Below are 56,727 nucleotides of genomic sequence, written 5' to 3'. Positions count from 1 at the left end.
TGCTGCACAGCGCGCCGATGTACCGCGCCTTCCGGCCCGATCTGAAGGAACCGACCCGCGCGGACGCCGAACCGGTCTTCCCGGTGGTGCAGGCGATGCCGATCCCCTACGTGGAACCCGAGGACATCAGCGAGGCCGTGCTGTTTTTGGCGTCCGACGCGGCGCGCTACATCACCGGCCAGCAGCTGCGCGTCGACGGTGGCGGCTTCCTCAAGATCAAGCCGTGGTCGGGGGCGTGAGGGCGTGAGCGAGCCGACGCCCGACGTCCAGCGTCGCCTCTACGAGTTGATGGTGCTGATGAAGGCGGCCGACGACCGGCTTTCCAAGGGCATAAGCACCGGCGAATTCATGTGCGTGTACTGGCCGTCGCGCGGCCAGGAGGCCATCGCCGCCGCGATGGGTGTGGCGCTGCGTCCTGACGATCAGTTGGTCACGACCTACCGCGGGCTGCACGACCTCATCGGCAAGGGGGTGCCGCTCGAGGAGATCTACGGCGAGATGATGGGCCGCACCGTCGGCGCCGGCCGCGGCAAGGGCGGCACCATGCACATCGCCAACCCCGACAAGGGCGTCATGCTGTCCACCGGGATCGTGGGGGCCGGGCCGCCCGTCGCGGTGGGGCTGGCGCTCGCGGGCAAGCGCCGGGGCCTGGACCGCGTCACCGTCGTCAGCTTCGGCGACGGGGCGACCAACACCGGGTCGTTCCACGAGGCCGCCAACATGGCCGCCCTGTGGGACCTGCCGCTCGTGTTCGTCTGCCAGAACAACCTTTTCGCCGAGATGACGCCCACGTCGGCGACGATGAAGCTCGAGCGGGTGGCGCAGCGGGCGGCCGGCTACGGCATGCCGGGCGTCCGCGTCGACGGCAACGACCCGCTGGCGGTGAAAGCGGCGCTCGACGAGGCGCTGGCGCGCGCCCGCGGCGGCGCCGGACCCACCCTCGTCGAATGCGTGACCTTCCGGTTCCGCGGCCACTACTTCGGCGACCGGATGCCCTACATCCCCGAGGACCAACTCGCCGAGGCGATGGCCGCCGACCCGGTGCCGCGGTTCCGCGACCACCTCGCCGCGGCCGGCGTCTGCGGCGCCGACGAGCTCGACCGCATCGACACCCAGGCGCTGGCCACGGTGGAGGACGCCCTCGCGGCGGTCACGGGCGCGGGGTCGCCGTCCATCGACGAGCTCGACCGCGACGTGTACGCAACCCCGATCAGGTACCCGGTCTAGGGCGCGGCCGATGGAAGAACGGGAGATGACGATGCGCGAGGCGCTCAACCTCGCGCTCGACGAGGCGCTCGGCGCCGACGACCGAGTCTTCTTGCTGGGCGAGGACATTGCCGATCCCGGCGCGTCCGGGCCGACGGCGGGGCTGTCGACGAAGCACGGCCACGACCGCGTGCTGGACACGCCGATCTCGGAGGCCGCCATCCTGGGGGCGGCGATCGGCGCCGCGATCGACGGGATGCTGCCGGTGGCCGAGATCATGATCATGGACTTCATCGGCATCGCCGCCGACCAGTTGATCAACAACGCCGCCAAGCTGCGGTTCATGACCGCCGGGCGGACCTCGGCGCCGATCACCGTGCGCACCCAGGTCTACGGCGGGCTGGCCACCGGCGCCACGCACTCCCAGAGCCTGGAAGCCTGGTTCATGCACATCCCGGGCATGAAGGTGATCGTGCCGTCCACCCCGCGCGACGGCAAAGGGCTGCTGACGGCGGCGATCTTCGACGAGGACCCCTGCCTGTTCGTCGAAACGATCCGGCTGCAGGGCAAGAAGGGTCCCGTCCCGGTCGCACCCGGGTTTTCAATCCCGTTGGGACAGGCCGACATCAAGCGCCCGGGCACCGACGTGACAATCATCGGCTATGGCCGCAGTGTCCACGACGCGCTGGCGGCGGCGGCGACGCTCGCCGAGGGCGGCGTCAGCGCCGAGGTCGTCGACCTGCGCACCCTGGTGCCGCTCGACGTCGAGACCGTCGTCGAATCAGCCCGGCGCACCAGGCGCGTCGTGATCGTGCACGACGCCGTCCAGTTCGCCGGGCCCGGGGCCGAGGTCGCGGCCATCCTGCAGTCCGAGCTGTTCGGCGAGCTGGCCGCCCCCGTCGAACGGGTCGGCGCCCGGTTCGTCCCCAACCCGGCCGCCGCCGCACTCGAGGCGCGGGTCTACCCGTCCCCGGAACGCATCGTCGACGCGGCCCGGCGCACCTTGGAGAGGGCCAAAGTGCATGGGTGACTTCATCATCCGCATCCCGCGGGTGTCGGTGGCCGTCTCCGAGGCCGAACTCACCGACATCCTCGTCGACGCCGGCGAGCACGTCGAGGCCGGCACGCCGATCTACGTGATCGCCACCGAGAAGGCGGAACAGGAAATCGAAGCGGGGGCGTCGGGCACCGTGCACTGGACCGGTCAGGTCGGGACCACCTACGACATCGGCGCCCAAATCGGCGTAATCACTTCATAAACCAGAAAGGCATGCCACATGGACCTCAACGAGACCCGCGAGAGGATCATCTACGAAAAGGAGGGCCCGATCGCGCGCGTCACGCTCAACTGGCCCGAGAAGGCCAACGCCCAGGACCAGAAGCTGGCCGAAGAGGTCGACGCCGCGCTGGCCGACGCCGACCGCGACTACGACATCAAGGTGCTGATCCTCAAGGCCAACGGCAAGGGCTTCTGCTCCGGGCACGCCATCGGCAACAACGCGGTCGACTACCCGGCCTTCGTCGAGGGCGCGAAAGTCATGGGTACACCGTGGAAGCCGCAGACCGACCTGTTCGTCAAGCCGGTGCTGAACCTGTGGGAGTTCTCCAAGCCGACCATCGCCCAGGTGCACGGCTACTGCGTCGGCGGCGGCACCCACTACGGGCTCACCACCGACATCGTCATCGCCTCCGAGGACGCCTACTTCTCCTACCCCCCGCTGCAGGGATTCGGCATGCCGTCCGGTGAATGCTCCATCGAGCCTTGGGTTTTCATGAACTGGCGGCGGGCGGCGTACTACCTGTACCTGGCCGAGGTGATCGACGCCAAGAAGGCGCTCGAGGTGGGCCTGGTCAACGAGGTGGTGCCGCGCGAGCAGCTGGGCGACCGCGTCGAGGCCATCGCCCGCCACATCGCCCAGGCCCCGATGACGACCCTGCTGGCCACCAAGGCCAACCTCAAGCGGGCGTGGGAGCTGATGGGCATGCGGGTGCATTGGCAAAGCTCCAACGACCTCGTCGCGCTCGCGTCGATCAGCAAGGACGTGCAGCAGCTGATCCAGACGGTGTTCAAGGACAAGGTGCTGCCGTCCGAGCAGGCCCGGCGCCAGGCCGCCGCGGCCGCGTCGACCGACGGCGCCGCAACGCCCTAGGGCCCCGGTGAACATCGCCGACCACGCGAGCGCGGCCGCACAGTCGCCGGCCATCATCGCCGACGACCGGGTCGTCTCGTACGGCGAGCTGTTCACCCGGAGCCAGCGGGTGGCGGCCGTGCTGCACGGCGCCGGGTTGCGGCGGGGCGACGGCGTGGCGCTGGTGCTGCCGAACCGGCCCGAGTTCTTCGAAATCACCTGGGGCTGCCAGCTTTCCGGCCTCTACTACACCGCCGTCAACACCCACTTCACGCCCGACGAGGTCGCCTACGTCATCGACGACTCCGACGCCAAGGCGGTGTTCGTCGACGCCTCGATGTCCGAGCTGGCCGCGCACATCCGGGACGCCAATGCGGCGGTGGTCGCCCATCTTTCGGTTGGCGGCCCCCCGCCGGGCTGGCGGTCCTATGAGGACGCCCTGGCGGCGGCGGGAGACCCGCCGCCGCGCTCGGACGGGTCGGAGATGCTCTATTCGTCGGGAACGACCGGGCGGCCCAAGGCGGTTCGCCGGCCGCTCCCCGGCGACGGCAACGGGTCCTGGGCCCAGGCGGTCCTCGAAATGGCGCTGACGCACAAGTACGGGATGGACGCGAGCAGCGTGTACCTCTCCCCCGCGCCGTTGTACCACGCGGCCGGGGTGAACTACACGATGGCGGTGCACCGCGTGGGCGCCGCGGCGATCCTGATGCGCAGGTTCGACGCCGAGGCCGTGCTGCGGTTGATCGAGACCTACCGCGTCACCCACGCCCAGTTCGTCCCGACGATGTTCGTGCGGATGCTCAAGCTGCCCGAAGCGGTGCGGCGCGCCTACGACGTCTCCAGCCTCGAGTGCGTCATCCACGCCGCCGCCCCGTGCCCGGTGGACGTCAAGCGCCGGATGATGGAATGGTTCGGCCCCATCATCCACGAATACTACGGCGGCACCGAGGGTTTCGCGGGCACCACGATCGGGCCCGAGGAGTGGCTGGCCCACCCCGGGTCGGTGGGCAGGCCGCTGAGCCCCGTCCATGTGGTCGGCGACGACGGCGTCGAGCTTCCGGTGGGCGAGGCCGGGGAGTTGTTCTTCGAGGGCGGGCCCGATTTCGAGTATTTCAAGGACCCGGCCAAGACGGCGTCGGTCTTCAACGACCGGGGCTGGCGGTCGTTGGGCGACATGGGGTACGTCGACGAGGACGGATACCTCTACCTCACCGACCGTTCGACGTTCATGATCGTTTCGGGCGGGGTGAACATCTACCCGCAGGAGGTGGAGAACCTGCTGGTGATGCACCCCAAGCTGGTGGACGCGGCGGTGTTCGGCGTCCCCAACGACGAGTTCGGCGAGGAGGTCAAGGCGGTCGTGCAACCGGTAGCCGGCGTCGAGCCGGGCCCGGGTTTGGAAGCCGAGCTCATCGCCTACTGCCGGGCCCACCTCGCCGGCTACAAGTGCCCGCGCACAGTCGAATTCTCCCCCGAGTTGCCCCGCGACCCTAACGGAAAGCTCTACAAGCGGCGCCTTCGGGAGCGCTACTGGGCGGGGCGGGCATCCCGGATCGTGTGAAGGTAAGGGGAACTCATGGGAACCACGGAAGTTAATTGGACACCGCTGCCGGTGCCGTGGGCGGTCCGTACCCCCGATCGGATCCCCAAGCAGCGCTACTACGACCCCGAGTTCTACGCCCTGGAGTGCGAGATGCTTTGGCCCCGGGTGTGGCAGATGGCGTGCCGGCTCGAGGAAATCCCCAGAACCGGCGACTACGTCGAATACGAGATCCTCGACGAGTCCATCATCGTCGTGCGCCTGGACGCCGAAAACGTGCGCGCCTACCACAACGCCTGCCGGCATCGCGGTGTAAAGCTGGTGCAAGGCAACGGAAATCGGCGCACTTTCGTCTGCCCCTTCCACGGCTGGTGCTGGGCCATCGACGGGCGCAACACCAACGTGGCGCGCCCCGAGGAATTCGACGACCACAACCTGGACCCCGACGACCTTCGGTTGGTTCCGGTCCGGTGCGAGCTGTGGGGCGGCTGCGCGTGGATCAACCTCGACGACGACGCGCCGCCATTGCGGGATTGCTTCGAGCCGTTCGCCTCCATCTACGACGCGTGGAAGGTGGAGTCGCTGCGCGTGGAGTGGTGGCAATCCTGCCTGCTGCCGGTGAATTGGAAGCTGGCCACGGCCGCCTTCATGGAGGGCTACCACGTCCCGCAGACGCACCCGCAGCTGCTGCCGTCGTCGATGCCCGGCACGTCGTCCAAGGCGCCGGGGCTGGCGCAGACGAACCTTCACTTCATGCGCACCCTCGGCGAGGGCATGGCGGGCATGACCCACGAGAACGACATCCGCATCGCCGAGGGGCTGCAGACCATGGAGCTGCCGGCCGACCCGGCCGAGGCGATGGCCACCTGGCGCCGCACCGTGAACGACGCCGTCGTCAGCTGGCATCGGGCCCGGGGCTGCGACATGCCCGACCTCAACGAGCTGGAACGCCGCGGCATCACCGAGGCCATCAATTTCGCGTTCCCGCACTACTTTCTGCTGCCCCAGTACAGCAGCGCCTCGTCGTACCGGATCCGCCCGCTCGGCCCGGAGGAGACGTTGTTCGAAATCTGGTCACTCACCCGCATCCCGCCGGACCAGCTCACCGGCAAGCCCACGCCACCGGAGCCCATGGCGCCCGACGACCCGCGCTGGCCGCCCATCCCGGCCCAGGACTTCTCCAACCTGCCCAGGCAGCAAAAGGGCCTGCACTCCAAGGGATTCGAGTACATGCGACTGTCCAGCCGAATCGAAGGGCTGATCTCCAACTTCGAACGGGTCATCGACGGCTTCCTCGCCGGGCTGCCCTACGAAACGCTGCTGCCCGCCATCCAGAAGACCAACACGACCATCGACGTGCCGATGGTCGACCTCGGATTCACCTCGAGCGTCGGCACCGGGTCACGATGAGCACCGACTGGGACCGCTCGGTCGACCTGCTGATCGCGGGCAGCGGCGGCGGGGGCATGGTGGCGGGGCTCGCCGCGCTCGACTGCGGGCTCGAGCCGTTGATCGTCGAAAAGCAGGCGCTGGTCGGCGGGTCGACGGGGCTTTCGGGCGGCATCGTCTGGATGCCGAACAACCCGCTGATGCGGGCCGACGGCGTCGCCGACACGCACGAGGACGGCCTGGCCTACCTGGCCGACGTGGTCGGTGACATCGGCGCGCCGTCCTCCCCCGCGCGCCGCGAGATGTTCCTCACCGCGGGCTATGAGATGGTCAATTTCCTTGTGCGCAAGGGCGTCCGGCTGGTCCGTTGCGCCGGCTGGAGCGACTACTACCCCAACCACAAGGGCGGCAACGAGGCCGGCCGCGCGATCGAGGGCGTCCCGTTCGACGCGGCCGAGCTGGGCGGCTGGCGCGACAAGGTGCAACCGCCGCTGGCCAAGAACTACGGATTCGTCGTCCTGACCAACGAGCTGCGCTCGGTGCAGTACTACAACCGCTCGCCGCGCGCGTTCGCGGTGGCGGCGCGGGTGTTCGCGCGCACCGCCGCCGCGCGGGCGCGCCGCCGCCAGGTCCTGACCAACGGCGCGTCGCTGATCGGTCAGATGCTCAAGGCCTTGATCGAGCTCAGCGACGGCCAGCCGCCGCTGTGGACGAACGCCGCGATGGACGACCTCGTGGTCGAGGACGGCCGCGTCGTCGGCGCGCGGATCGTGCGCGACGGGGTGCCGGTGAACGTCGAGGCGCGCAAGGGGGTCCTGCTGGCCGCCGGCGGATTCGCCCACAACAAGGACATGCGCCGCCAGTACAGCGGCGACCAACCCAACGAGGGGCAATGGTCGATCGCCAACGCCGGGGACACCGGCGAAGTGCTGCAGGCCGCGATGAGGCTGGGCGCGAAGACGGACCTGCTCGACGAGGCCTGGTGGCTGCCTTCGGTTTTCATCGCCAACGGAGGCGCCGCCGCCGCGTCGCTCGGCTCGGGCCGGCAGCGGCCCGGCGCCATCTACGTCGACGCCACCGGGCGCCGGTTCTGCAACGAGTCGAACTCCTACGTCGAGGTCGGCAAGGCGATGTACGCCAACAAGGCGGTGCCTTGCTGGATGATCTTCGACGACGGGTACGTGCGCCGCTACGTCACCAGCACCAACCCGTTCAAGCGCGGCACCGACCTGCCCCCGGAGCTCATCGAGAGCGGCGCCGTCAAGCGCGGCGCGGACATCGTCGACCTGGCCCGCCAAATCGATCTTCCCCCTGACGAATTGGCGCGCACGATCGGCCGGTTCAACCGGTTCGCCGCCAAGGGCCTCGACCCCGACTTCGGGCGTGGGCAGTCGGCCTACAACGACTGCCTCGGCGATCCCGGCTATCGGCCCAACGCCGCGGTCGGCCCGCTGGACCGCGCGCCCTACTACGCGACCCGCGTCTTCCCGGCCGACGTCGGGACGTGCGGCGGCGTGGTCACCAACGAGCACGCGCAGGTCCTCGACGAGCAGGACCGGGTGATCGGGGGCCTGTACGCCACCGGCAACACCACCGCGACGGTCATGGGCCGCACCTATCCGGGCGCCGGCGCAAGCATCGCCAGCTCGATGGTGTTCGGGTACGTCGCGGCGCGGCACGCGGCCGGCCGGCGAATCGCCGGCGAGAAGACCCGCTAAATCCCGCTCGCGCTAAGGAGTCTCGTCGCGGCCGACGAAGTCGCGGGGCTTCATCCCCGACTGCATGAGTTCGGCGCGCCGCGCCTGGACGTCGGAGGCGGCGCCCACCATGTTGGTCAGGATGTGGCTGACCTGGAGGTGCACCCGCATCCCCATCAACTCCCACGCCCGCTTGACGTTGTTCTTCACCGCCATCAGCGTGGTCAACGGGATTTGGGAGATCTTGCGCGCCATCTCCTCGACGGTGTCCTCCAAATCCTCCCGCGGCACAACGCGATTGAGCAGCCCCCAGTCGAGAGCCTGCTGCGCGGACAGCGTCGGCGCCAGCAGCAGCCAGTCCATGGTGCGGTGCCAGTTCATCATCAACCACGGCTCGATCATGGTGTGCCCGCCGGGCTCGCCGAGGCTTTGGGCAAGCGGCATCTGGAAATACGCGTCTTCGGACGCCACGCAGAAATCGGTCAGCAGGCCCAGGTAGATCCCGCCGCCCATGCAATAGCCGTGGATCTGCGAAATCGTCGGCTTGGGAAACTCCCACAGGTACAGCGTGGGCCACAAGAAAAGATCGGCGGTTCCCTTGTAGAGGTCCTCGAAGGTGTTCCCGAAGTCCGGGTAGGGGTTCTCGTCCGGGCCCCAGCGGGCAACGTGCCCGCCGCAGAAGCCCTTGCCGTTGGCCTTGAGGATGACGACCTTGATCTCGCTGTCGCGGTCGGCCTCGTGCAGACAATTGTCGACCTCGGTGACCAACACGGCGTCCTTGGTGTTGGCCTTGTCCACCCGGTTGAGGATGATCCGCGCAATCGGCGGTTCGCGTTCATAGATGATCGCTTCGAGCACGCGCCGCTCCATCTGCGTGACATTACCTTTCGGGACCGGGTTTTCGGGACCGGGTTTCGAGCCTGCGCTGGGCGCGCGATTTCGGCGCGAATTCGTGATCTGGACGCCGGCTCGAAGACGCGCCCCGCGCCCGCTCAGCGCCGCGCCAGCAGCCACGCGCAGCCGTCGCCTTCGCCGGCGGCCACCAGGCGGAGTTCGCCGAACGCGGCGGGCAGCTCGCCGGGCGCCGCGCGGAACGGTCCCGGCGCCGCCCCCACCTCGCTGAGGGCGGCGATCGCCAACAGCCCGCCGGGCGCGAGCCGCTCGATCATCGCCGGGTCGAGGCGGCGGTCGCGGAATCGGTGGCACACGATCACATCGACCGGCGGCCCCGCGGGCAACCCGCCGTCGAGGTCGACGACGTCGAAGCGGCAGCGATCGCCCACCCCGGCGCGGCGGGCCAAGTCGCGCGCCTGGCCGACGGCCACCGGCGAGATATCGAGCCCCACGACTTTCAGCCCGCGACGCGCCAACCAGACCGCGGCGAGCCCCGGGCCGCAGGCCACGTCGAGAGCCCGTCCCGCCGTTGGGAATACGTCCGCGTGGCGGGCCAGGACGTCCGGCGGCCCGATCGCGCCCAGCGGCGGCGCTCCAGCACCGGCGTATCGCTCGTCCCAGCGACGCCTGTCCTCCGCGGCCACCGGCGCCCACCTCTTTCTCTTACCCGTTCATTTCTGTTACCCGTTCACGGAATTGTTGGCCGTTCGCCACGTTTCTACACTGGACCGGTGTCTAGAAAAGCGGTTTCCCCCGCCGACACCGCTCGCCGGTCGGATCGCCGGCCGGCCCAGACCATTCGCAAGGTGCTCGACGCCGGACTGCAAGAACTTCGGGAGTCGTCGTACGCCAACCTGACGATGCGGGCGGTCGCGACCCGCGCCGGCGTTTCCCCCGCGAGCGCCTACACCTACTTCCCCTCGAAGAGCGCGCTGGTGGCCGCGGTTTACCTGCGCTTCCTGCGGGATCTTCCGCTGCACACCGACGTCGACGAGCCCACCAAGTTCCGCGTTAGCGCCACGTTGCGCGACATGGCCCTGGCGGTGGCCGACGAACCGGAGCTGACCGTCGCCTGCGGCGCCGCGCTGATGGCCGACGACCCGGCGGTCACGCCGCTGCGCGAGCAGATCGGCGAGGAGGTGTCCCGGCGCATCGCGGCCGCCCTGGGCCCCGGGTGGCCGCGGGCGGTGAAATCGACCTTGCAGATGATGTTCTCCGGTGCGCTGATGACGGCGCGGTTCGTCAACTACGACGACATCGCCGGCCAGCTCGACGAAGCGGTCGCCCTCGTCCTGCGCGCCTCGCAAGCTTGCTGACCGACCGGCGCGCAGCAGCCGGCGACCGACTTGGTCACACGTCACCGCGGGATGAGGCACGCGCCCGCGACGCTTGAAGCCCGCCCACGCGACGCGCTGACCTGCGACAATCGGGCGTCGTGCGGGGCGCAAAGCCCAACCGGCCGGCGCCGGACCGGCCGCGGCTCGCCGAGCAGCGGCTATCGGTCTGTGCCAAAATGCCGAGCGTGCAGTCGTCTCCCCTCGCCAGGCTCATTTGTGCTGCCGTAGCGCCATTTTGGGCGTTACTGATCGCGCCCGTTCCTTCCGCGGCGGCCGAGCCGTGCCCCGACGTCGAGGTGGTGTTCGCCCGGGGCACCAACGAACCGCCGGGCGTCGGCAGGATCGGCCAGGACTTCGTCGACAGCCTGCGCTCGCGCGTCGGCGGCAAGTCGCTCGGCGTATACCCGGTGAACTACCCGGCCTCCATCAATTTCCCCACCGCGATCGACGGCATCACGGACGCCGGGCATCATGTCGAGTCCATGGCGGCCGGCTGCCCCCGGACCAAGATGGTCCTCGGCGGCTATTCCCAGGGCGCGGCGGTGATGGGCTTCGTCACGGCCAATAAGGTGCCCGACGGGGCGAACCTGGCCGAGCCACCCCAGCCGATGCCGCCGGAGGTCGCCAACCACGTCGCCGCGGTCACCCTGTTCGGCACCCCCTCGACGCAGTTCATGAGCATCGTCAACGAGCCGCCGATCACGATCGGCCCGCAGTACGCGGCCAAGACGCTCGAGTTGTGCGTTCCCAACGATCCGGTGTGCTCCGGCTCGGGATTCCCGGCCGCGCACCGGCAGTACGTCGAGGCCGGGATGGTCGACCAGGCCGCCGACTTCGCCGCGGGCCGCCTCTGAGCCGTGCCTCTAAGCTTTGCCTCTAAGCCTTTGACCGCCCGGCGCCGGCGAGCGGCGTCAGGCGCCGGTCTCGAGAACCTCAAGCGCCGCCTCGATGTTGGGAACGATCGTCGGGCCGTAGCCGCTCACCAGCTGCCCCAGCGCCCGGGCGATGTGCGGGCCGACGGCCCCAGCGGCGAGGACCTCCTGGGCGAGCACGATCCCGTTGACCACGTGCGCCGCGCTCAGCCGGCCGTCGGGCGCAACCTCGTACCGCCAGTCACCGATCTGGATCCGCTCCGGCTGCGAGCGGAAGAAACCCCGCCGCGCCGGGACGACGATCACCCCCGGTACGGCGCCAAAGACCTTGACCACCAACCCGACTCCGCCGTGCCCCGCGAGGGCCGACCCGACGGCCCGGCTGACGCGCTCGTGGTCGAACCCGGTCATCAATCGTTCATCGACAAGACGAACGACGGCGTCAGGGTCTGCGGTTCGCCGCCGCGACGCACGGCCGTGCCCGCCACGTAGAACTCCACCGTGTGGTGTCCCCACGCATAGTTGGAGATGGCGAAATGCACACCGACGACGCCGTTTCCGCCGTCTCGCTCGGCTTCGCTTTGCATGCGCGACATCGCCAACTCGCGAGCCTGGTAGCTGCCCTGGGTCCATTGCGGCATCTCGGTGTTGCGACCCGCCTGCTTGAGCATCGCCATGAACCCTTGCACCGCAACGTGAAACACGCAGTTTCCCATCACGAACGCGACCGGCGCGTAGCCGGACCGCAGCAGCGTGGTGAGGTCCTGGCCGGACAGGTGGCTGGTGAACGCCTGCCCGTTGGGGCGCCGATACGCCCCCGGCTTGGGGGTGTAGCGCACCGCGGTGCCGACCGCGATGAACTCGAGGTGCTCGCCCTCCCCTTGATGACGCCACTCCAGGCGGACGCCGACCACCCCGTCGGCGCCCAGCGCATCGGCCTCGGCCTGCATCCGTGACATCGCGTTCCAGCGCGCCCGATACGTCGCGTCGGTGAGCACGGGCAGCTCGGATTGCTGCCGGATGCCGGTGAACTGGTAGCCCACATGATAGACCGACACGCCCATCACCAGCTCGATCGGCTCGAATCCGGCGCCGTGCAGCAAAGCGAACTCGTTGATGGACAGATCGGATGTGAATACCTTGCCGGCATGCGAGAGCCGTTCGCTGGCGACTGGGTCGAGCGGGTTCGGTTGCATGGTCAAGCGCCCTCCTGCGGTCCAGGGGAAAAGCGTAACGGGCCAGCCCCGAAAGCGGCTCGATGAACCGGGAGCGGCGTGCCCTCGTTATCCCGGTAGCGGCGACCGGCGGGGGGCGGTCCCGCGCCGAGGAGTGCTGACGGGCGGGAGGGTCATGTTCGGACGCGTCGAGACCTGCAGTGCCGCCAAGCACAAACTCTTGACCATCGAACTTCGCGACGTGGTGCGCGAATACCGCATCGGGGGTCAATCCGTGCGAGCCCTCGACGGGATCAGCCTGCGGCTCGAGGGCGGGCAGTTCCTGGCGATCGTCGGCCCCTCCGGCGCGGGCAAAAGCACGCTGCTGCATCTGCTCGGCGCGCTGGACTCCCCCGACTCGGGCTCCATCGAATTCGACGGCGACGAGATCGGCCGCCTCAGCGACGAGCAGCAGTCGGCGTTCCGCCACCATCGCGTGGGCTTCATCTTCCAGTTCTTCAACCTGTTGCCGACGCTGTCGGCGTGGGAGAACGTCGCGGTGCCCAAGCTGCTCGACGGCGTCCGGCTGGGCAAGGTCAAGCCGGACGCGATCCGGCTGCTGGAGCGGGTTGGGCTCGGCAACCGGACCGAACACCGACCCGCCGAGCTGTCCGGCGGACAGATGCAGCGGGTCGCCGTGGCGCGGGCGCTGATGATGGACCCGCCGCTGATCCTCGCCGACGAACCAACCGGGAACCTCGATTCCGCGACGGGCTCGTCGATCCTGGCGCTGCTTTCCGAGGTGGCCCACGAACCGGGCCGCGGCCGGCTGGTCGTGATGGTCACCCACAACGCCGCGGCCGCCGAAGCGACCGACCGGGTCGTCACGCTGCAAGACGGCCGGATCGGCTCCGACGCGCCGGCGCGGGTCCTGGTGTGAGACCCGGCTCCGCGATCGGGGCCGCGGCCAGCCGGCTGCGCCTGTTCAGCCTGCGTGAGCTCGCCGTGCACGGCCGGCGCACGATCGCCTCGATCGCCGTCATGGCGGTCTCGGCGATGTATCTGGTCGCGGTGTTCGGCATATTCGGGTCGATCACCGGATCGGTGAACCGACTCGCCGACGGCGTCGCGGGCATCGCCTCCCTCGAGGTGTCGGGCATCACCGATGCCGGATTCCCCGACACCATCACCGCCGACGTGGCCGCCGTACCGGGGGTCGCCACCGCCGCACCGATGATCCGGACGTCGGCGGCCACGTCGTCGGCGCCGGTCCTGCTGTTCGGCGCCGACGACCGCCTCGCCGCGCTGGGCGGCGCCCTGAAGGACGCCTTGAACAAAAATGGAATGCAAAACGGCGCCGCGGGGCAACCGGCGGCCCCGTCCGGACCACCCGGCGCGCCGAACGCCGTGCGCGTCGGGCCGGGCGTCGGCCACGCCAAGGGCGAGACATTCCAACTCGGCTCCGCGACGGTCACCGTCGGCGAGGTGCTCACCGGCAAACAGGTCGCCGCGCTCAACGGCGGCCACTACGTCCTGGCCCCACTTGCCTTGGCGCAGAACGCCACCGGGCGGCGGGGCCAGCTCGACTCGATCCTGATCACCACCAAACCCGGCGCGGACGTGGCCCAGGTGCGCGCCGCGGTCACCGCCGCGGTGAACGGCCGGGCGATCGTCGCCGAGCCCAGCATGCGGGCGACCCGGGCCGGTGACGGCGTGAAGCTGATGAACTACATGGCGCTGATGGGCGCCATGGTCGCGCTGATGGTCGGCGCGTTCCTGATCTACACCACCATGACGATGGCGATCACCCAGCGCCGGCCGGTCATCTCGTTGCTGCGCGCCATCGGCGGCCGGCGCACCACGATCGTCCTCGACCTGCTCGCCGAGGCCGCGGTCCTCGGCGTCCTCGGCGGGGCCATCGGCGCGGGTCTTGGAATCCTGTTGGGCCGCATCGCCATCGGGCGGTTGCCGCCGGCGATGACGCAAGGGCTGGAGGCCCGCATCGAGTACTGGCTGCCCGGCTACGCCATACCGGTGGCCGTCGCGGCGACCGCGTTCACCAGCGTGGTCGCCTCGGCGATGGCCGCGCGCCAGGTGTATAAGGTCGCGCCGATCGAGGCCCTTGCCCCCGTGGGGGTTTCGGCGGCGGATCGGGTGCCGCGCTGGCTGCGGGTCACGTGCGGGATCGCCGCCGTCGTCGTTCTCGCGGCCGCGGTCGCGCTGGTGTTGCGGCAGCGGGGCGTGGTGGCCTTCGTCGCGATGGCGGCGGTGTTCTCCGCCGAGATAGCGCTCGGCTTCGCGCTCACCGTGCCCATCGTCAAGGCCACGGCCGCGACGGCAAGACTGTTCGGTTCCGTCGGGGCGCTCGCCGCGGCGACCATCGAGCGGGCGCCGCGCCGGGTGTGGGCGACGGTGATGACGGTGCTCATCGCGGTGGTCACCACCGTCACCATCACCGGAACCAACACCGACATGATCTCCTCGGCGCGGCGCATCTTCGCCCCGGCCGCCGAGGTGCCGGTGTGGGTGAGCGCGAATCCGCCGGACAGCTACCCGACTGACGCTCTGCCGCAAGGGCTTTCCGACAAGCTGGCCGCGCTGCCGGGGGTCCGGCGCGTCACCGCGGGCGCCGCCGGGTTCGCCGAAGTGGGCGGCACCCGCGTCATGCTCGACGGGTTTTCCGCCGGTACCGCCGATCCGCTGTTCCGTGCGCTCGACGACCGCGTGCGCGACGAAGTGATCGCCGGCCGGGGCGTGGTGCTGTCGCAGAACCTGGGCAAGACGCTGCGCGTCCGGGTCGGCGAGCAGTTGCGGATGCAAACGCCCCACGGCGTGCGGCAGGCGACCGTCCTGGCGCTGGTGCCGTATTTCTCGACGGTCATCGGCACAGTGGGGATGGGCCTCGACCAGCTGCGTGCGTGGTACGACCGTCCGCTGGCCACCACGCTCGAGCTCGCCGCCGCGCCGGGCGTCGATCCGCACCGGTTGCTGGCCGACGTGCGGGCGGCGGTGCCGGCGCCGACCTACGTCTACGACGGTCGCGCCAAGCTGGCCGGGCTGGAGGCGCCGATGCACCAAAGCATGTTCATCGCCGACGCGGTCTGGATCATCGTCGTGTTCGTGGCGGCGGTGGCGCTGCTCAACACGCTGACGCTGTCCGTGCTCGAGCGGCGCCGGGAGATCGGCGTGCTGCGGGCGATGGGTTCCAGCCGCCGGTTCACGTTGCGGATGGTGCTGGCCGAGGCGGCGGGCATCGGTGTGATCGGCGGCGCGCTGGGCCTGGCCTTCGGGCTGACGGACCAGTGGCTGTTCAGCCTGGTGAGCGGGGACATGATGAACTTCCAGGTCACGTTCCGGCCCAGCCCGATGGCGCTGGTCTTCACCGTCGGAGCGCTGGCGATCAGCCTGCTCGGCTCCGTGCCGCCCGCGCGCCGCGCGGCGCGCCTGAACATCATCGAGGCCCTCAGCGTCGAGTGACCCCTGACGCGATCAGAAGCCCAGCGGCAGCAGCGCGGTGAACAGCGGGGCCAGCGGATCGGTGACGGGAAGGGCGAGGGTGCTGTTGAGGAACGGCGCCACCGGGCTTCGGAAGGTAAGGGTCGTCTGGCCTGGGGCCCCCAGCCCCAGGGTCGGCTCGAAGCCGGAGGTCGCCGACGCGGTGAAGAGCGGGCTCACGATGTTGGTCGCGACGAAGTTGTTGTCGTCGGGGTCGGCGAGCGACGTCGTCGAGAACAGGCCGCCGAAGTTCGTGGTTTGGCTCATGAGGTCCGGGTCGCCGGGCACCGGGTTGGTGACCGGAGGCAGGCCCAGCGCGGCGGCGAGCCGGGTGGCCAGGCCATTGAGCGACTGCTGCCATGGCGGCAGCTGCGCGGCGGCGGCCGAGGCCCCGGAGTGGTAGCCGGCCATGGCGGCCACATCTTGGGCCCACATCTGCTCGTATTCGGCCTCGGCCGCGGCGATCGCGGGCGCGTTCTGCCCGAACACATTCGACATCACCAGCTGCACGAAACCGTTCCGGTTCGCGGCGACCAGCAACGGATGCACCGTCGCCGCCTGCGCGGCCTCGAACGCTCCGGCCACCGCGCGGGCCTGCCCGGCCGCCCCCATCGCCTGGGTCGCCGCCTCGCTGAGCCACTGGGCGTAGGGAGCCGCCGCGGCCGACATCGCCGCCGACGCGGGGCCCTGCCAGGCCCCATCCGTCAGGCCCGACGTGACCGACGCGAACGACGACGCGGCCGACCCCAACTCCGAGGCCAGCCGGTCCCACGCCGTGGCGGCGGTCAGCATCGGGGCCGCACCCGCACCGGAGAACATCCGCGCCGAATTGATTTCCGGCGCCAACACCGAATAGTTCATCACCACAGTCCATTTCTCGGCGGCCCGCGACGATCACGCCGGCGGCATCGGAACCGACGACGTGCCCCGTGTCCACGACACGAGACCGGCCGCCAAACGGTTCAATGTGATTTACGTCACAATATATCGCCGGCGATGGCGACGCCCTGCAGGTGCGGCTTGCAGGGGAACGGCACCGGGGTCCGGACGCTGCGCAGCCCCGTGGTGTCGAAGCCCGCCGCGGCGATGGCGTCGACGGTTCGTCGGTTCGGGTGGCAACCGGACGCCAGCCAGGACCACGGCTTTGCGACCAGGTCCTGCAGCCGGCCCGTCGCGCCTTCCCCGCGGACATGTTCGAGCACGACGAGCCTGCCGCCGGGAACCAGCACGCGCCGGATCTCGCCGAGGGTCGCCGCCACGTCGTCGACCGAGCACAGCACCAACCCGATGTGGACCGAATCGAAACTGTTGTCGGGGAACGGGATTGACTCGCCCGTCCCGTCGACGATGTCCGCGGCGACACCGTGGCGCTCGGCTAGGTGCGACGCCATCCGCCGGAAGGCGGCCACCGGTTCGACGGCGGCGACCGACGTCACCGCCGGCGGAACGAACTTCAGGTCGGTCCCCGGCCCCAGGCCCAGCATCAGCAGCCGGCCGGTGGCATGTCCGAGGGCCTCGCGGCGATAGCGGTTGTAGAACAACCGGTCGAAGACGGGCTGACCGAACCGGTATACGTAAGGGAATAACGGGTTTTCGCGCGTCAGCTGCTACCTAGATCCAGTCGGAACGGCGGGTATTCGTCACTCATCAACGATACATACACGGCCACCCGATAACGCCACCGAACGATTCCCATCAGGAGGTCGAACATGCCGCGGTTGATGCTGCCGGTGCACAGCAACCACACCGCGGAGATCACGCACAGCACCTGCAGCAGCGGCTCCATCGCCCAGCACAGCACTATGTGCGGCAGCCCCAGCAGCCACCACTTCACCAGCACCGTCCACCTGGCGAGCCGCTCGGGATAGTCGACCGCCAGATCGCCCGGATAGTCGGGCCGGGGTCCCAGCGCGAACGGCGGGTACCTGTCGGTGCTGTTCATCGGGAATCGGTAGTTCATCACCCGCCACGACCAGCGCAGCACGCCGACGTTGAAGTCGAAGATGGGCCGCGGATAGCGCCCGGTCACCAGGATCGCCACCGCGGCGACGACCGTCAGCAGCGGATAGATCAGGTAAAGGAGTATCAAGATCGGGTAGTGCGGCACGGCCAGCACGCACCACTTGACGAGCCACAGCCAGCGCGAGGGCGCCCCGAGGTCACCGCGCACCCGGACCGGACCGGCCGCCGCGCGTTCGGCGATCGGTTCGGCGGCCTCCGGGGCGGTCACCGGCGGCCCCCCGGGACCGACGTGGCCGTCGGCAGCCCACGGTCGATCAGCGCCGACATGCGGCGGTGGCTGGTCCAGCGCACGAACGCGGTCAGCATGCCGGTGTGCAGCCGATCGGGGATCAGAGCGGCCGGTCGCAGCACGGACTCGCTGTGGGCGACCTGCAGCGACGCCAGCCGCGACACCGCCCCGACGCGACGACCGCGGATCTTCTCGTACCTGCGCAGCGCCCGGGACAGGTCGGTCCCCCCGCCGCGTGTCCCGCCGGGCAGGTCCGACAGCGCCTTGCACAGCACCATCGTGTCGAGCAGCGCCTGGTTGGTTCCCTGCGCCAGGGTCGGCGGCATGGTGTGCGCGGCGTCGCCGAGCAGGGTGACCGCGCCGGGGGGCAAAGCCCGGAAAATCGGGTGCCGAAAATGGGGGTACGGCGAACCGGCCAGGTGTTCGTCGGTCAGCCGGTCGAGCACCATGTCGACCGAGTCGGACCAGCCGCCGAAGGCGGACCGGATCGCCTCGATCGGGCGGCGCGGCCGGACGAAGTCGTGCGACCACGGCTGGTCGAACCACCACTGCACCTCGGCACCGCCCGCGGGCCACACCCCGGTGTTTCCGCTCTGGCCGATGACGATCGCCGCGACGCCGCGGTCGGCCAGCTCCGGGAGCGTGATCAGGCCCTGCCAGCTGCACCAGCCCGTCGGCTCGGCGGCGGGCGCGCCGACCACGTCCCGGACGACCGAATGCAGCCCGTCGGCACCGATCACCAGGTCGCCCTCGGCGCGGCCGCCCCCGTCGAACTCGACCCGCGCCCCGTCGGCGCCGGCGTGGACGGCCACCGCGCGGTGGTTGCACCGGATGCGGTCGATCGGGAAGCCGTCCATCAGCCGTCCCAGCAGCACACGCCGCGGAACCATCCGCACCGGCGCGCCCAGCCGGTTCCCCATCGCGGTCACGTCCAAGGTGGCCAGCCGCCGGCCGCCGGCCGTTGTCACCTGCACGCTGGACAGCAGCTGACCCGACCCGTCCATGTCCACGCCCAATTGCCGCAGCACGGTCTCGCCGTTGGACCAGATGGTCACGGCGCCGCCGCCGGCCCGCGTGTCATTGCGCCGGTCGAAGACGGTGACGTCGTGCCCGTCGCGCAGCAACCCCCGCGCGACGGAGATGCCGCTCACCCCGGCACCGATGACGAGCACCCGTAGCGGACGGAACGCGTGAGCCACGCCGACCCTTTGGCGGCCGCCATCCCCCGACGTGCGGGCCAGACGGCCGTGCGGGGCTTCGAGACCATGACTCGTCCGCCGTCGAGCCCCGAGGGCTTCGGCCGGTGCGCGCTCGAGTGCCTCGCGTCGGCTCGCCACTCCGTGGAACACGGGGGCGGCCACCGATCGGTTCAACGCGGATCAGGCCGGCGGGGCGCCGATCATGCGGTGCAGGTCGTCAATCGACCGGGGTTCGGCGCCGTGGTGGTCGCGACAGCCCAGCACACGGGGCGCCGACCGGTCGAGGCGACCGACGAATCCCCCCTGCGGCGACGAACATTTCACCGGTCACGCCGCGCGCCAAGCCGCTGGCCAGGTCGGCATGCAGCGGCGCGGCGAACGCGGCGGGGCGCTGTCCAGCGACGCCCGCATGGTCATTTCGTCGAGCAACCCCCGGCGACAGCTGCCGCCCGGAGATCACCACGGCGCGCCGGGCCAGCGGTTCTGAGGCGACCATCGGCTGAACAGTACCCAGCCATCACGAAAATGGAAAAAGGGCGGGGCGTTGCGTGGCTATCGCCGCAGAGTCGTCCGGCGCTCGCTGGCCAGCGCCGACGGCCATAACGCCCTGCGCTCAGCGAACTTTCGATGCGCGCATTCGCGTTTTGAACGCCTAGCGCCGATAAATCGCAGGGTCACGTCATGAGGCGTATAGTCGGCGATTAAGTCCGTCTGGACATGTCGCCGTTTAGCTCAAAGCGGTTACTCAGCCGCACGGCTGCCGGGCTTGGCTGGCTTCGGCGATATCAACGCAGTCAGCTGCCCCCCATTACTTCGTGCGCTGCCAACCGACTCGTCCACGCGGATACGGGTGCAGCGGAGGCGACCGTAGAGACCACTGCGAAGTCTCCTCCTGCACGACCCACAGGAAGTGTGCCCCGCGATGCAAACCGCTTCTTTGCAAACCCCTTCGTGCGCTTACGTTTTACCGTCGCGTCGAATCCATGAGATGCGCGTCGGCTTATGACCGACGTAGCGACCGCACCCCGACCTACCCGCTCCGCCGGCCGACAATCGGACGATTCCTACGACGACGTTGTCGAGATGTTCGAGGTGCTGCGCCAGTTACCCCCGGAATCCCACGAGTATCACCGGCAGCGCGAACGCATCGTGGCCCGATGCCTGGCCCTGGCCGACCATGTGGCCAGCCACTTCGCCCGCCGCGGCGAAAACATCGAGGACTTGACCCAGGTGGCCCGGCTGGGATTGATGAACGCGGTCAACCGATTCGACCCGTCCAAGGGACCCAGCTTCATCGGGTTCGCGGTTCCGACCATGATGGGCGAGGTTCGGCGATACTTTCGCGACTACAGCTGGGGCATGCGCGTGCCCCGGCGGTTACGCGAGCTCCACGTCCAGATCAGCAGGGCCACAGGCGAATTGGCCCAGCAGCTGGGGCGCGCTCCCACCGCAGGCGAGCTGGCCCAGATGCTGGAAGTGCCCCGCGAGGAGATCGTGGAATGCCTCGTCGCGGGCGACGCCTACCGGCTTGAGTCCCTGGACGCGCCCCTGAGCCCCGACAGCTCGGGCAAACCCCGGGTGGTCGCTGACGCGGTGGGCGGAGTCGACCCGCAAATCGAGCACATCACCAACCGGGAGGCGGTGCGCGTGCTGGTGTCCGCGCTCCCCGAGCGCGAACGGCAGGTCTTGCACATGCGCTTCTTCGAGGCGATGACGCAAAGCCAGATCGCCGAACGGATCGGCGTGTCACAGATGCAGGTCTCCCGCATCCTGGCCCATACCCTGAGCTCTCTGCGCGACCAACTGGAGTGACCTTTCGTCGCCGCCGAAACCTTCGCTGGCGCGGCGATGTACTGTGCGATTCGGAAACGAGTCGACCTTCTCGCCAAAGCGAAACCAAAGCGAAGGAGCGCGTTGTGATGAGGATTTCTCCGACGGTGGTCGCGGGCGCAGCGGTGGTGGCTGCGCTGACGGTGTCGGCGGCCGGTTGCGGCAGCAAGCCGGCGTCGTCGCCGAAGACGTCGGGGTCTCCCACGTCGGCGACGAAGACCAGCGGCGCGACGCCGACCAACTCGCCGTCGGCCAAGCCGACCGACTACAGCGGGCTGCTCATCCAGGCATCGGACATCAACGCCCCGATCCAGTTCGCCGGCAACCCGCCGACCGCCAACCCGAACGGGCAACCGGGCGTGGCGACCACCTTCAACACCGACGACAACAGCCACGTCATCAAAGACACCATCCTGGTGCTGGACGATCCCGGCGCCGCCACCAACGCGCTCAACGCGGCCAAGGGCGCGCAGGGCAACGCCGTGAAGAATCCGAAGACGGCGCCGTTCAACGTCGGCACCGGGGGAACGACGTTGACCGGGAACTCGCCCGACAACTCCAAGGGCGTCCTGGTATTGCTGTTCACCGAGGGCAAGGCGTTCGTCACGCTGGAATTCGACGGCCCCGTCGACTCGCTCCCGCCGGAGGACTTCGTCACCGACGTGGCCCAGAAACAAGACGCGGCGATCAAGAAGGCTCTCGGCGGCTGAGGCGGGCATGACCGTCATCGGCAACCTGCCCGCGCACGCCCTGTGGCTGCATTTCGTCGTGGTGCTGGTGCCGCTGACCGCGCTGCTGGAGATTGTGTGCGGCCTATGGCCGGCCGCCCGGCGCGGCCAGCTGTTGTGGCTCACGCTGGCCCTGGCCGGCGCCACGATGGTGTTGACCCCGATCACCATCAACGCGGGTGAATGGCTCTACGGCCTGCGGGCCAAGCCCGGCCCGATCCTGACCGAACACGCCGACCGGGGTGAGGCGATGCTCTACTTCTCCGCCGCCCTGCTGGCGGTCGCGATCGGGCTCGTGCTGCTGCGCCTGCACGAACGCCGACCCGAAAACCGCCGAACGGTCACCAGGGTCATCGCGGGGATAATCGTTCTGGCCGTTGGGATTTCGGCGACCGTCCAGGTGTACCGCGTCGGCGATGCCGGCGCCCAATCGGTGTGGGGCGGCGAGATAGCGCGCCTGAAGAAGGCCAACGGGACTTAGCCCGATCGCCCCGAGGTCACGTTCAGCGCGACGCGGGCCCACGCGTTGTTGGCGTAACCGCGCGGATTCCATAGCGACGCCGCGGATTCCGGCTGCAGGGCACCCGTGTCGTCCCAGGCGCGGGCCGTGATGCGCAGCGGTCCCGGCGCGACGTCGACGGCCAGCGACCATGGCCGCCACGACCATTTACTCGGCGCGGGGTGCAGGTCGGCCTGCCGCCAGCAAAGCCCGCCGTCGAGGGACACGTCGACCCGCTCGACGGTGTGGCCGTCGCCGGCGATCCCGTACCCGCGAATGGTCAGCTGACCCGGCGGCACCCGAGCGTCGTCGCTCGGGTCGAGGATGTCGCAGTTGAGCGCCAGCGACGACAGCGAAATGCCCTGCCCCGCCGTGACGGAATCGGTGTCGGCGTCCGCCGGCAGGATCCGGTAGTCGTGCGACTGAAAGTAGTTCTGCGACGGACCCGCTTGGACGGTGATGGCCGTGACCCACTTGACGCTGCGCGCACCGATGTACCCCGGCACCACCAGCCGGACCGGTCCGCCGTGGGCGCGCGGCAGCGGTTCGGAATTCATCTGCCACGCGAGCAGAACTTCGGGCGACGTCGCCTTCCTCAGCGGGATCGAGCCGCCGTAGGGCTGGGGCGGCTTCGCCTCCTCGGCCACGTCGACAGCCTCGAACGCGGCGTGCAGCGCGTCGTCGTGGTGTGCGCCCGCGGCGGCCAGGACGTCGGCCAGCCGGACGCCGCGCCACTCGGCGGTCGAGATCGCCCCGTGCCCCCATGGTTCTTTCCCGGGGATGGGCCGCACCCGCAGCAGCTCCGCGCGCCGGTTGCCGGCGCACGCGAGCGTCGCCGTCACGCGGTGCTGGGTGAATTCGGTGGTCAGCTGGTCGTATGTCAGCGCAAGCGGTCGCTCGACGCGCCCGCCGACCGTCAGCCGCCACCGCTCCGGGGCGATGTCGGGGAACGGGCCGTGATTGCGGGCATAGAACGCGTCGATAGGGGTGATGGCGCTGCCGGCCAGCACCGCGGGCGGCGGTTCGGCGTTGTAGGGCTGCGCGCTGTGCACGATCATCTCCCCACGCTTACCCCACACCGCCGTGGTCGACGTCATCGCGCTCATTCTCACCGTCTCCTGTTCGGCCGCGTCGTGAGGAATCGTCACCTTTTTCCGCGGCCGGTGCCAGGGGTGCGGACTTTGTGGGCCCACAAATCAGGCTTGTGGGCTTCGGGCGTCCTCACAAGTGTGACTTGTAGGCTGGCGCCGGAGGATCGTCATGCCGCTTAGCGCCCACCTGCCGGAGCTGTCCGCGCTGGAGATATTCGTAGCGATCGCCCGGAGCGGCAGCATCGGCGCCGCGGCCAGGGAATTCGGGCTGACCCAGCAGGCGGTTTCGGCCCGACTGGCCTCGATCGAGGCCCAGACCGGGGTGGCATTGGTCGTCAGGACGCCGCGCGGCTCGCAGCTGACGCCCGCGGGTGTCGTGGTGGCGGAATGGGCGGATCGCTTGCTCGACGTCGCCCAACATGTGGACGCCGGATTAGCATCACTGCGATCCGAACGGCGCAGGCGGGTCCGGGTGGCCGCCAGCCTGACGATCGCCGAGCAACTCATGCCCCGCTGGCTGGTGTCACTTCAGGCCGCGGGGCGCCGACTCGGCACCGGCGGTCCCGAAGTCATCATGACCGCGACCAACAGCGACCACGTCGTCGCGGCGGTGCGGGACGGCGCCGCGGACCTAGGATTCGTCGAGACCCCGTATCCGCCAAAGGGGTTGCGCACCAAGGTGATCGGACGCGACGAGCTCGTGCTGGTGGTGCCCGCCGACCACAAATGGGCCCAGCGCCAACGGCCCGTGTCCGCGGCGGAACTCAGCCGAACGCCTCTGGTGACGCGCGAACGGGGGTCGGGGACCAGGGACGCGTTGACCGCCGCTTTGCGGCGGGTGTTGGGCGAAACTGAGCAGCAGGCGGATCCCGTCCTCGAGCTGTCCTCCGCCGCCGCAGTGCGCGCCGCGGTGGTCGCCGGCGCGGGGCCCACCGTGATGAGCCGGCTGGCCGTCGCCGACGACCTCGCGATCGGGCGGCTGCGCGAGGTTGCCGTCCCGGAGCTGAACCTGCAACGCCATTTCCGCGCCGTCTGGGTCGGTGGACGGACACCGCCGGCGGGGGCCGCCCGGGACCTGCTCGCCCACATCAGCAGTCACGCGGCTCGGTAGCGGCCTCTGATCCGCCCTGGGATCCGCCCTGGGCGGTTGAGCGGCGATCAGGCGGTGGGCGTGAGAAGAAACAGGCGAAACCGGCGGCCGCCGGCCCGATCCTGGGCGATCTGATAGTTCGGCCAGTGCGCCAGGGCCGCGGCCCATGCCCGATCGCGCTCCTCGCCGGTGAGCAACCGCACCTTCGCGGTGAAGCGATGACCCCGCCTGCGCACGCTGACCCGTTGTGCCGCTTTGAGATTCGCCGACCACGACGGGTGGCGGTCCCGGCCCCAGTTGGAGCCGACCACCAGCAGCCCATCGTCGGCGGGCACGCACTGCACCGTCGCCGTGCGGGCCAGCCCGGTCTTGCGCCCCGGGGCGGTGATCTGCACGTTGGGCAGGCCGGTGAGATCCAGCACGCCGAGTCGCCCCGCGGTGATGAACCGGAGCACGGCCTCGAGCACTTCGGCGACCGGCCGCGCGGTGAGCACCAGCCAGCGGTAGGCCGTCGGGTTGCGCGCCACCCGCTGCAGCGGATTCACGCGATCACTCTATTCGGCGCGAGCACGGCTTGGGCGTCCCGACGATGAATTCATCTTGACCCCTGGGGAATTGACCTCCGCCGGATCGACCCCCGCCCGATTCGGCCGCGCTACCGGCCGAGCGGCGCGCTCTTAAATCAACTGCTTGATTTAAGACGTTGGCCGGTGTTCACTGGGGCGATGACGGCCGAGCGTATCGCCCGTTCCCCCAGGTCCACGGGCACCCGCGAGGCGCTCTTGACCGCCGCCGAGGTGCTGTTCGCCGAGCGCGGCATGTACGCGGTGTCCAACCGGCAGATCAGCGACGCGGCCGGCCAGGGCAACAACGCCGCGGCGTGCTATCACTTCGGGACCAGGATTGACCTGCTGCGGGCGATCGAACGCAAGCACCGGGAACCGATCGAGGAACTGCGCACGCGAATGCTGGCCGACGTCGGCGATTCGACGGAATTGCGCGACTGGGTGGGCGCGCTGGTGCGCCCACTCACCGATCACCTCCGGCGCTGGGGACCCCGAGTTGGTACGCGCGGTTCGCCGCGCAGGCGATGGCCGATCCCACCTACCGGCACGTCGTCACCAAGGACGCGCTGACGTCCCCGATGCTCGTGCAAACCATCGACGGCATCATCCGCTGCCTGCCCGACCTGCCCCGCCGGGTGCGCCACGAACGGATCGTGATGGTGCGCAACCTGCTCATGCACACGTGCGCCGAGCACGAGGGCGCGCTGGCCGAGCACGGGCCCCGGTCGCGTTCCAGCTGGCCGGTCGCCGGCGAGGGGCTGATCGACGCGATCGTCGGCCTGTGGCGCGCGCCCGTCCACGTGAGCGCCGCGGACGAAAACCGAGGAGGACGATGACCGAGATCTCGACCGCGATCCCCGACTTCCCGATGACCCGGGCCCCGGGTTGCCCGTTCGCGCCGCCCCCAAAGGTGTTGTCGCTCAACGCAGATAGCCAGTTGAGCAGGGTCAGGATTTGGGACGGCAGCACCCCCTGGCTGATCCACGGCTACGACGCGATCCGGGCGTTGTTCGCCGATTCGCGCGCCAGCGTCGACGACCGGCTGCCGGGCTACCCGCACTGGAACGAGGGGATGCTCATGGTCGACGGCCTTAACCTTGGCCAGATCGACGACATCGGGATCGACAAGGTGATGTGGTCGTCGGATTATCCGCACAACGAAAGCACCTTCGGCTATTCCGAGAGGTCGCTGGCCGCGGTGGTCGACGCCGTCGGCCCGGAGGACGCGGTGCGGGTCGTCGGCGGCAACGTCAAAAGATTTCTGGGCATCTAGCATGGGTCACTCACTCGCGCCGCGCGGAACGGCGATCGACATCCCGGATCAGCCGGACTGGGCACGCATGCGTTCGGAGATCGGCGCGCGGCTTCGCGCCGCGATGGCCGACCACGGCGTCGACGCGCTGGTCCTGTCGATGAACGGCTATGTCGGCTATGCGACGGGCGCCGTCTGGCCCCTGCTCGACGCGGGCCTTTCGCACGTCGAGCGACCGGTGGCGGTGGTGCTGGCCGACGACGAGCACCCGCACCTGTTCATGCCGTTCCGGGGCGGCGCCACCGGGGATCCGGCGGATCCGCCCCTGCCCGAGGACCACCTGCACGGCCCGGTCTATCTCGAATTCGACCACGGGGTAGCCGAATTCGCCCGGATGCTGTCCGGGCTGATCCCGCCGGGCGCGACCGTCGCCGTCGACGAGCTGACCGGTGCGATGCGGCGGTCGGCGACCGCCCTGTTCGGATCCAAGCCGCCCATCGACGCGGCGATCGTCGTCGGCGCGGCCCAGCTGCAAAAGACCCGCGACGAGATCTCGTGTCTGCGCCGGGCCTCGCGGATCACCGAGGAGGCCATGGCGGACGTGCAGACGGCGCTGGCGCCCGGCGTGCGCCAGATCGACCTTTCGGCCAGGCTGGTGCGCCGCGCTTTCGAGTTGGGCGCAACCACCAACATGCTCGAAGCCATCTGGCAGGTGATGCCCGGCTCGCGGGAAGCCGGGGTGTGGACGACGCACGGCGATCTCGCGCTGCCGCTGTTGCCCACGGCTCGCGAGCTGGCCGCCGGCGACGTGTTGTGGACCGACATCAGCATCAGCTATGCCGGCTACTGCTCGGACTTCGGCCGAACCTGGCTGGTGGGCGACGAGCCCTCACCGCGGCAGCAAGATCAGTTCCGGCAATGGCGCGCGATCCTGGACGCGACCCTGGCGGTCACCAAAGCCGGTGCCACGTCGGGTGATTTGGCGCGCGCGGCGATCGCGGCCAACGGCGGCCGCAAGCCGTGGCTGCCGCACTTTTATCTGGGCCATGGCATCGGCACCTACCCCGCCGAAGCGCCGATGATCGGGACGGACCTCGGCGAGGAATACGACGACAGCTTCGTCTTCCCGCCGGGCATGGTCCTGGTGCTCGAGCCGGTGGTGTGGGAGGACGGCACGGGCGGCTATCGCAGTGAGGAGATCGTGGTGATCACCGAGGACGGCTACACGCCGATCACCGACTACCCCTACGCGCCCTATGGCGACGCCCCGTGACGACCGAGGTCGCGCCGGACCCCGGCCCGCTGCGGACCGGGCGGCGGGAGCGGGCGCTGGCCCAGATGGACGCCTACGGCCTCGACGTCCTGGTGCTGGGGCGGCAGGCCAACGTCCGCTATGTCACCGGCGCGCCCCAGCTGTGGATCGCCGGCACCCGGCCGTTCGGCCCGGTCTGCGTGATGGTGCGCGCTACCGGGGAGGTCTACCTGAACAGCACCGACGACGAGGGGGTGCCCGACGAGATCGGCCGCGACCGGCTCTACGGGCTGGCGTGGAACCCGATGACGCTCATCGGTGTGTTGAAGGGCATCGAGGGCGCGCGGGCGGCGCGGCGGGTCGGAACCGACGCCATCACACCGACGTTCGCGGCGCTGCTGCCCGAGGCGTTCCCGAACGCCGAACTCGTCGACGCCGAGCCGGCCCTGCGCGCGGCGCGCCGCATCAAGACGCCCGACGAGATCGCGGCGATGGGCCCGGCGCTGCGCGCCGCCGAGCGTGGAATCGCCGCCGCCGTCGCGGAATTGCGGCCGGGCAGCTTCGAGCGAACGCTGACCGGGGCGGTGCTCGAGGCGATGGCCGCCGGCGGGGTGAGCACGCCGGCCACCCAGGATGCCGCGTGGGTGACGCCACGGGAGCATCCGTGGCGGCGCGCGGGTGCGACCGGCGAGGTGCGGGCGGGCGACCTGGTGGCGTTGGCCGCCGGCGCGCTCGCCGACGGGTACGTCGGCGAGGTGGGCCGCACCTGGCCGGCCGGCGGCGCGGACGGCGAGTCGGACGGCGCCGGGGTCCGCGCCCGGCTGGGCGCGCTGTTCGGCCGTTCGAACGCCTTGCACGACAGGCTGATCGCGGCCTGCCGCCCCGGCGCGCCGGCCAGCGGGCTCCTCGCCGCGTACGAGGCGGCCGGCGAGCCGCTGCCGCCCATGCCCGTCGCGCACGGCCTGGGGCTCGGTTTCGACCCGCCTGTCGTCTGCGAAACGCTGTGTGCCGCGGGGGAAGACGAACGCCTCGACGCCGGCATGGTGCTGGCGGTCACCGGCTATGTGTGGCAGCGCAGCGTGGGCGCGGTGTTCCGCCGCGACACCGTCCAGATCACCGACGGCGGCGCAGAGGTGTTGACCGACAGCCCGTCGTGGGGCTGACGTCAAACGGGCTCGTCATCATCCCCGCCATCGACTCCGTCGCCGTCTCCATCCCGCAGGAATCTCTCGGGGTGATGGAAGGCATTGGTTCTGGGCTGCCCGTGGTCGAGGTGGGGCGGCGGGATCCATTCGGTCTCGCCGCGCGCGTTGGTGCGGGTGGTCCACCCCTTTTCGGCGAGCCGGTTGTCGGTGCCACACGCGAGCGTCAGGTCGTCGATGTCGGTGCGGTGCGTGGCCGCCCAACCCCGGACGTGGTGGACCTGGCTGTGATACGCGGGGGCGTCGCAACCCGGTTTTGTGCACCCACGATCCCTGGCGTAGAGCACAATTCGCTGCGCGGGTGAGGCCAGCCGCTTCGTGTGGTGCAGCGCCAGCGCCTTGCCGCGGTCGAAGATCGCCAGGTAGTGGTACGCGTGGCTGGCCCAGCGGATCACGTCCGACATGGGCACCAGGGTCCCGCCGCCGGTCAGCGCTTTGCCGGCGGCCGACTCCAGTTCCTTGAGCGTGGTGGTCACGACGATGGAAACCGGCAACCCGTTGTGCTGGCCCAAATCTCCCGAAGCGAACAGCGCGCGCAGGCCGGCGAGCAACCCGTCATGGTTGCGCTGGGCTTGCGATCGCGTGTCGCGCCGCACCGCATCCTCGTCGGGGGTCCCGTCGACCACGGGGGTTTCGTCCTCCGGATTGCATGCGCCGGGGGCGGCCAGCTTGGCGAGCATCGCCTCGATCGCGGCCCGCAGCTCCGGGGTCACCATGCCGCTGATTCGCGACATGCCGTCGAATTCCTGCTTGCCGATCGTGATCCCGCGCTTGCGGGCACGCTCCTGGTCGCTGAATTCACCGTCGGGATTGAGCCAGTCCATGATCCGCTGCGCGTACTTGGCCAACTCGTCGGGGCGATATTCGCTCGCTCGGTGCGCCAGGTCCGCTTCGGCGGCGTCTCGAGTGGAGACGTCCACCTCGGCGGGCAGGTGCGCGAAGAAGCCGCGGATCACTCGCACGTGCGCGTCGCCGATCAGCCCCTCGCGTTGCGCGGTAGCGGTCGCGGTCAACCGCGGCGCCAGCGGCGCACCGGTGAGCGCCCGGCGTTCCCCGAGGTCGCCCGCTTCCTCGATCCGCCGACCGGCCTCGGCTTTCGTGATACGCAAGCGGTCGGCCAGCGCCGAGCGCAATGTGCCGCCCAGTTCTTTGTCGCTTGCCTGCGCGCCGATCTGATTGATCAACAGGTGTTGCGGTGCCCGCAGCCTGCGCGCCGCGCATTCCAGGCGCTGCAACGCCGCCATTCGCTCGGGAGTCGTAAACACGTCAAAGGACAGATCGCACAACCGTTTCAGGTCCGCATCGAACGCGTCAAAGACCTCGACGATCTCCTCGCGGCTGCTCGAACCCATGCCTAGACCATACGCAGGCCCACCGACAAGAACCGTCGCGATGTGACCACCGAAACCACTGTGACGCAAGGGATCACAGGGGCCGGGTTAATCGAGTAGGTCACCCAGCGGGGACGTTCCCACAGGCTCAGCAGGTTCGACAGCATCTGCAGGGGCGCCCGCACGCTCTCGTCGTCCCGGATTCGCGGGTCCATCCGGGAACTCGGCGCAGCGGCCCCGAAGCGCTTGCGTATCAACGCCGGCACGTCGAGCAACCGGGAGACCCCCATCGCGGCCGCATAGAGCACCGTGTGCCGGCGCAGCCGTTCCGGATCCAGGCGCGGCCCGCCGCAGCGCAGCGTGCCGGCGGCGTCGCGCCAAAACCGGGCGTTGTCGACGTTGGCGTTCCAGTGGCACAACGCGACGCAGTCGGCGTCGGCGGCGAGCCACTGGGCGATCGCGCGGTCATGCTGCGCGACCCGCGGAACGTCGCCGCGCAGCCGGGTAAGAAATTGCGGCGAGCCGACATTCGCGGGCAGCAGCCCCGGACTCGTCGCCACCAGTTCGGTCAGTTCGGTCAACCGCCGTTCCATCGTGTCCGGGCATAGCGGTGCTCGCTTTCCCACCGTCGCGGCCCGCAGGTCCAACGGGAAGTGCGCGGTCGGGTGCGCCGGCAGGCGCCCGGCCCGATCGGCCCCGGCGAGACGGGCCAGCGCGGTGAGCAACGCGCGATAGTGTTCGAGGCACTCGGGCATGTCGTAGTCGAGGCACTTGTGGTATTGGCGTTCGATGCCGTTGCGGCCGAACGGTATTCGTTCGGTAATGAGTATGCCCGTGCCGGTGGAGCGGTCATAGTCGGCGAACTGGACGGTGGGCACCGCGATGGGAAATCCACGCGCGCGCGACAGCGATGCGAACCGGACCTCCGGCTCCATCTGCGTCCTACCCAGGTCGCGGCGCGGGTTGTCGAAGTCGCGCGAGAACTTCACGAAACAGCTCGGTGTGCAGGCCCGGCTGGTGCTGCTCGTATTCGACCGACAGCACGGCCTTGCGTCCGGTGCTGCCGCCGGCGACCTCGCGAAGCTCGGTGATGGCGGTGACGGCGTTGTCCTTTGCGAGCACACCGGATGCGCGGAACGCGTCGGTGAGAAAACAGGCGCCGGCCTCGCGGAGGCCGGCGAGATCGGCGGGGAATTCCAGGCGCAGCTGGTCGCCGGTGGCGAACCGGTGAATCCCGTCGCGCATCACCACGTCTGTTCGGCCGCGCGCACCAGCATGTGGTTGACCGCGACCCGGCGGTCGCGGGTCACCATGTACAGCACCGCGTCGGCGATGTCGTCCGGGCGCAGCTTCACCATGTCCCCGGTCTGGCGTTCGACGGCTTCCCGCGCGGGCCCGGCCAGGTGGCTGAAGATCTCGGTATCGACGGTGCCGGGACCCACCACCCCGACACGGACTCGCTTGCCGAGCACCTCCTGGCGTACGGCCTCGCTGAAGGCGTTGACTCCGAACTTGGTCAGCGAATACACCGCGGTGCCGGGCCGGGACACCCATCCGGCGGTGGAGCTGATGGTGACCAGGTCGGCCACGCCGCGCGGCGAGGTGGCGGCGGCGTCGATAAGGTGCGGCAGCGCAGCCCGGGTGACGTAGAGGACTCCCTGCACGTTGACGGCGACCATGGTGTCCCAGTCCTGCAGGCGGGCCTCGGTCGCGGGCGCGGGTTGCATGAGCCCGGCGTTGTTCACCACGGTGTCGAGCCGCCCCAGCTCCGCGACCGTGCGCCGCACGGCGGCCGATACCTGTTCGGCGTCGGTGACGTCGGCCGCCACGACCAGCGCGGCACCGCCGGCCGATTCGATGCCGCCCTTCAGTTCGGCCAGCCGATCGGCACGCCGGGCCAACAGGGCCACCGCGGCACCCCGGGCGGCCAACGCTTTGGCCGTCGCGGCGCCGATTCCGCTGCTGGCACCGGTAACCAGGGCCACCGTGCCCGCCAGCGTTGCCGTCATCTGCCGCCTCCGGCGGGTGATCGGGCGCAGAGGATGTCGCGCAGCACGTAATCGGTGTCTTCGCCCAGATCCGGTGCGCCGCGGTCGATCCGGGTCGGTGAGCGCTCCATCCGCCAGGACGGCCCCAGGATGGGGCGCTGGCCTTCGCGATGATCGCTCACGAAGCGGTACAGCTCGCGGTCCCACAGCCCCTGGTCGACGATCACGTCGAGGGCGGTGGCGCTCTTGTTGGCCGGCACGCCCGCCGCGCGCAGGCGGCGCGCGAGGCCGTCGGCGTCGCGCCCTCGGGTCAGCCGCGCCAGCTCCTCGTCCAGGGCCTCGGCGTGACGGCGCCGTCCGTCCATGGTGGCATAGCGCGGATCCCGGGCCAGCCCGTCGGCCTCCAGCGCGTCGCACAGCCCGCGCCATTCCGCGTCGTTCGCGACGGCCAGCGCGACCCAGGAACCGCTCGCGCACGGGTAGCAGCCGTGCGGGCACAGGTCGGCGTGGCGATTGCCGTTCGGCCCCAGTGGTTTTCCGGTGAGGCTTTGTTCGAGCAGGCTGTCCCCGATCATCGACGAGAGCGTCTCCACGGCGGATACGTCGACGAATTGGCCCGCGCCGGTGAGCTCGCGATGCAGCAACGCCACCACGGCGGCGTAGGCGGCGGCGGCGCCGACGGTGGAATCGCCGTATCGCATGCTCATCCCGAGCGGTCGCCCGCCGGGGTAGCCGACCAGCGCGGCGAGCCCGGCCAGCGCGGCGAAGCAGGGGGCGTAGCCGGTTTGGTGCCCCAGCGGCCCGTCGTTGCCCCACATCTTGATCGACACCGAGATGATGTCGGGCTTGACGGCTTTGAGCCGCTCATAGCCCAGGCCCTGCCGTTCCATCGCGCCCGGGCGCAGGTTGTTGATCACGACGTCGCTGCGGGCGATCAGTTCGCGCAGGCGTGCCATGCCCTCGGGCGACTTGATGTCGAGGTCGACGCTGAGGATCTCGGGGTTGATGCTCAAAAAGTACGGCGCGTGGTTGATGTCGGTGCCGCCGTAGGCGCGCATCTCCTCGGGGTTGGCGGCGGTCTCGATCTTGATCACCTCGGCGCCGAGCATGGCCAGGAGCTTGCCGGCGTACGGGCCGGCCCAGACCTTGGTCAGTTCGACGACGCGCACGCCCTGAAGCGGTCCGCCGCGCGCGTCCCTGGGCGGCTTGAGTTGGGAGGTCTTGACCGCCAACGGCGGGCGGTCCGCCGGCCTGTCGGTGACCTGTGACGTGTGCTGACCGAGCGCCGGTGCGGCGGAGGTGATTTCGGCGGGCGACGCACCGAGAATGTACGGCACGGTGGGGTACGCCGCGTCGCCCAGCACCGGGTGGCTGACGTTGCGAAAGAAACGCCGATGGCGGTACTGCTCCGAGCGCTGCAGGTCCGCGGCCTCGTTGACCGGGACCAGCGGCACGCCCAGGCGCTGCGCCTCGTCGGCCGCGCGGTCTTTCGGCAAGCCCCGCACCCAGGCGGCGAACCCCTGGCGAAACGCGGCGACCTTCTCGGCGGTGACGGAAAACTCCAGCCAGTCATCGTCGAAGGCGGCCAGCCAGTCCGGATGGCCGAGGAGCTCCTTCACGCCGAGCCAGTGCGCGCGGCTGGTCATATAGAGGTACACGTGGCCGTCGGCGCAGGCGAAAAACGATGCGGGGCCGGCCTGGTCGTAATCGTCGCGGCCGCCCGTGGCGGGCACCTCCCCGGTGATGAATCGGCCCAGGATGCAGTCGGCCCGCGAAACCAGTACGGCGTGCTGGGAAATGTCGATGGCCTCGCCCCGACCGGTGTGCAGGCGCCCGAACAGGCACGCCGCGACGCATAGCGCCGCGTCCAGCCCCGCCTCATAGTCGGCCAGGAACCGTCCGGGCCCCTGCAGCGGCGGCTTGTCGGGGTCGGCGTGGCTGGGGGTGTGATACCCCCAGCCGCTGGCGTGGAAGACGTTGAGACTCTTCGCATTTGCGAGCTCGTCGGGCGCATCGAGGCCGAAGGGGGTGATCGAGCAGAACACCACGTCCGGGTGCCTTCGGGACCGGCCGCTGGCGCGGTCTTCGATGACCGCGTCGGCCGTGGCGATCAGCTCGTGCAGGCGCTCGGCGCCTGCCGTCGAGTCGTCGTCGAGCACCACCGAGCGCTTGTTGGTGTTGAGGTAGGCGAACAGCGCGCTGCCCTCGGGGCCGGCGTCGGCGGCGACGAGGGGCGCCATCGTCCGGGTCGGGCTGCCGCGCCCCGGCGCCTCGACCTTGATGACGTCGGCGCCGAAGTCGCTCAACAACTTTCCGCAGTATTCGCCCGCGACCGTTTCGGCGAGCTCAACGATCCTGATGCCGACCAGCGCCGCCATGGGCGAATCAGGGCTTCTTGCGGCCCGAGCGGCTCAGGCGCCACTCCGGCGGGAAGTTCAAGTCGTTGTCTTTCACCACATTGTTCAGGCCCTTGCTGAAGGTTCCCTCGGTGAGGTCGACCTCGTTGTCCCTGTCGTTGGCGATCAGCGGCAGCATGCCTTCGACCATGCCGGTGAGCAGGCTCCCGAAGTACTCACCCTTGTGCTGCTTGTACAGCTCGAGGAACGTCTTTTGCACCGCGACGGTGTCGGTGGGCCGAGAGCGGGAACACGCCATCGCGTACTTCAGCGTCTCCTCCTCGAGCTTCTCGCGGGGTACCACGCTGTTGACGAAGCCGCACTCGTACATCTCCTTGGCGCTGAACGGCCGTCCCGTGAACAGCATTTCGGAGAACTTGCGCAGGCCCATCGTCTCGGCCCACCACCACAGCCGCGGGCCCCAACCTACGTAGCGGAAGGCGGGGTGCCCGAACAGGGTGTCGTCGGAGGCGACGACGAGGTCGGCGTCGCCGGCTTGATAGAAATGCCAGCCGTAGCAGTAGCCCTTGGCCTCGATGATGCTGATCTTGCGCAGCTCCTGCAGCGGCCGGTTTCCCGCGCGCGCCTTGGCGTAGAAGTCGGTCACGGTGGACAGGTAGCGGTACGAGCCGCCCGGCGGGTATTTCACGTCGTCGTCGTTGATCGCCAGCTCGTGCAGCAGCGGCATGCCGGGGTTCTCCAGCATGCCCCGCTGCTCGGGCAGGTCGCCGCCGCTACCGAAATCCTCGCCTTCGCCGCGGATCACCACGACCTTGACGTCGTCGTCGACGTTGCACTTGTGGATCAGGTCGGCGTAGTTCTGTCGCATTCCCAGCGTGGCGGAGTTTTGCGCCTCCGGGCGGTCGAAGGTGATGTAGGCGATGCGATTCTTCTTGTCCTTCTCAAACTTGATGTACCGCTCGGCTTCCTTTTTCAGCTCTTCGTAGTCGTATTCGGGCATGGCTTTCTCCAATTCTTTCGGTGTCTACTTGAGCAGGCTGCCCGCATCGACCGGAAGCGCAACGCCTGTGACGTAACGCGATTCGTCCGAGGCGAGGAACAAAACGGCGTTGCTGATGTCGACGGCCTCCACCCACGGCACCGGCAGCGTGTGCATCGTCTGGGAGATCGGCGCGAAGTCGTCCGGTCCGGGGTCGGGCAGGTCCGGGCGAAAGAGCCGATACGTGTTGTCGTTCATCACCATCGTGGTGCTGACCTGGGTGGGCAACACCGAGTTGACCCGGATCATGTGCTGGCCCAGTTCCACGGCGAAGGACCGCATCAGGCCGATGACGCCGTGCTTGGCGGCCACGTAATGTCCGGTGTTCTGGTAGGCCTTGCGGCCGCCCACCGAGCTGGTGAGCACGATCGACCCGCCGCGGCCGCCCGAAAGAATATGGGGCACACCCGCTTTCACCGTGTGCCACACGCCGGTCAGGTTGATGTCGAGCATGTCCTGCCAGACGTTCTCCCGGATCTTGTGCAGCCTCCTGCCGTCGGTGCCGACGCCCGCGTTCGCGACGATGATGTCGAGCCGCCCGAGTTGTTCGACGCCGCTGTCCACGGCGGCCTTGAGCTTGTCGTAATCGCGGACGTCGACCTGGGCGGTCACGACCCGGCGGTCGTGGCCCTTGACAAGGTCGGCCGTCTCGGCGAGATCCTCGGGCGTTGAGTGCGGATAGGCCAAATTCTCGATGGGGCCGCAGATGTCGACGGCGATGATGTCGGCGCCCTCCTGCGCCAGGCGCACCGCGTGGCTGCGCCCCTGACCCCGGGCGGCGCCGCTGACGAACGCGACTTTACCCTCGACGCGGCCCTGGACCCGGCCCTCGACCCGGCCGGTCATCTGGGCACCAGGGCGGGCATGGATTCCCAGCCCCGCACCGTCGAGGTCGGGCTGAGCGCGGCGTTGGTCATGTCGACCTCCCATTCGGGGAACCGCTTGAGGATCTCCTCGAGCGCCACCCGGCCTTCGAGCCGCGCGAGCGCCGAGCCCAGGCAGAAATGGGTCCCGACGCTGAACGCCAGGTGGGGCCGCGCGGTGCGATGGATGTTGAATTCGTCGGCGTCCGGCCCGAACTGGCGCGGGTCGCGGCACGCGGCACCGATGAGCATCATCATCACGCTGCCTTCGGGGACCGTCCGGTCGTACAGGCGAACGTCGCGGGTCACGTACCGCGACACGTGCGGTGCGGGCGGCTCGTAACGCAGCAGTTCCTCGATGGCCGCCGGGATGAGCCCCGGGTTTCCGACGAGATCGCGGCGCTGATCGGGGTGCTCGGCGAGAACCTTTCCGGCCCAACCGATCAGGCGCGTCGTCGTCTCGTTGCCCGCTCCGGCGACGACGTTGAGGTAGACCAGGATCTCTTCGCGGGTCAGCCGCCGCGTCGTGCCCGTTTCGTCGACGAACTCGACGTTGAGCAGCTCGGTCATGATGTCGTCGGAGGGATGCTCGACGCGCCAGTCGATGTAGGCCTCGAACTGTTCGCCCACCGACAGGCCGTGTTCGGCGGCCTTCATCGGCTTCCCGGCCTCGGTGCGCAGCTGGGCGTTGCCCCGGTCGCGAATGTACTGCTGGTCGTCCTCGGGGATGCCGAGCAACATGCTGATGACCTTCATCGGCATCTGCGCCCCGAGGTCGGTGACGAAGTCGAGCCGGCCCGATCCCACCAGCGGGTCCAGGCAGGCGGCGCAGAACTCGCGGATCATCGGCTCGAGCGCCGCGATCCGTCGTGGCGTGAACATGCGCGACAGCAGCTTGCGGTGCACGTCGTGGATCGGCGGGTCCTCGAAGATCAGCATGCCCGGCGGGATCTCCAGGTTGGCCTTGATCAGCTCCAGGATCGCGCCGCGCGCCGAGCTGAAGGTGGCGTGGTCGACCAGCGCCTTGTTGACGTCGGCGAACCGGCTCACCGCGAAGAAGTCGAATTCGGTGTTGTAGTAAAGCGGTGCCTCGTCGCGCAGGCGGGCGAACATGGGGTACGGGTCGGCAATGAGATCGACGTCGTAGGGATCGAAATGAACGTCGCTGTCGGTGCTCGCAGTCACGAGATGCCTCCTAGCGCTTCCGTTTCCGGGGAGTGTCGGCCGGGCGATTTATACACTCCGCTTAATTGCCTTGACCCGCAGGAAGATCCGGCCACTCTATTCCCGTAGAGAACCACATGGCGGGTGCTCTGGCAAGACCCTGACACGAGACTCAACCGGACGCGGCCGCGCGGCGTCGACCCGCTCGGCGCGTGCCGCCGCCGTCGGTCAGCCGACCCTTTTTCGGGCTTTTCAGGATGCCCGCGGCAATAGCCGATAGGATGCCGTCGAGCTGCTCGGCGCTGCCGACGACCCGGTCGCCGTGGGCGGCCCGCATCAGCAAGCCGTTGATGAAGGTCAACGTGACGTTGCTGAGATCCTCGACCACGGCCGGATCCAGTTCGGCGCCGTGCGGCATCAGCTGCACCAGGATCTCGCGGTGCAGCTCGGTGAACGCGTCGGTCGCCTGCTGCAGGATCGCCGCGAGCGCGGGGTCCCGGCTGGCCTGCATGGTCAGCTCGTACCTGGCCTTCGTCAGCGACAACTGGGGCTCGATGCCGGCCTGGATGACCACCTGTGACAGCCGCGACGGCGACGGGCGCTGCCCGGGTCCGTCCGAGCCGTCGGCGGCGGATTGCAGCGCCGCCAGATCCAGCTCGGCCAGCCGCTCGGCCACCGCGCGCAGCAGCGCCGAGCGGGTCCGGAAATAGAACGAGGTGGTGCCGTCGGGCACGGCGGCCTCGCGGTCGACCTTGAGATGGCTCAGCCCCTTGGCCCCGTCGGCGGCCAACAGCCGGATCGCCGCATCGCACAGGTCGCGGCGGCGCTCGGCGGGATTAGGCTTTCGTCGTCTGTCCATTCACCATCCGTTGGCTCGGACCGAGAGATTACTCTACATTCGTAGTGACCGTAAGGGGCGACCGCTGGTTCGCTCGGGTAGCCGCCCTTTTCGCTCGCGCGTCGCGGATTTCGCGTGTTGATCGAGCGCATCCTGCTCGAGGCGCCGAGGCGCTGGTCCGCGCGCCGACCCAGATCACGACCGGGCCGGTTCTCGCGGCGGAAGGCCAGCGGCCCGATAGATCGCGTCGATGACGGTCATGTTTTCGATCGCGTCTTCGGGGGCCGTTTCGACCGGTGCGCCGCGCAGCACCGCCGCGGCGAAGGCGTCGAGTTGGTAGGCATACGAGGGTCGCGGCCCGAAGCGCTCGACGCGCCTGCCGTCGGGCGAGCGGACCGTGAGCCGGTGGAACACGTGGGGAAGCACCGGATTTATGACGCGCGCCTCGCCGCGTTCGCCGACGACCTTGGCGTTGATCTGCAGCAGGCGCGCCGACCACATCGAGCAGCGGATCCGGCCGGTATGGCCGCCGGCGAACCTGACCTCGGCGGTCATGGCCCGGTCGACCTGGGGGTCACGCAGCTTTGCTTGCGCCCAAACGACTTCCGGCGTCGACCCGCCGAACGTGCGGACCATGTGAACCGCGTAGCAGCCGGCGTCCATCGTGGCGCCGCCGGCCAGCGAATAGTCGTAGCGGATGTCGGAGAATTTCGGCAGCGGAAAGCACAGCGCGGCCTCCACCCGCTCGATCTTGCCCAGCTCGCCCGACGCGATGATCTCCTCGACGCGACGAATCATCGGGTGGTAGCGATAGTGGAAGGCCTCCATCACGACCCGATCCGAGGTCGCGGCCAGGTCGGCGATCTCCCGCGCCTCGGCCGCGTTGGCGGTGAACGGCTTTTCGCACAGGACGTGCTTGCCGGCGGTCAGCGCCGCCCGCGTCCACCGGCCGTGCAAGCCGTTCGGCAGTGGGATGTAAACCGCGTCGAGGCCGGGGTCGGCGACCAGCGCGTCGTAGCTGTCGTGCACCAGGGGGATGCCGTGTTTGTCGGCGAAGGCCCGCCCGCGCGACGCATCGCGGGCCGCCACCGCGGCCACCTCGACCTCGCTGTTCTGCCTGGCCGGGTTGACGAGCGCCAACGGTGCGATCTGCGCCGCACCCAGGACGCCGATCCGCAGGTGTTCGGGCACGGACCCGACGCTAGCACCCGGTCATACCCGGCCGCGGGCCATCACCGGCGGCTATCGACGTGCGAAGGCGGGCGCATGTTCGGGCCGCACGCCGACGCCGATGAAATACGCCGGCAGCAAAGACAGCCACGGTAGCCGCTCCATCACAGCGAGCAACGCGGCCGGCGGTGTGGGGTCGGCGCCGCGCAGCAGCGGGCCGAGCAGCCGCCGCTGCAGCATCCGTTGCACCGCCTGGGTCACCGCGGTGGGCAAAAGTCGGCGGCGACGCACGGCCGCCAGGTCGCGATCCGTGACCCGGTGCTGCCGCAGGGGTTCGGCCAGGATGGTCGCGGCGGCCACGGCGTCCTGGACGGCCAGGTTGATGCCGACGCCGCCGAGCGGGGACATCGCGTGCGCGGCGTCGCCGATGCACAGCAGCCCGTTCGTGTGCCAGGGCCGCAGGCGGTCCACCCGGACGTCGAGGTGCTTGACGTCGTCCATGGACGTCAGGGCGGCCACCGCCTCGTGGGCGCCGGGCAGCAGCGCGCCGACGTCGCGGCGGAACGCCTCGATGCCGCGCGCCCGCAGCTGGGCGTCCGTCCCCTTGGGGCCGAGGTAGGCGATTTGGTCGTAGCCGTCGCGCGGGATCACACCGAGCGCCTTGCCGGGGGCCACGCGCGGCAGGAAAAAGAACTGGGCGGCGCCGTCGCGCGGCAACCGGAACCACCACACGTCGAAGGTCACCGGGTATTCGCGGTTCTTCAAGCCGGCCTCGCGGCGGACGATCGACCACCGGCCGTCGCAGGCCACGGTCAGCTCGGCCCGCAACTCGCCGGGGCCGTCCGGTCCCCGGTAGCGGACTCCGGTGACGCGGCCGCCCTCCCGCAGCAGCCCGCTGGCTTCGGTGCGCATCCGCAGGGTGAAGCTCGGCTCGGCCTGCGCGGCGTCGGCGAGCAGGTTGAGCAAGTCCCACTGTGGGACCATCGCGACAAAAGGGTGGGGTTGGCCGAAGGACCCGAGCCGCCCGAAGTCGAGGTAGGTCACCGAGCGGCCGTCGGTCTCGAACTTCGCGTCGCGGACCGCGGTGAACGGCAGCTTCTCGAAGCGCTCCCACAGGCCCAGCTCGTCGAGCAACCGCATCGTGGTGGGATGCACGGTGTCGCCGCGAAAGTCGCGCAGGAAGTCCCCGTGCTTTTCCAGCAGCGTGACCTCCACACCCGCCCGCGCCAGCAGCAGCCCCAGGACCATGCCTGCCGGGCCTCCGCCGATGATCGCGCAGGTGGTGCTCTCGGCCATTAGCGCCCAAGCATAGGCGGCGGGCGGTGCGCACGTGGCTGCCGATTTCCTGCGAGGCGTCGCGTGTAGTCGAGATGAGGGCGGAAGGGCTACTCGCCCGCGCCCTCGGGCGAGCGGCTACAGTTCGGCGTCGAACACCGAGACCGGGTCGAGGATCACCCCGGTTTCCTCGACGTAGCGGTCCCACAGCGCGACGAGCTCCGCGAGCTTGTCGGGCCGCGAGTGGGCCAGGTCGTCGGTCTCGCCGGGGTCCGCCGACAGGTCGTAGAGCTGCCAGGTGCCGGGACCGTAGGGTGCGGGCAGGTAGAGGGCCTTCCAGGCTCCCTGGCGAATCGCCCTGCGCCCGAACAACTCCCAGCCGGTGCCGGTCTGGGCGTCGTGCACCGCTTCGCGGTCGCCCGCCAGGTACGGAACCAGCGAGCGGCCGCGCATGGGTTCGATGTCGCGGCCGCGATAGGCGGTGCCGGGATGCGCGATACCGGCCAGGTCGAGGACCGTCGGGGCGATGTCCATGACGGTGGTGAACGCCGTGCCGATCTCGGCCTGCCGGGCAAAGCCGGGCCAGGTCATAAATCCCACCACCGGATACCGCCCTCGGTGGTGAACGCCTTGTGCAGCCGCGACGGCGCCGTGGCCGCCTGCGCCCACCGGGGCCCGTACCAGATGAACGAGTTGGGACGGCCGAGGTTGTCCAGGCTGTTGTCGCAATACTTTTCGATCTGCGCGACGATCTGCGGACCGCGCAGCGGCATCGCCTCGACCATCGCGCCCTCGGCGCCGTTGTCGGACAAAAAGATCACGACCGTGTTGTCCAGCTCCCCGGTGCCGGCCAGGTAGTCGATCACCCCGCCGATGTTGGCGTCCATGCGGTCCACCATCCCGGCGTAGACCTCCATGCTGCGGGCCGAGCGCGCGCGCTCGTCGTCGGTCATGTCGTCCCACTCGGGGACACCGTCGGCCACGACCGGATGCGCGACGACGTCGGGCGGGCACAGCCCGAGCTTTTTGAGCGCGGCCAGGCGTTCCTCGCGCAGTGCGTCCGGCCCGGCGTCGTAGCGTCCGCGGTAGGGCGCGACGGACTCGTCGGGCGCCTGCAACGGCCAGTGCGGTGCCTGGAAGGGCAGATAGGCGAAGAACGGCCGGTCCTCCTCGCAAGACCGTTCGCGCAAGTAGCGCAGCAGCGTGTCGGTGTAGAAGTCGGAGGAGTAGAAGTCCTCGCCGACGGTGACGAAGCGGTCGTCTTCGGTGTAAAGCGTTCGCACGGGCGAAAACCCGCCGCCCGCCGCCGGGCCGTAATGACTTGCGCCGGCGGGCAGCAGCGCGAAGCTGCGCTCGAACCCGCGGGCCCAGGGCGACGTTTCGATGGTGTCGCCCAGGTGCCACTTGCCCGACATCAGCGTCAGGTACCCGGCGTCCCGCAGCAGCTCGGGCAGCGCCACGACGCGGTCGTTCAGGTAACCCTCGTAGCCGGGCGCCCCCTGGAAGCCGGGCAGCGCGACCTCGAGCATCGTGCCGATGCCGGCGATGTGGTGGTCGGTGCCGGTCAGCAGCATCGCCCGGGTGGGCGAACACGCCGGCGCGGAGTGGAAATCGGTGAACCGGATGCCGGCGTAGGCCAGCCGATCGAGGTTGGGGGTGTTGATCTCGCCGCCGAACGCGCCGATATCGGAAAAGCCGAGGTCGTCCGCGACGATGACGAGAAAATTGGGCCGCTTCACGGTGAAGCATCCTGTCAGGTCTGGCGCCGCGAGAAAACGTTGCCCGGGTGGCCGATATTGTTTCCGAAACGGCGCCCGGTCCGCGGGGCGCGGAAGGCGAGGGAGCACGGATGCTCGAGCAGTTTGGCATGTCCGTTCCGTTGATCGCCGCCCCGATGTCGGGCGGCCCGACCACCCCGGCGATGGTGGCGGCGGCAACGCAGGCGGGCGGCTTCGGCCTGCTGGCCGCGGGCTACAAGACCGTGGAGGCCGTCGAAGCGGAGATCAAGGCGGTTCGCTCCGAGGGAATCCCCTTTGGGGTCAGCGTGTTCGCGCCCAATCCCCTCCCCGTCGACCCCGACGCGTACCGGCGCTACGCCGCGATCATCCAGAAGGAGGCCGACGAGTTCGGCCTCACCCTGCCCGCCGATCCCATCGAGGACACCGACAGTTTCGACGAGAAGGTCGAGCTGTTGCTCGACGACCCGGTGCCGATGGTGTCGTTCACCTTCGGGATTCCGTCGCGGGACGTGATTGCCTCCCTGAAACGTGCCAATAGCGTTGTGGTTCAAACGGTTACGACCCTCGAAGAGGCGGCCCGGGCGCAACAGGCCGGGGTCGACATGCTCGTGCTGCAGGCGGCGGCGGCCGGCGGACATTCCGGCACGCTGTCGCCGCGCGAACCGTCGAAACCGGTTCCGATCGTCGACCTGGTCAAGCGGGTCACCGCGGCGGTGCCGCTGCCGGTGCTGGCCACCGGCGGCCTCGCCACCCCCGCCGCGGTCGCCGACGTCATCCGTGCGGGCGCCACCGCGGCCGCGGTCGGCACGGTGTTGCTGCGTGCCACCGAAAGCGGCGCCTCGGCCACCCACCAGGCCGCCCTCGCCGACCCGGCCCGCACCGAGACCGTGATCACCCGCTCGTTCACCGGGCGTCCCGCCCGCGGCCTGCGCAACGCGTTCATCGACACCCACGAAGACCAGGCCCCGCTGGGTTATCCGGCGATTCACTACCTGACCAGCCCGCTGCGCAAGGCCGCCGCGGCGGCGGGCAAGCCGGACTATGTCCACCTGTGGGCGGGCACCGGATACCGGCACGCCACCGCCGAGCCCGCGGCCGACATCCTGCGTCGCCTCGCCTCCGACCTCTGACCGGGGTCAGTATTCGAAGCGGTTCAGCACGTCGTAACCGCGTGCTCCGACGGCGCAGGAGAGCGCGTAGAGCCACCGCACCGGGGTCGAGTCGATCTTGCGATAGTCGGCCAGCGTGGAAATCCGCTCGACCAGGCGCAGCCGCGGGTTCCACGCTTGCAGCTCTCGCACGTCGCGGATCCCCCACTTGACGATGCCCCCGCTGAGGACCTTGGACAGTAGCGGCGCCAGCCGCGAGAGCGTGTCGAAAACCATTTCGCCGCAATCGAATCGGTCAGTCAAACGCTGCAGCAGCCTGCGCACTTCGCTCTCCGGCAGGTACATCAGCAGGCCCTCGGCGACGACGAGCGTGGGTCGGCCGGTCGGAATCTGTTGCAACCACTCGGCGTCCGTCACCGACGAGCCGATCATCCGGTAGCGTTCGGTGTCGCCGTACAGGCGGCGCCGCAGTTCGATGACGCTTGGCTGGTCGACGTCGTACCACAGCACCGAGGGCGGCGGGTCCAACCGAAAGGCGCGACCGTCCAGGCCGCAACCCAAGTGCAGGACGACCGCGTCGGGGTGATCGCGCAAAAAGTCGGCGCACCAGTCGTCGAGCCGCTTGGCGCGCAGCACCACCAGGTATTGGTTAATCGCCGGGACCGAGCTCCGATGAATGCGCTTGAAGTCGTAGTCGATCCTTTGCACCGCGTCCGCGGCCGCCTTGTCGCCCAAAATCGGCCGCTCAGACCGGCTTTCGTAGGCGCGCAGGTAAAGCGTCACCAGATTCGTCCACTCGACGGAACCCCACGCCACCGAACCGAAGTCGACCCTCGCCGCGCCCATGATGCCCTCCCCTTGCGAGGGTAGCCGGTGGGCGTCGGCGATCAACCGGCCACGCCACGCGCGTAGGGGCGCCGCTTGCCGATGATGCCGTCGATCGCCTCGCTGACGCATTGCGGGTCCTCTTCGAGGAGCATGTGTCCGGCGGCCGGGCGGTGCAGGTGCGTGGCGCCCGGGATGGCCGCGGCCAGGTCGCGCGCGTGCTCGGCCGGGGTGGTCAGGTCCGCTCCCCCGCTGATGACGACGGTGTCGGCGGCGATGGACGCCAACGCGTCGTACTGGTCGTATCGCTGCAGGCTGGGCAGGAAACCGGCGGCGGTGGTCAGCGAGATGGTGTGAATGGCCGAGGCCGTGACGGCGGCGGCGCCCTTTCGAGCGGCACCCGAATACCGCAGCAGGGCGCCGTAGACGGGCCGCACCAGCCCGCCGAGCGTTTGATCGGCGCGTCGGGGGATGCGGTGGACGAGGTCGAAAAGCATTCCGGTGGCCCGACTTCCGAGAAAGCGGCCGAGCCCGCGCTCGGTGAGCCGCCCGGCCGCGGTGGCGACAAGCACGAGGCCCTGCGGTTCCACCGGACGATCGGCGGCGGGACGGCCCAGGTAGGCCAGCGCGGTCATCCCGCCCATCGAGTGGCCCGCCAGCGTGAGCGGGCCCCGCACCCGCAGGGCGGTGAGAACGTCGGCGAGGTCGTCGGCGAGCCGGTCGATGCGGTAGGTGTGCATGTCGGCGCCCGACGACTCGCCGTGGCCGCGGTGGTCGTAGGTGATGATCCGCACGCGGTCGCCCCACTGGCGCACCAGGTGCCGGACCTGCAGCGCCCAACTCGCCTGGGTCAAGCAAAGCCCGTGCAACAGCACCACGGTGTGGTCGCGGGCACCCGAGGACCCGTAGTCGCGGACCGCCAGCCGCACGCCGTCACTGGCGATCACCGTGCGCTCGACGTAGCCGTCGCGGCGCACCGGCAGCCGCGGCGGTCGCGGCGGGCTGCTCGTGCGGTAGGCGTTTGATCCCGTAGTCAGTTCTGGCTGAGTGAACACGGCGGCTCCCGTTCGGTGTCGGCGTCGGGCGGGTCCCGGCACCGTGGCTGCATCTGAAGCTACGGAGCGGCGGCGTCCGTGACGCGCTTGTGCGCGATAGCCACGCAACGTGCGATTTTGAGGTTTTGCGCATTCTGCGCGGCGCGTTTTCGGGCCGGGGTGCGACCGATGGTCATCCGTTCCCGTCGCGGCTTCGAAGCACTAGCGAGCGGTTGTGACGGTCACCGCGGTCAGGTCAAGAAGGAGGCCCGTGTCGATGGGATCTGGCAGTTTGTGAACTGGGTCGCCACGCCGTCGTGTCGCACCGCCGCGTCGGCGCCGGCGGTGCTCGATCCGGTCCAGGCGGGCGGACCGCCGCAGGTGTCGGCCCACGCGGCGGCCCTGAACCGCGGCGATTGCCCGTGCCCCCACAGCGCAGGTGCGCAGTCGCCCTAGAAGGCGTCGGGGTCCCGCTGCACTTCGGCCGGCACCGGGTGCCGGTACAGGCGAGACGCGTTCTCCCAGCTGAACTTTCGGATCACGTCCGGCGGCAGGTCGCCGATTTGCTCGTGGATCGTTTGCTGGGTGTGCGGCCAGGTGGAGTCGCAGTGCGGATAGTCGGCCTCCAGCATGATGTTGTCCACGCCGATCCGGTCGCGCTGCACGAACGACGACTTGTCCTCGACCGCGCAGAACCAGAAATTGCGCGTGAACACCTCTGCCGGGGTGAGGGATTCGCCGAGCTCCCGCCACGTGCCGTACATCTCGTGATAGCTCAGCATGTGGTCGAGCCGATCCAACAGCCCCGCGACCCAACCGATTCCGCCTTCCGACAGGCAGATCTTCAGGTCGGGAAACCTGCTGGGCAGCCCGGAGTACAACCAGTCCACCGCCGCGGAGATGGCATAGGCGAAGAACAGCACCCCTTGCACGTCCGGCGGCGCGTCGTCGGTGGTGGACGGCGAGGATCCCGACGACCCGATGTGCAGATTCACCACGGTCCCGGTTTCGGCGCAGGCCGCCATCATCGGATCCCAGTGGCCCGAGTGGATGCTCGGCAGCCCGAGCATCGCCGGGTTCTCGCTGAAGGTGACGGCGTGAAAACCCCGCTCGGCGTTCTCATAGATCATCGCCGCGCCCAGCTCCGGGTCCAGCAGCCACGGCAGTTGGCACGGGATGATCCGTTCGGGATACGAGCCCGCCCACACCTCGAGGTGCCAGTCGTTCCACGCGCGCACCGCGGCCAGCGCCAGGTCGCGGTCCTTCGTCACCTGCTGCAGCCGCTGGCCGGCGAACCCCGGTAGAAACGACGGGAAGTTGAGCGAGGCGTAGACGCCGTTGAGGTCCATGTCCTTGACGCGCTCGTGGATGTCCCATGCGCCCCTGCGCATTTCGTCGAACCGGACCGGCTCGAAGCCGTACTCGGCCACCGGTCGCCCGACGACGGCGTTGAAGCCGACGTTGGGCAGCGCCCGGCCGTCGTAGACCCAGGTCTGCCCGCCGTCGTCGGTCTCCACCACCTTGGGCGCGCGGTCGGCGAACTTGCGCGGCAGCCGCCCGGTGAAGGTGTCCGGCGGTTCGACGATGTGGTCGTCGACCGAGATGACCGTGTAGCGGCGCCGCGCCCGGGGCGGATCCGGCAGGAATGTGACGCTGCGCTGCTCGCCCGTCTTCGCGGTGGTGAAATTCAGATTGGCGGCCAGCTCGTCGATCGACTTCACCGAGATCGACCTCCTTGCGCGGCATGGCTTCCGGTGCGGGGTTTCACTTGAGCACGTCCGGGTCGGCCTTGATGGTCAGCCGCGCGGCGCCGGCCCAATACACGTCGGCGGCCCGCTCGATGAGCGAGCGCTGCATGCCGGCCATGTCCGACCAGTTCATCTTCGACGGCTGCTGGCCGGTCAGCATGACGTCGTAGGCGAGCCTGCAGACCCGCTCGATCGACGCCGCGCGGTAGACGGCCTCCGCCAGGTTGCGGCCGGTCGCGATGACGCCGTGGTTGGCCAGGATGGTGAGGTTGGCCCCGCCGATGCGGGCCGCGAGATCGGCCGCGCGGGCGGCGCTGTCGATTTCGCCGTCGTAGGTGTCCACCAGGCAGAGGTCGTCGAGGTACAGCGACCCGGTTTGGTGCACCAGCTCGGGCAGCCTGCCCAGCGCGGCGAGCACACACGCGTAGTACGGGTGATTGTGAACGACCACCCGGGCGTCGGCGCGGACCCGGTGCAGTTCGGTGTGAATGTGGATGGCCGGGGTGACGTCCCACCGGCCTCGGATCACCCGCGCCTCGCTGTCCACCACGCAGATGTCCGAGGCGGTGAGCTCCTGCCACCACAGGCCCCACGGGTTGACCAACATGTCCGTCTGGCCGTCGCGCTGCCAGGTGATGTGCCCGGCCATGTTCTCCGCGAACCCGATCGAGGCGAGGTGGCGAAACGCCACCGCCAGCGCCTGTTCGTCGGACAGCTCGACGCCGATCGGCGGTACCACCGCGGGAGCCCAGACCTCCAGGCCACCGCGCCGCGGGTTAGGAGCGTTCATGGCCGTCCTCCATCCTGGTTCGAATGTCTTGCCGCAGTTCGCCTTTGGCGACCTTGCCGCCAGACGATCGGGGAAGCTCGTCGACGACGATGAGCCGTTCGGGCAGCAACTCCTTGGACACCCCCAGCGCCAGCAGGTGTTCGGCAAGCTCGGGTAGGTCGACGGTGGCCGAGTCGACGAGTTCGGCGTAGACGCAGACCTTTTCGCCGAACACCGGATCGGGCATCGCGACCGCCGCCGCCACCGCGATCGCCGGATGGCTGGTAACGGCGTCCTCGACCTGGGTTGCGCTGATGTTTTTGCCGCCGCGCAGGATGAAGTCGGAGGTGCGGCCGGTCACGGTGAGGTAGCCGTCCGCGTCGATCTCGCAGACGTCGCCCATACGCATCCAGCCGTCGGGGGTGAACAGCTTGTCATGGTCGGCCCCGCCGAGGTAGCCCAGGCTGGTCGCCGGGCCCCGGCAGGCGGGCTGGCCGCGCCCCGCCGCGCTGACGTCCCGATCCCCGTCGAACAGGCGCACATTCATTTCCGGGACTATGCGGCCGCCGGTGCGCAACCGGCGCTCGCGCGGGTCGTCGACCGTGGTCGCGCTGAGCATCCCGGTCTCGTTGGACCCGTAGAACTGCAGGATCACCGCGCCGGTGAGTTCCTCGAACTCCGCGGCCGGCCGGTACGGCAGCGCCTCGCCGCCGGCGAACACGACCCGCAACGAGCTCAGGTCGTGCTCGCGGGAAGCGGGGTCCGCCATCAGCATGGTCAGTTGCGTGCTGACACAACACAACACGGTGACCCGGTGGCGCGCGATCGCCTCGCACGCCGCGCCGGCGGTGAACTTCGGCAGGATCACCGCCGTGGCGCCAAGATAAATCGGGGTGGTGTGGCTGGTCCAGATTCCGAAGCCGAACGGCGTGGGGATGACCGGCAAGAACACGTCGTCGGACTTCAGCAGCCCGTTGGCGACGGCCTTCTGGTGAAAGTAATACCAACGGTTCTGGGTGTGCACGACGCATTTCGGCAGGCCGGTCGTGCCCGAGGTGGAATTGATGAGGAACACGTCGTCGGCGCCGAGTTGGGAATCGGGACTTAACTGGGCGGGCTTGTCGGGGGTGTCGAGCCGCAGCGCACCGCCGTCGCCGCCCAAGACCAGCGTGGCCACCGGGTACTCGCCGGCCACCCCGTCGGCGGCGACGCGGCGCTGTGGGTCGCTGATCAAAAGGGTGGGTTGCGAATTGCGCAGTATCGCAACGACCTCGCGCGTCCCGGCCCGCGCGCCGATCCCGACCACCACGGCGCCGCAGCGTTCGATCGCGACGAACAGCGCATGGATGGCCGCGGCGTCTCCGTGCCAGACGGCGACCCGATCGCCTCGTCCCACGCCAAAGCCGGTCAGCTGGCACGCCAGATCCGTTGCCGCGTGGTCGAATTCGCGCCAGGTCAGCAACGCGCCGGGGTGGTCGACGTAGGCCGGGTGGTAAGGTGTCGACTCGGCGTTGCGGCGCACCGCGTCCGATAGCGTCGCGTCGGACCACCAGCCGGCGGCGCGAAACCTGGCGGAGTCCTCGTCGGTGAAGGCCGGCGAGCCCACGGTATCCAGCCCACCGGCGCTCATTCCCAAATGATAGGAAAGCCGCGCGGGGTTTGGTCGCAGAAGTGCCGTCGCTAGGGATTCTGCGGCGCCGGGGCGGTGTGATGCTTGGCCCCGGGCGTCCCCGGGCGGGCGTGCGGGGTGGGGCAGGTGCGGTGCGGGATGCAGCCGCAGTTGAGGCCGACGACGCAGCCGCCCCCGCCGGTGGGCGGTTCACCCGCTCCGCCCGCGCCCAGCCCGACCGCGAGAACCAGAGCCGCGCCGGCGCACAACGCGGCCGCCATCCTGTCAACGCGGTTCGCCATAAGGTCAACTGTAGTTTCTCTTTCCGGGTGCGCACGACGACGCTTCGACGCTCGAAGAAGGCGGTGGCGGCCGGCATCGGGATGGGCGTGCTTCTCGGTCCGGCCTGCGCCCTGGGGTGGCGCCCGGGGCTGCCGGTCGCGACGGTGGTCGCGACGCTCGTCGCGCTGATTGGCACCAACGGGCCGATGACGGTGCTCGGCGTGACCGACCCGCGAACCTGGGGCTCGTCGGTGGATCAGCGATCTGGTCCCGCATTTCGGCTACGGAGCCGTCACCGCGCTGGTGCCGCACTACCTCTACCGGCCCGGGCCCGAGCTCTGAGACGCCGTCGCCGGGGTTGACCGCGCGGTTTGCGATACGAGGGGAAGATGAGCCGCGTGGAGGTCACCCGGTTGCTGGAACGCTATCGGTCGTCGGGGCGTGGTTCCGCGCCGACGGCATCTCGTCGTTCGTGCCCGACTAATTATGTTGTGGCACAATGCTTTACTTAGGGCCGGGCCGCGCTCGCGCCGGCCGGCGGTGCGCCGCGACGACAACCGAAGATCAGGCCCACCGTGCCGCGGCTATTGTCGGTGCGTGCTGATCGGGTTCCTGCTGGCTCTGGGTTGCTCCGTGTGCTACGGGGCGGCTTCGGTGCTGCAGGCGGTCGCGACGCGCTCGGTGGAACCCGCCAGCAACTCCGGTGTCGACGCCGTGCTGCTGATGCGCGCCCTTCGGCAGTGGCGCTACCTGGCCGGCGTCGGCCTCGACGGCCTCGGGTTTCTGCTTCAGGTGTTGGCGCTGCGCATGGTGCCCATCTACGTCGTCGCCGCGGCGTTGGCCGCCTCGATCGCGGTCGCCGGGATCGTGTCGGCGTGGGTGTTGTCGGCGCGGCTCTCCGCGGCCGAGTGGACGGCGGTGGCGGTGGTTTGCGCGAGCCTCGTCGCGCTCGCGTGCGCTGCCGGCCCGGGGCATTTCCGCCACGCCCCGGCCGGGCTCGGCTGGGCGCTGATCGGTGTGGTCGTCGGGCTCTTCGCGGTCGGTGCCGCGGCGGGCCGGTTGCGTGACCGCGAGCGCTCGCTTGCCCTAGGCCTTTGCGCCGGAAGCGGATTCGGTGTGGTCGAGATCGGCGTGCGCCTGGTCGACGTGATCGATCCGACCGAAGCGGCCTTCTACGCCCAGCCCGCGCTGTACGCGTCCGCCGGTGGCGGCGCCGCCGGGTTCCTGCTGCTCACCGCGGCGCTTCACCGCGGATCGGTGACCACGACGGTGGCCGCCATGGTCGTGGGTGAGACGATCGCGCCCGCGATCGTCGGCGTGGTGTGGCTGGGGGACACCACGCGCGACGGTCTGGGCTGGCTCGTGATCGCCGGATTTGTTGTGGCGGTGGCCGGAACGCTGGTGCTGGCGCGCTTCGGCGAGGCGCCCGCCCCGGCCGAATCCGGCTGAGCCATTTCCCTGCCCCGCGGACGGCGCCGGCGGGGCGACGTTCACCGTCGGCCCGGACGGCGGTCAGCGGATGTAAAAACGCTGTCAATCTCCCGTAAAACCGCTTCGGCGGCCTCGCGAATACTAGGGCCGGGCTGAGAAGATTTGTCATGCCCACCCTCGAGACACGCCTTCGCCAAGAGTTGCGCGACTACGCCATCGAGCTGCGGCAGCTCGCCTACACGCTGCCGAACGGGGTTGGTGAACACAGCCTGCTCCAGCTCTCGGACCGGATGCGGGCCGCCGCCGAACAGGTGGTCCGCAAGGGCGCGTAGCACTCACGGCTTCGCGTGTGAGCCCACGGCTTCGCGTGTGAGCCCACGGTCGCGACACGCCGACGAACCACGCCCTGCGTGCACACCGAAAGCCGTCCGCGCACACGGCGATGGCCGATCAGCCGCCCTTGAGACGGATCTTCCAGCGCACGAAGCCCAAGTAAGCGATGCTGAGCAGTATCAGCGTGCCCATGTCGAACCACCACGCGCCGGCCGTGTGCTGCCAGTGCGAGTCGTGGGGGGTCTGCGGAACCTTGTCCTGCAGGCTGAGCAGGTCGACGGTGGAGGCCGACGATGCGAATCCCCATCGCGCCGGTGTGGCCCAAGACATTTGGTCCAGCCCGAGGCGATCGGTGACGGGAATCATCCCGCCCGAGAACACCAACTGCGACATCACCGCGACGACGAGCAACGGCATGATCTGCTCATTCGACCTGGCGATCGACGACAAGACCAACCCGAGCATCGCCGAGGCGACGGTCGTCATCGCGACGTCGACGAACAGCTCCAGGTTTGGAATGCCCAACGCCACGGCACCCTGGGTCGGGCCGCCCTTGCCGAGGATGGCGATGACCGTGACGATCGCCGACTGGAGAACCGCGAACACCGTATAAACGAACACCTTTGCCAGCAGGTACGCCGACGTGGACAAGCCGACCGCCTGCTCGCGCAGGAAGATCGCGCGCTCGCCGATCAGATCGCGGATCGTGAGCGCCGTGCCCATGAAGACCGCACCGACGTTGAGCAACACCAGGATCTGCGCCGGTTCGGTGGGCGCGGCGCCCATGGGGTTGGGCCGTCCGAAACCGACGTCGCCGGGCACCGACATCGACAGCGAACCCATGATGAAGGGCAGCAGCGCGAGGAATACGAAATAGCCGCGGTCGGAGACGATCAGCCGCACCTGCCGCCGCGCGATCGTCGAGAACTGCCGGAGCAGGCTGGTGTGCGACGGGTCGCCCAGCTCGGCCGGCTTCTGGGCCGGTGGCGGTGGCGGCGGCGGCCCGGTCCGCGCCAGGTAGCGCGCCTTCGCCCCGTCGGGGTCGTTGGCCACCGTGCTGAAGATGTCGGCCCAGTTCGTCGTCCCCATCGCCGGCCCGATCTGGCTCGGCGGTCCGCAGAACGCCGTCTTGCCGCCGGGCGCCAACAAGAGCACCTGGTCGCACACGTCGAGGTAGGTCAGCGAGTGGGTGACCACGAGGACGACGCGGCCGGCGTCGGCGAGCTGGCGCAGCATCGTCATGACCTGGCGGTCCAGCGCCGGGTCCAGCCCGGACGTCGGCTCGTCGAGGATCAGCAGCGACGGCCCGGTCAGCAGCTCCAGCGCCACCGAGGCGCGCTTGCGCTGACCACCCGACAGCTTGTCGACGCGGGTGTGCAGGTGCTGGGTCATCTCGAGTTCTTCGAGGACCCGGGCCACCACTTGGGCGCGGTCGTCCTTGGTGGTGTCCGGCGGCAGCCGCAGCTCGGCGGCGTACATCAGCGCCTGCTGCACGGTCAGCTGCCCGTGCACCACATCGTCCTGCGGGACCATCCCGATCCTGCTGCGCAGCGAGGCGTACTCGGCATGGACGTTGTGGCCCTCGAAGGAAACCGTGCCCTTCGACGGGTGCGTGTACCCCGCGACCAGCCGGGCGAACGTCGACTTGCCGGCGCCGGAGGGGCCGATGACGGCCGTCAGCGTCCCGGGTTGTGCGCCCAGCGAGATGTCGTCCAGCAGGACCTTGTTGTTCTCGATCGTCCACGTCACCCCGCGCACGTCCAGGCCGCCGGTGCGCGTGGACGTGGCGCTCTCGTCGCGGCGGGCCAGCGTGCCCCCGGCGAAGACGAGGTCGATGTTGCCGATGGTGACGACGTCGCCGTCGTGCAGCACGGCCGTGTCGACCCGCGCGCCGTTGACGAAGGTGCCGTTGATGCTGCGGTTGTCATGGATCTCGGTGCCGTGCGGCGTCGGGATCAGGGTGGCGTGGTGGCGCGATGCCAGCACCTCGGGAATGACGATGTCGTTGTCGTTGGCCCGGCCGATCTTGATCGCCCCGGGCGCCGACTCCATCGCCGCGCGACCGGGCCGCAAAATCTTCATCATCGACGTGGCGATGTTGGACGTCTCGCCGACGCGGCCGGTCTCGCCGGCCGCCGGCTCCGCCGGGGCCGCCGGCGGCACGTGGGCGGGCTGCGCGCGGTAGATCTTCGGCGCCTGCTGCGGGCCGGTGTGCGGTCCCGACGGAGGCCCGCCCGCCGGGGGGCGCGGATGCGGCCCGGACGGGTGGGCGGCCTGTGGTCCGCTGGGCGGGTAACCGACCATGGGCCCCGTCGGCGGAAGGCTCGCCTGAGGCCCGCTGGCCGGCTGGGCGGGTTGCCGAATCGGCCCCGACGGGGGCTGCTGCGGCTGCCCGGGCCAGTGCGCCGCCGCCTGATGCGGGGGCGCCTGAGGTGCGCGTGCGCTCGGCCCGCTGGGCGCATTGGCGATCGGTATCGACGTCGTGAGCGGGGGCCGGCCGGCCGAGCCCCGATGGCGGCCGACCTCGAAGGTCAGCGCCGGGCCGTCGGGGTTGCCGATGTTGACCCGCAGGCCGTCCTGGATGTCGACCACCGGCACGCGGCGGTTGTTCACGTACAGGCCGTTAAGGCTGCCGTTGTCGATGGCGACCCACCGACCCTGGTCGAACCGCACGATGAGGTGCGTCCGGGAGATCAGGGGGTGGGCGACGCGGACGTCGGCGCGCAGGTCACGCCCGATGACGACATCGGTGCCTGCCGCGAAAGTGCGCTCGGATCCCTCGTACCGCACGGTCAGCACAGGCGGGGTTGGTCGGCTCACGAGGACCAACTGTATCGGCAGGATTCCCCGGGGCGCCGATTGCAGACAAAGTCGCTGCGCCGACGTTCAAACAACGCTCACCGGGGGCGGGCGGGTTTCAGCCTCGAGACGACCGCGACGGTTGAGCCAGGACGATATCGGTCAGCCCGCGGCTGCGGTGACGCCGCGGTCCCAGCTCATCGGCAAACTGCTTGCCGCCCCGGTCACCTCTTTGATGAAATCGCCGATGTAGCGGATGGCCCGCCTTCCCTCGGGCAGGATGTCGGCCGCCAGCGGAAAGTCGTGAATTTGACCGTCCCAAAGGTGGAGGTCGCAGCGAATCCCGCTGTATTGCAAGCGTTCCGCCATGAGCTCGGCATCGGGCAGCAACAATTCGTCGGAACTGACGTGAATGGTGACCGGGGGCAGAGACGACAAATCGGCGTCCACCGGCGATTCGATGCGGCGAGCAATGCTGCCCCGCCCCTCCGGAATGCGCACCTCGCCGAGATATTTCGCGAACATCGACAACGCGCCGCGGGTGAACATGGAGCACCGGCGCGCGTTGCGGTGCCGAAGTTTGCGCGCCGGGTCGGCGTCGGTGAAAGGCGAGACGGCGGCGATTCCGGCGGGCTTGCCCAGGCCGTTTCCGATGGCCGCCAGCGTGGTCATGAACGCGAGGTATCCCCCGGCCGAGTCGCCGGCCACCACGATCTGGTCGCCGTCATAGCCGCATTCCTGCAGCCAGCCCAGCCCGCTCAGGCCGTCCTCGATGGCATCGGCGATCTGGTGCGATGGAAGTTTCCGGTATCCGATGGTCAGCACCGCCGCGTCGGCGGCCTTCGACAAACGGATGACCATCGACCGGTGCGTGTTGAGGCCGCAGGTCAAAAACGCGCCGCCGTGGAAGTAAAGGATCGCGCGTTTCGGGGATACGCCCCGCGCGCGAACCCATTCCGCGGTGCAGTTTTCCAACCGTATCGGTTCGATCTGGGCCGACGATCGGCGCTGCGGCATTAAACCGGCGAAGCTGTCCACATATTGCAACGGCCAGTGCATATTCGGCTGAATGGCCCACGCGCGTACCGCGTTTTTCACGAGCAACCGGCTGGCCAGCGAAACCGCGAAAGATTGTGCGCTATGGCGATGGTGAATGCGTCGAGTCATCGCCGTGCTTGGCAACACGCGGTGGCGAACTGCGTTCATAACCATTTCCCATCAGCCCTAAGTGCTGAGCCATATACCCGTCCTGGGTAGTGGAAAACGGCGGGCGAACGGGCGGCAAATGTCAGCTTCGTCACGTTTACTTTCGAGAAAAAGCGGGTAGTTTGCCGACCTCGTCGGGTGGCCCAAGATGTGGGCATGGACGACGCGCTGCTGGCAGGCCGGATCGCGGTGGTCACGGGCGGCGGGGGCGGCATCGGCGCGGCGACCGCGCGGTTGTTCGCCCAGCACGGGGCGCAGGTGGTGGTCGCCGACATCGACCCCCACCTGGCGCATCGGGTGGTCGACGAGATCACGGCGTCCGGCGGGTCTGCGCTGCCGGCCGTCACCGACGTCCGGGAGGCGGACCAGGTCGCCGCCTTGGCACGGTCGGTGCTGGATCGCTACGGGCGCGCCGACGTGCTGGTCAACAACGTGGGCCACTGGCTGCGCCACCCTGGGAACTTCGTCGACAGCGACCCTGGGCTGTGGGACGACCTCTACCGGGTCAATCTGCACCACGTCTTCCTGGTCACGAAGGCGTTCCTGCCCGCGATGATCGAGCGACGGACCGGGGCGATCGTCAACGTGTCGTCCGTCGAAGGGTTGCGGGGCTACCCGGAGGACCCCGTGTACGCGGCGTTCAAGGCCGCCGTCATCCACTTCACCCGCAGCCTCGCCGTGCAGGTGGGGCGCGACGGTGTGCGGGTCAACGCGATCGCGCCCGACGTCACCGAGTCGCTGCAGGTGCCGTATTCACGGTGGCTGTCGGCCGAGGAGCAGGCGCAGTGGCCGCGCTGGGTCCCGGTCGGCAGGATGGGGCTCCCCGAGGACCAGGCCGGCGTGATCCTGTTCCTGGCTTCGGACCTCTCCTCGTTCGTCACCGGCCACACCATCCCCACCGACGGCGGAACCGGCGCGGCCGGCGGCTGGTTCCGCTCGTCGCGCCGGCCCGGCCGGGAATGGACGAACCGGCCCTTCGATCCCTGAGCGCCCTCGTTTGGGTTCCGCGCTGTCCGCGGCGAGCCGGACCGTTCCCCTATTGGTGGGCGGTGGCCGCGGGACGGAACCGCGCCTGCTCGTCGATGATCGTCACCGGGATTCCGTTCAGGGCGCCGTTGCCGGACGGCTCGTCGAGGAACGTCGGC

49 protein-coding genes and 7 pseudogenes (2 of these 56 only partly in view) are annotated in these 56,727 nt (G+C 69.5%); 25 read left to right on the top strand and 31 right to left on the bottom strand.

The window, feature by feature from the left end; translation table 11 throughout:
* The 8 genes in view from AWC19_RS20015 to AWC19_RS19980 are tightly spaced (at most 49 nt apart) and all read left to right on the top strand, a layout consistent with a single transcriptional unit that may run on beyond the window.
* Nucleotides 1-239: the final stretch of a mycofactocin-coupled SDR family oxidoreductase gene (locus AWC19_RS20015; RefSeq protein WP_085079727.1), read on the top strand. Its footprint begins 634 nt before the window's first position; 239 of the gene's 873 nt are visible here — the last part of the coding sequence; the start codon falls outside the window, past its left edge; its stop codon occupies nt 237-239.
* Nucleotides 240-288: 49 nt separating this feature from the next.
* On the top strand, nt 289-1,227 hold the full coding sequence (locus tag AWC19_RS20010) for a thiamine pyrophosphate-dependent dehydrogenase E1 component subunit alpha (RefSeq protein ID WP_085079764.1): 939 nt from the start codon (nt 289-291) through the stop codon (nt 1,225-1,227).
* Nucleotides 1,228-1,237: 10 nt separating this feature from the next.
* Nucleotides 1,238-2,236: an alpha-ketoacid dehydrogenase subunit beta gene (locus AWC19_RS20005; RefSeq protein ID WP_085079726.1), complete on the top strand. Its 999-nt coding sequence runs from the start codon at nt 1,238-1,240 to the stop codon at nt 2,234-2,236.
* Nucleotides 2,229-2,465, top strand: a complete 237-nt coding sequence (locus AWC19_RS20000) for a lipoyl domain-containing protein (protein WP_085079725.1) — start codon at nt 2,229-2,231, stop codon at nt 2,463-2,465. The genes AWC19_RS20005 and AWC19_RS20000 overlap by 8 nt, the downstream gene beginning before the upstream one ends.
* Nucleotides 2,466-2,483: 18 nt before the next feature.
* Nucleotides 2,484-3,356, top strand: coding sequence for an enoyl-CoA hydratase-related protein (locus AWC19_RS19995; protein WP_085079724.1), 873 nt, complete (start codon nt 2,484-2,486; stop codon nt 3,354-3,356).
* A 7-nt stretch (nt 3,357-3,363) separates the two neighbouring features.
* On the top strand, nt 3,364-4,896 hold the full coding sequence (locus tag AWC19_RS19990; RefSeq protein WP_085079723.1) for an acyl-CoA synthetase: 1,533 nt from the start codon (nt 3,364-3,366) through the stop codon (nt 4,894-4,896).
* Between the two features lie 15 nt (nt 4,897-4,911).
* Nucleotides 4,912-6,285: an aromatic ring-hydroxylating oxygenase subunit alpha gene (locus tag AWC19_RS19985; protein WP_085079722.1), complete on the top strand. Its 1,374-nt coding sequence runs from the start codon at nt 4,912-4,914 to the stop codon at nt 6,283-6,285.
* Nucleotides 6,282-7,982, top strand: coding sequence for an FAD-binding protein (locus AWC19_RS19980; protein ID WP_085079721.1), 1,701 nt, complete (start codon nt 6,282-6,284; stop codon nt 7,980-7,982). Before AWC19_RS19985 ends, AWC19_RS19980 begins: the two co-directional genes overlap by 4 nt.
* 12 nt (nt 7,983-7,994) lie before the next feature.
* Here the strand turns inward: AWC19_RS19980 and AWC19_RS19975 are convergent, their stop codons facing one another.
* Both AWC19_RS19975 and AWC19_RS19970 read right to left on the bottom strand, forming a co-directional pair.
* Nucleotides 7,995-8,831: an enoyl-CoA hydratase-related protein gene (locus AWC19_RS19975; protein WP_085079720.1), complete on the bottom strand. Its 837-nt coding sequence runs from the start codon at nt 8,829-8,831 to the stop codon at nt 7,995-7,997.
* Between the two features lie 122 nt (nt 8,832-8,953).
* Nucleotides 8,954-9,499 carry an SAM-dependent methyltransferase gene (locus tag AWC19_RS19970; RefSeq protein ID WP_085079719.1) on the bottom strand — a complete coding sequence of 182 codons (546 nt, stop codon included), beginning with the start codon at nt 9,497-9,499 and terminating at the stop codon, nt 8,954-8,956.
* 87 nt (nt 9,500-9,586) lie between these two features.
* On the opposite strand from AWC19_RS19970, the gene AWC19_RS19965 reads away from it, so the two are divergent.
* On the top strand, nt 9,587-10,171 hold the full coding sequence (locus AWC19_RS19965) for a TetR/AcrR family transcriptional regulator (RefSeq protein WP_085079718.1): 585 nt from the start codon (nt 9,587-9,589) through the stop codon (nt 10,169-10,171).
* Nucleotides 10,172-10,368: 197 nt separating this feature from the next.
* Nucleotides 10,369-11,046 carry a cutinase family protein gene (locus AWC19_RS19960; protein ID WP_085079763.1) on the top strand — a complete coding sequence of 226 codons (678 nt, stop codon included), beginning with the start codon at nt 10,369-10,371 and terminating at the stop codon, nt 11,044-11,046.
* Nucleotides 11,047-11,103: 57 nt separating this feature from the next.
* On the opposite strand, the gene AWC19_RS19955 is transcribed toward AWC19_RS19960, so the two are convergent.
* Both AWC19_RS19955 and AWC19_RS19950 read right to left on the bottom strand, forming a co-directional pair.
* Entirely contained in the window at nt 11,104-11,475 is a 372-nt protein-coding gene (locus tag AWC19_RS19955) for a DUF5073 family protein (protein ID WP_085079717.1), read from the bottom strand.
* A complete protein-coding gene (locus AWC19_RS19950; protein ID WP_085079716.1) occupies nt 11,475-12,260 on the bottom strand; it encodes a heavy metal-binding domain-containing protein in 786 nt (261 codons plus the stop codon). The genes AWC19_RS19955 and AWC19_RS19950 overlap by 1 nt, the downstream gene beginning before the upstream one ends.
* A gap of 199 nt (nt 12,261-12,459) precedes the next feature.
* Here AWC19_RS19950 and AWC19_RS19945 point away from each other — a divergent pair, with 199 nt between their 5' ends.
* Together AWC19_RS19945 and AWC19_RS19940 are read left to right on the top strand one after the other, a co-directional pair.
* On the top strand, nt 12,460-13,158 hold the full coding sequence (locus AWC19_RS19945) for an ABC transporter ATP-binding protein (RefSeq protein WP_085079762.1): 699 nt from the start codon (nt 12,460-12,462) through the stop codon (nt 13,156-13,158).
* The gene (locus AWC19_RS19940; RefSeq protein ID WP_085079715.1) at nt 13,155-15,695 is read left to right on the top strand and encodes an ABC transporter permease; all 2,541 of its coding nucleotides are present in this window, start codon (nt 13,155-13,157) and stop codon (nt 15,693-15,695) included. The genes AWC19_RS19945 and AWC19_RS19940 overlap by 4 nt, the downstream gene beginning before the upstream one ends.
* Nucleotides 15,696-16,054: 359 nt before the next feature.
* Here AWC19_RS19940 and AWC19_RS30780 read toward each other — a convergent pair.
* From AWC19_RS30780 to AWC19_RS30775, 5 genes and pseudogenes are all read right to left on the bottom strand, one after another.
* Nucleotides 16,055-16,574 (bottom strand): annotated as a pseudogene (locus tag AWC19_RS30780) (PPE family protein); the annotation flags it as partial.
* Nucleotides 16,575-16,690: 116 nt separating this feature from the next.
* Complete coding sequence (locus tag AWC19_RS19930; protein WP_085079713.1) at nt 16,691-17,317, bottom strand: class I SAM-dependent methyltransferase; 627 nt, start codon at nt 17,315-17,317, stop codon at nt 16,691-16,693.
* Entirely contained in the window at nt 17,314-17,883 is a 570-nt protein-coding gene (locus AWC19_RS19925) for a DUF4389 domain-containing protein (RefSeq protein ID WP_085079761.1), read from the bottom strand. Before AWC19_RS19925 ends, AWC19_RS19930 begins: the two co-directional genes overlap by 4 nt.
* 56 nt (nt 17,884-17,939) lie before the next feature.
* Nucleotides 17,940-19,163 carry an FAD-dependent oxidoreductase gene (locus tag AWC19_RS19920; protein ID WP_245849166.1) on the bottom strand — a complete coding sequence of 408 codons (1,224 nt, stop codon included), beginning with the start codon at nt 19,161-19,163 and terminating at the stop codon, nt 17,940-17,942.
* Nucleotides 19,164-19,343: 180 nt separating this feature from the next.
* A pseudogene (locus AWC19_RS30775) lies at nt 19,344-19,601 on the bottom strand (short-chain dehydrogenase); the annotation flags it as partial.
* Between the two features lie 564 nt (nt 19,602-20,165).
* Here AWC19_RS30775 and AWC19_RS19910 point away from each other — a divergent pair.
* From AWC19_RS19910 to AWC19_RS19900, 3 genes are all read left to right on the top strand, one after another.
* On the top strand, nt 20,166-20,975 hold the full coding sequence (locus AWC19_RS19910) for a SigB/SigF/SigG family RNA polymerase sigma factor (protein ID WP_085079711.1): 810 nt from the start codon (nt 20,166-20,168) through the stop codon (nt 20,973-20,975).
* A 107-nt stretch (nt 20,976-21,082) separates the two neighbouring features.
* Nucleotides 21,083-21,703: a hypothetical protein gene (locus tag AWC19_RS19905; protein WP_085079710.1), complete on the top strand. Its 621-nt coding sequence runs from the start codon at nt 21,083-21,085 to the stop codon at nt 21,701-21,703.
* Nucleotides 21,704-21,710: 7 nt separating this feature from the next.
* Complete coding sequence (locus AWC19_RS19900; RefSeq protein WP_085079709.1) at nt 21,711-22,202, top strand: DUF2231 domain-containing protein; 492 nt, start codon at nt 21,711-21,713, stop codon at nt 22,200-22,202.
* On the opposite strand, the gene AWC19_RS19895 is transcribed toward AWC19_RS19900, so the two are convergent.
* Nucleotides 22,199-23,317 carry a sulfite oxidase gene (locus AWC19_RS19895; protein ID WP_085079760.1) on the bottom strand — a complete coding sequence of 373 codons (1,119 nt, stop codon included), beginning with the start codon at nt 23,315-23,317 and terminating at the stop codon, nt 22,199-22,201. The two genes, AWC19_RS19900 and AWC19_RS19895, sit on opposite strands and share 4 nt — an antisense overlap.
* Nucleotides 23,318-23,480: 163 nt before the next feature.
* On the opposite strand from AWC19_RS19895, the gene AWC19_RS19890 reads away from it, so the two are divergent.
* Complete coding sequence (locus AWC19_RS19890) at nt 23,481-24,422, top strand: LysR family transcriptional regulator (protein WP_085079708.1); 942 nt, start codon at nt 23,481-23,483, stop codon at nt 24,420-24,422.
* A 47-nt stretch (nt 24,423-24,469) separates the two neighbouring features.
* Here AWC19_RS19890 and AWC19_RS19885 read toward each other — a convergent pair whose 3' ends face one another.
* Nucleotides 24,470-24,946 (bottom strand): nitroreductase family deazaflavin-dependent oxidoreductase, encoded by a 477-nt coding sequence (locus AWC19_RS19885; RefSeq protein WP_085079707.1) that lies wholly within the window; start codon nt 24,944-24,946, stop codon nt 24,470-24,472.
* Nucleotides 24,947-25,111: 165 nt separating this feature from the next.
* On the opposite strand from AWC19_RS19885, the pseudogene AWC19_RS19880 reads away from it, so the two are divergent.
* The 5 genes and pseudogenes from AWC19_RS19880 to AWC19_RS19865 all read left to right on the top strand — a co-directional run bounded on the left by AWC19_RS19880 (nt 25,112) and on the right by AWC19_RS19865 (nt 28,634).
* Nucleotides 25,112-25,803: pseudogene (locus AWC19_RS19880) on the top strand (TetR/AcrR family transcriptional regulator).
* Nucleotides 25,800-26,045: pseudogene (locus tag AWC19_RS30135) on the top strand (cytochrome P450); the annotation flags it as partial. The pseudogenes AWC19_RS19880 and AWC19_RS30135, both read left to right, overlap by 4 nt.
* Nucleotides 26,043-26,240, top strand: a pseudogene (locus tag AWC19_RS30130) (amidohydrolase family protein); the annotation flags it as partial. The pseudogenes AWC19_RS30135 and AWC19_RS30130, both read left to right, overlap by 3 nt.
* Nucleotide 26,241: 1 nt before the next feature.
* Complete coding sequence (locus AWC19_RS19870; protein WP_085079705.1) at nt 26,242-27,492, top strand: M24 family metallopeptidase; 1,251 nt, start codon at nt 26,242-26,244, stop codon at nt 27,490-27,492.
* On the top strand, nt 27,489-28,634 hold the full coding sequence (locus AWC19_RS19865; RefSeq protein WP_085079704.1) for a M24 family metallopeptidase: 1,146 nt from the start codon (nt 27,489-27,491) through the stop codon (nt 28,632-28,634). The genes AWC19_RS19870 and AWC19_RS19865 overlap by 4 nt, the downstream gene beginning before the upstream one ends.
* 2 nt (nt 28,635-28,636) lie before the next feature.
* Here the strand turns inward: AWC19_RS19865 and AWC19_RS19860 are convergent, their stop codons facing one another.
* The 11 genes and pseudogenes from AWC19_RS19860 to AWC19_RS19810 all read right to left on the bottom strand — a co-directional run bounded on the left by AWC19_RS19860 (nt 28,637) and on the right by AWC19_RS19810 (nt 42,437).
* Nucleotides 28,637-30,025 carry an HNH endonuclease signature motif containing protein gene (locus AWC19_RS19860; RefSeq protein ID WP_085079703.1) on the bottom strand — a complete coding sequence of 463 codons (1,389 nt, stop codon included), beginning with the start codon at nt 30,023-30,025 and terminating at the stop codon, nt 28,637-28,639.
* An 87-nt stretch (nt 30,026-30,112) separates the two neighbouring features.
* Nucleotides 30,113-31,249: pseudogene (locus tag AWC19_RS19855) on the bottom strand (hypothetical protein).
* On the bottom strand, nt 31,249-32,013 hold the full coding sequence (locus AWC19_RS19850; RefSeq protein WP_085079702.1) for an SDR family NAD(P)-dependent oxidoreductase: 765 nt from the start codon (nt 32,011-32,013) through the stop codon (nt 31,249-31,251). The pseudogene AWC19_RS19855 and the gene AWC19_RS19850 overlap by 1 nt, the downstream one beginning before the upstream one ends.
* On the bottom strand, nt 32,010-34,370 hold the full coding sequence (locus AWC19_RS19845) for a CaiB/BaiF CoA transferase family protein (protein WP_085079701.1): 2,361 nt from the start codon (nt 34,368-34,370) through the stop codon (nt 32,010-32,012). Before AWC19_RS19845 ends, AWC19_RS19850 begins: the two co-directional genes overlap by 4 nt.
* Before the next feature lie 7 nt (nt 34,371-34,377).
* On the bottom strand, nt 34,378-35,349 hold the full coding sequence (locus AWC19_RS19840; RefSeq protein ID WP_085079700.1) for an enoyl-CoA hydratase/isomerase family protein: 972 nt from the start codon (nt 35,347-35,349) through the stop codon (nt 34,378-34,380).
* A 24-nt stretch (nt 35,350-35,373) separates the two neighbouring features.
* Nucleotides 35,374-36,234 (bottom strand): mycofactocin-coupled SDR family oxidoreductase, encoded by an 861-nt coding sequence (locus AWC19_RS19835; RefSeq protein ID WP_085079699.1) that lies wholly within the window; start codon nt 36,232-36,234, stop codon nt 35,374-35,376.
* Nucleotides 36,231-37,436, bottom strand: a complete 1,206-nt coding sequence (locus AWC19_RS19830) for a cytochrome P450 (protein WP_085079698.1) — start codon at nt 37,434-37,436, stop codon at nt 36,231-36,233. Before AWC19_RS19830 ends, AWC19_RS19835 begins: the two co-directional genes overlap by 4 nt.
* A gap of 151 nt (nt 37,437-37,587) precedes the next feature.
* Complete coding sequence (locus tag AWC19_RS19825) at nt 37,588-38,274, bottom strand: TetR/AcrR family transcriptional regulator (RefSeq protein WP_085079697.1); 687 nt, start codon at nt 38,272-38,274, stop codon at nt 37,588-37,590.
* A gap of 174 nt (nt 38,275-38,448) precedes the next feature.
* Nucleotides 38,449-39,444 carry a Gfo/Idh/MocA family protein gene (locus AWC19_RS19820; protein ID WP_245849165.1) on the bottom strand — a complete coding sequence of 332 codons (996 nt, stop codon included), beginning with the start codon at nt 39,442-39,444 and terminating at the stop codon, nt 38,449-38,451.
* 51 nt (nt 39,445-39,495) lie between these two features.
* Nucleotides 39,496-40,719 (bottom strand): FAD-dependent oxidoreductase, encoded by a 1,224-nt coding sequence (locus AWC19_RS19815; protein ID WP_085079696.1) that lies wholly within the window; start codon nt 40,717-40,719, stop codon nt 39,496-39,498.
* A 117-nt stretch (nt 40,720-40,836) separates the two neighbouring features.
* A pseudogene (locus AWC19_RS19810) lies at nt 40,837-42,437 on the bottom strand (arylsulfatase).
* Between the two features lie 110 nt (nt 42,438-42,547).
* Between AWC19_RS19810 and AWC19_RS19805 the strand changes: the two are divergent.
* Nucleotides 42,548-43,567, top strand: a complete 1,020-nt coding sequence (locus AWC19_RS19805; protein WP_085079695.1) for an NAD(P)H-dependent flavin oxidoreductase — start codon at nt 42,548-42,550, stop codon at nt 43,565-43,567.
* Nucleotides 43,568-43,573: 6 nt separating this feature from the next.
* Here the strand turns inward: AWC19_RS19805 and AWC19_RS19800 are convergent, their stop codons facing one another.
* The 6 genes from AWC19_RS19800 to AWC19_RS19775 all read right to left on the bottom strand — a co-directional run bounded on the left by AWC19_RS19800 (nt 43,574) and on the right by AWC19_RS19775 (nt 49,833).
* Nucleotides 43,574-44,392, bottom strand: coding sequence for a class I SAM-dependent methyltransferase (locus AWC19_RS19800; RefSeq protein ID WP_085079758.1), 819 nt, complete (start codon nt 44,390-44,392; stop codon nt 43,574-43,576).
* 41 nt (nt 44,393-44,433) lie between these two features.
* Nucleotides 44,434-45,426, bottom strand: coding sequence for an alpha/beta fold hydrolase (locus AWC19_RS19795; RefSeq protein WP_085079694.1), 993 nt, complete (start codon nt 45,424-45,426; stop codon nt 44,434-44,436).
* A 431-nt stretch (nt 45,427-45,857) separates the two neighbouring features.
* Nucleotides 45,858-47,126: an amidohydrolase family protein gene (locus AWC19_RS19790; RefSeq protein WP_085079693.1), complete on the bottom strand. Its 1,269-nt coding sequence runs from the start codon at nt 47,124-47,126 to the stop codon at nt 45,858-45,860.
* 43 nt (nt 47,127-47,169) lie between these two features.
* Nucleotides 47,170-47,943, bottom strand: a complete 774-nt coding sequence (locus AWC19_RS19785) for a class II aldolase/adducin family protein (RefSeq protein ID WP_085079692.1) — start codon at nt 47,941-47,943, stop codon at nt 47,170-47,172.
* Nucleotides 47,930-49,552 carry a class I adenylate-forming enzyme family protein gene (locus tag AWC19_RS19780; RefSeq protein WP_085079691.1) on the bottom strand — a complete coding sequence of 541 codons (1,623 nt, stop codon included), beginning with the start codon at nt 49,550-49,552 and terminating at the stop codon, nt 47,930-47,932. Before AWC19_RS19780 ends, AWC19_RS19785 begins: the two co-directional genes overlap by 14 nt.
* Nucleotides 49,553-49,602: 50 nt before the next feature.
* Complete coding sequence (locus tag AWC19_RS19775) at nt 49,603-49,833, bottom strand: hypothetical protein (RefSeq protein ID WP_085079690.1); 231 nt, start codon at nt 49,831-49,833, stop codon at nt 49,603-49,605.
* A 577-nt stretch (nt 49,834-50,410) separates the two neighbouring features.
* On the opposite strand from AWC19_RS19775, the gene AWC19_RS19765 reads away from it, so the two are divergent.
* Together AWC19_RS19765 and AWC19_RS29920 are read left to right on the top strand one after the other, a co-directional pair.
* Nucleotides 50,411-51,262 (top strand): DMT family transporter, encoded by an 852-nt coding sequence (locus AWC19_RS19765; protein WP_085079689.1) that lies wholly within the window; start codon nt 50,411-50,413, stop codon nt 51,260-51,262.
* A 149-nt stretch (nt 51,263-51,411) separates the two neighbouring features.
* A complete protein-coding gene (locus tag AWC19_RS29920; protein WP_169718133.1) occupies nt 51,412-51,576 on the top strand; it encodes a hypothetical protein in 165 nt (54 codons plus the stop codon).
* A 118-nt stretch (nt 51,577-51,694) separates the two neighbouring features.
* Here the strand turns inward: AWC19_RS29920 and AWC19_RS19760 are convergent, their stop codons facing one another.
* Both AWC19_RS19760 and AWC19_RS19755 read right to left on the bottom strand, forming a co-directional pair.
* Nucleotides 51,695-54,397, bottom strand: a complete 2,703-nt coding sequence (locus AWC19_RS19760) for an FHA domain-containing protein (RefSeq protein WP_372508682.1) — start codon at nt 54,395-54,397, stop codon at nt 51,695-51,697.
* 141 nt (nt 54,398-54,538) lie between these two features.
* Nucleotides 54,539-55,582, bottom strand: coding sequence for an alpha/beta hydrolase (locus tag AWC19_RS19755; RefSeq protein WP_085079688.1), 1,044 nt, complete (start codon nt 55,580-55,582; stop codon nt 54,539-54,541).
* 156 nt (nt 55,583-55,738) lie between these two features.
* Here AWC19_RS19755 and AWC19_RS19750 point away from each other — a divergent pair, with 156 nt between their 5' ends.
* Entirely contained in the window at nt 55,739-56,569 is an 831-nt protein-coding gene (locus AWC19_RS19750) for an SDR family NAD(P)-dependent oxidoreductase (RefSeq protein ID WP_085079687.1), read from the top strand.
* 49 nt (nt 56,570-56,618) lie between these two features.
* On the opposite strand, the gene AWC19_RS19745 is transcribed toward AWC19_RS19750, so the two are convergent.
* Nucleotides 56,619-56,727, bottom strand: partial view of a molybdopterin-dependent oxidoreductase gene (locus AWC19_RS19745; RefSeq protein WP_085079686.1) — the final stretch only. It continues 2,144 nt past the right edge of the window; the window shows 109 of its 2,253 coding nt (coding positions 2,145-2,253); its start codon lies off the right edge, out of view; the stop codon is at nt 56,619-56,621.

The organism is Mycobacterium palustre (assembly GCF_002101785.1).
Classification (GTDB): domain Bacteria; phylum Actinomycetota; class Actinomycetes; order Mycobacteriales; family Mycobacteriaceae; genus Mycobacterium; species Mycobacterium palustre.
The sequence above is the reverse complement of the archived record's forward strand: the minus strand, read 5'-3'. Positions and strand labels throughout refer to the sequence as shown.

What these genes read in the sequence shown, in the direction of transcription:
- AWC19_RS19905 (WP_085079710.1), top strand. Translation starts at nt 21,083, where the DNA reads ATGAGGATTTCTCCGACGGTGGTCGCGGGCGCAGCGGTGGTGGCTGCG.
- AWC19_RS19780 (WP_085079691.1), bottom strand. Translation starts at nt 49,552, where the DNA reads ATGAGCGCCGGTGGGCTGGATACCGTGGGCTCGCCGGCCTTCACCGAC.
- AWC19_RS19785 (WP_085079692.1), bottom strand. Translation starts at nt 47,943, where the DNA reads ATGAACGCTCCTAACCCGCGGCGCGGTGGCCTGGAGGTCTGGGCTCCC.
- AWC19_RS19910 (WP_085079711.1), top strand. Translation starts at nt 20,166, where the DNA reads ATGACCGACGTAGCGACCGCACCCCGACCTACCCGCTCCGCCGGCCGA.
- AWC19_RS19895 (WP_085079760.1), bottom strand. Translation starts at nt 23,317, where the DNA reads ATGACGTCGACCACGGCGGTGTGGGGTAAGCGTGGGGAGATGATCGTG.
- AWC19_RS19860 (WP_085079703.1), bottom strand. Translation starts at nt 30,025, where the DNA reads ATGGGTTCGAGCAGCCGCGAGGAGATCGTCGAGGTCTTTGACGCGTTC.
- AWC19_RS19840 (WP_085079700.1), bottom strand. Translation starts at nt 35,349, where the DNA reads ATGCCCGAATACGACTACGAAGAGCTGAAAAAGGAAGCCGAGCGGTAC.
- AWC19_RS19995 (WP_085079724.1), top strand. Translation starts at nt 2,484, where the DNA reads ATGGACCTCAACGAGACCCGCGAGAGGATCATCTACGAAAAGGAGGGC.
- AWC19_RS19805 (WP_085079695.1), top strand. Translation starts at nt 42,548, where the DNA reads ATGCTCGAGCAGTTTGGCATGTCCGTTCCGTTGATCGCCGCCCCGATG.
- AWC19_RS19890 (WP_085079708.1), top strand. Translation starts at nt 23,481, where the DNA reads ATGCCGCTTAGCGCCCACCTGCCGGAGCTGTCCGCGCTGGAGATATTC.
- AWC19_RS19955 (WP_085079717.1), bottom strand. Translation starts at nt 11,475, where the DNA reads ATGACCGGGTTCGACCACGAGCGCGTCAGCCGGGCCGTCGGGTCGGCC.
- AWC19_RS20005 (WP_085079726.1), top strand. Translation starts at nt 1,238, where the DNA reads ATGGAAGAACGGGAGATGACGATGCGCGAGGCGCTCAACCTCGCGCTC.
- AWC19_RS19950 (WP_085079716.1), bottom strand. Translation starts at nt 12,260, where the DNA reads ATGCAACCGAACCCGCTCGACCCAGTCGCCAGCGAACGGCTCTCGCAT.
- AWC19_RS19985 (WP_085079722.1), top strand. Translation starts at nt 4,912, where the DNA reads ATGGGAACCACGGAAGTTAATTGGACACCGCTGCCGGTGCCGTGGGCG.
- AWC19_RS19960 (WP_085079763.1), top strand. Translation starts at nt 10,369, where the DNA reads ATGCCGAGCGTGCAGTCGTCTCCCCTCGCCAGGCTCATTTGTGCTGCC.
- AWC19_RS19870 (WP_085079705.1), top strand. Translation starts at nt 26,242, where the DNA reads ATGGGTCACTCACTCGCGCCGCGCGGAACGGCGATCGACATCCCGGAT.
- AWC19_RS19845 (WP_085079701.1), bottom strand. Translation starts at nt 34,370, where the DNA reads ATGGCGGCGCTGGTCGGCATCAGGATCGTTGAGCTCGCCGAAACGGTC.
- AWC19_RS19800 (WP_085079758.1), bottom strand. Translation starts at nt 44,392, where the DNA reads ATGGGCGCGGCGAGGGTCGACTTCGGTTCGGTGGCGTGGGGTTCCGTC.
- AWC19_RS20010 (WP_085079764.1), top strand. Translation starts at nt 289, where the DNA reads ATGGTGCTGATGAAGGCGGCCGACGACCGGCTTTCCAAGGGCATAAGC.
- AWC19_RS19850 (WP_085079702.1), bottom strand. Translation starts at nt 32,013, where the DNA reads ATGACGGCAACGCTGGCGGGCACGGTGGCCCTGGTTACCGGTGCCAGC.
- AWC19_RS19775 (WP_085079690.1), bottom strand. Translation starts at nt 49,833, where the DNA reads ATGGCGAACCGCGTTGACAGGATGGCGGCCGCGTTGTGCGCCGGCGCG.
- AWC19_RS19975 (WP_085079720.1), bottom strand. Translation starts at nt 8,831, where the DNA reads ATGGAGCGGCGCGTGCTCGAAGCGATCATCTATGAACGCGAACCGCCG.
- AWC19_RS19750 (WP_085079687.1), top strand. Translation starts at nt 55,739, where the DNA reads ATGGACGACGCGCTGCTGGCAGGCCGGATCGCGGTGGTCACGGGCGGC.
- AWC19_RS29920 (WP_169718133.1), top strand. Translation starts at nt 51,412, where the DNA reads ATGCCCACCCTCGAGACACGCCTTCGCCAAGAGTTGCGCGACTACGCC.
- AWC19_RS19835 (WP_085079699.1), bottom strand. Translation starts at nt 36,234, where the DNA reads ATGACCGGCCGGGTCGAGGGCCGGGTCCAGGGCCGCGTCGAGGGTAAA.
- AWC19_RS19815 (WP_085079696.1), bottom strand. Translation starts at nt 40,719, where the DNA reads ATGGCCGAGAGCACCACCTGCGCGATCATCGGCGGAGGCCCGGCAGGC.
- AWC19_RS19755 (WP_085079688.1), bottom strand. Translation starts at nt 55,582, where the DNA reads ATGAACGCAGTTCGCCACCGCGTGTTGCCAAGCACGGCGATGACTCGA.
- AWC19_RS20000 (WP_085079725.1), top strand. Translation starts at nt 2,229, where the DNA reads ATGGGTGACTTCATCATCCGCATCCCGCGGGTGTCGGTGGCCGTCTCC.
- AWC19_RS19900 (WP_085079709.1), top strand. Translation starts at nt 21,711, where the DNA reads ATGACCGTCATCGGCAACCTGCCCGCGCACGCCCTGTGGCTGCATTTC.
- AWC19_RS19980 (WP_085079721.1), top strand. Translation starts at nt 6,282, where the DNA reads ATGAGCACCGACTGGGACCGCTCGGTCGACCTGCTGATCGCGGGCAGC.
- AWC19_RS19825 (WP_085079697.1), bottom strand. Translation starts at nt 38,274, where the DNA reads ATGGACAGACGACGAAAGCCTAATCCCGCCGAGCGCCGCCGCGACCTG.